This window comes from Verrucomicrobiota bacterium, from assembly GCA_019247695.1.
Lineage (GTDB): Bacteria > Verrucomicrobiota > Verrucomicrobiia > Chthoniobacterales > JAFAMB01 > JAFBAP01.
Window position 1 is genome coordinate 1 of the sequence record JAFBAP010000100.1, and the last position, 52669, is coordinate 52669.

Here is a 52669-nt window from a genome sequence, read left to right on the forward strand (position 1 = left end):
AGGAATGGTACGCAAACCTGCAAGAGGTCACCGCAGAACTCGAAGCCCGGGGTGCCCGTTGCCGGCCGGTCCTGCTGGATATCGAAGAAATCAAGCAGTACTGCCGGGAACAGGGGGTTCCCAACAATGGCGCCGCGCGTGCGTCCCTGGCGGCCCGCAGAGCACAGCAAGATATCTGGTAACGCTCTTACCACCAGAGGGTGGCGCTTATGTCCCGGGCAAAAAATCTCACGGTGAAAGCGTTTGCCGAGGAATTGGAAGCCCGGCTGAGCGCCATGACGGTTGAGGATCTGCGCCAACTGGTGCGCGACATGGCCCAGGAAGTGACGCCGCCCGGCCGGCGTCCATTTCTTCAACGGTTGCACCCGCGGGGATCGACGGCATGCCACAAGCGGAAAATGTCACAAATTCAGGGGGGAGTCGCGGTTTTGAGCCGATTGGAACCGCCGTTTCCGACGTGGTTGTGCCGGGGTTTGCCCCGGAGGGGCACCTGATTTCAGCGCGGCATTTGCCTAAAATCAGCCGTCCCTCCGAACGCCGGGCGCCAAACCGCGAACTTTGAACTCTTCCTCTTCTCGCCGTGGTCGCCGTGTTCCGCCGCGGCGCCGTGTGAACTCTATCGCCGTGCCCGTCGTGTGACCGTGGCCGCTGCGTGACGGGAAAAGCTTGCCATGGAAATGAAAAACAGATTCATATTCTGTTATGAAATTAGTTCGTTTCCATCGATGCGGCGATGCCCGGGGCCGTGACGGCTGGTTGCTCCTGCTGGGTTGGGTGGCCATTTTCCTTTTCCCGCTCGTCCGTGAACTGAAAGCGGAACGGCCGGTGACGTTCGCCCATTATAACCTCGAAAATTACCTGGTGATGGACCGCAAGGAGCACGGCCAGATCGTTCACGAAGCCAAGCCGGACGCGGAGGTCGGCCCGCTGATCCGGATCATTCAGCAGATCCACCCCGACCTGCTTGGTGTGGCGGAGATGGGGCCGCCGGATCAATTCCGGAGTTTCCGGGAACGGCTGGCGGCGGCCGGCGTCAGTTTTGCGGACGAAGAGTACGTGCAGGGCGCCGATCCGGACCGGCACCTGGCGTTTCTCAGCCGGTTTCCGATCGTGGCCCGGCATTCGCAAGGGAACGTGCCGATTGATATGCCGATGCCGGAACGGCCGGAGGCGATGCGGCGCGGTTTGCTTGACGTCACCGTCGAAGTCAACCCATCCACCCGGATCCGCCTGGTCGGCGCCCATCTGAAATCCAAACTGCCGATTCCCGAAGGGGAAGCCCTGGTTCGCCGGGCTGAGGCGCAGAAGTTGCGAGAGCACGTCGAAGCGATCCTGCACGAGGCGCCTGACACGCTGCTGCTCGTTTACGGGGACCTGAACGACACGAAAGATGCGCCGGCGATCGCCGAAGTGGCCGGACCCCGCGATGATCCCGCCGCCCTGTCCGACCTCTGGCTGGCTGATGCCGACGGAGACCGTTGGACTTACTATCGGCGGTACACCGACACTTACGCGCGCATCGACTATATTTTCGTGAACCGGAAGCTTTTCCCCAAGGTGGACCGGACGCGGAGCTACCTTTTCCGGTCCCCGGAGTGGAACCGGGCAAGCGATCACCGGCCGCTGATTGCCTGCCTGCAGCTGGACCAGTGACGGCGCATCTTCCCCTTGCGCCTTGCTCCGGGCAGCCCTAATTTCCGGTTCCGTCCCGGCGCCGTCAGGCTTTGAAATTGCTGCCCGGGACGGTTTCAGTGCCGAGCGATCACTTATGGCCAACACCGTACTTGTGGGTGCCCAATGGGGGGACGAAGGGAAGGGCAAGGTCATTGACTATTTGACGGAGAATGTGGACGTCGTGGTGCGCAGCCAGGGGGGCAACAACGCCGGTCACACCGTCGTGGTCGGCGCTCAGAAATACATCTTACGCCTGATCCCGTCCGGCATTCTGTGGAAGGGAAAGCTCTGCATCATCGGTAACGGGGTGGTGATCGATCCTCTGGCGCTCTGGGAAGAAATTTCGGAACTGACCAATCAGGGGGTGAAGATCAACTCGAAAAACCTCTTGATCAGCGAGTCGGCCCACGTGGTTTTCCCTTATCACAAGATCCTCGATGAGTGCCGCGAGTCCGCCCAGGGCAAGGACAAGATCGGCACCACCAAGCGCGGCATCGGTCCGGCTTACGGCGACAAGGTGGCGCGGGTCGGGATCCGATTTATCGACCTGACCCGGCCGGAGACGTTTGAAGCCAAGGTCAAAAAGCGGATCAAAGACGTGAACCGGCAGCTGCGGGAGTACGGCGCCCGGCCCGTCAGTGCCAAAAAGATCATCGCATCTTACCTGGAAGCCGGGGAACGTTTGCGGCCTTTCATTACCAGCACCGTACTGGCGGTTCACCGGGCGATGGCGGCCGAAAAAGAGATTTTGTTTGAGGGTGCGCAGGGCACATTTCTTGACATCGACCACGGGACGTACCCGTACGTGACGTCATCAAACACGACGGCCGGGGGTGCATGCACCGGGGCCGGCGTGCCGCCCAACCGGATAAACCGCGTTGTCGGGGCGGTAAAAGCTTACACGACGCGGGTGGGGGAGGGCCCTTTTCCGACCGAGCACGACCCGTTGGCGGACCGGCTTCACTCGATGGGCCGCGAATTCGGGTCGGTGACCGGCCGCGAGCGCAGGTGCGGCTGGTTTGACGCGGTGGCGACGCGGTACGCGGTGATGATTAACGGGATCGACGAGTTGGCCGTGACGAATCTGGACGGGTTGGATGGTGTTGATCCCCTGAAAATCTGCACGGGGTACCGTTCCGGCGGCCGCCGGTTGGAGTACCCGCCGTCGTGCGTGCAGGACCTGGCCCGCTGCGAGCCGGTTTACCTCGAGATGCCGGGATGGAAAGCACCGACGAGCGAGGCGCGCAGCTTCAATGACCTCCCGCGCCAGGCACAAGCTTACCTGCACAAAATGGCCGAACTCTCGGGAACCAGACTCCTCCTGGTCGGCGTCGGCCCGAGTCGCGCGCAGACCATCCTGGTCTAGAGCGCCTTCACCAGCGGCCCGGCCAGCCGATCTAAGCTGGGCAAGACAGACATGCTCCTTACTTCCCAAACCAAACTTTCTCCGGCGGAACCATCGGTGCGCAGTATTCCTAAACACGTTGCGGTGATCATGGACGGCAACGGACGGTGGGCCAAAGAACGGGGCTGGCCTCGTAGTCGTGGTCACCTGGAGGGAGCGAAAGCGGTCCGCGAATGTATGCAAGGGTGCCTCGACCTGGGCATCGAATACCTGACCTTGTACGCATTCTCGATGGATAACTGGCAGCGGCCGAAAGAGGAGGTCGACACCTTGATGGGGCTGCTGAAACGGTTCCTGAAAGAGTACACCCGGGAGATGCAACGGCACGGGGTACGCGTTCAGGCGATCGGCCGGCTATGGGAACTGCCTGAGGATTGCCAGGAACAACTCCGGGTAGCGATTCGCACTACTGCGCACAACACGCGCCTGACCACGATCCTGGCGATCAACTACAGCGGCCGCGGCGAGATCATCGACGCCGTCAAGCAGGTGCTGGCGGACGTCGAGGACGGGCGGCTGCAGAAAGAGCAACTCGACCCCGAAATTTTTCAGCGGTACCTGTACACGTCCCGCTGGCCTGACCCTGATCTGCTCATTCGAACCTCCGGCGAGATGCGGGTCTCGGATTTCCTGCTTTGGCAGGTGAGTTACACCGAATTTATCAGCCTGCAAAAATACTGGCCGGACTTTACCCGCGAGGACATGCGGCTGGCGGTGGAGGCGTTCATGAAACGCCAACGGCGGTACGGCGGTATTTAGGCTTGGTGGAGGCACGCGCGTGCCGTTTAGATTTAGCCAGGGAGGCATCGGATCTGGCTGTCGTTTTTTTCCCTTTCTGTTCAGCTTGGGACTTGGCAGCGGCGCCAATCTGCGGCATGCTGTGGGACGATTGTTTTCTTTATTTTCTTTAATGAGGGTAGACAGCCGCGGATCCACCGTTTCACGGACGACCGGCACGGGCCGGCAGCAAAAGGGGCTTAAAGGGGTTTGGCCGGCGCACGTTTCCCAGGCCGATCGGGGCAGGTAGTCACACTCCCGGAGGAGACGTTTCCTACTTGGACCAACTGCGATGCAGACAATTTTAATAGTCGATCCTGAAACCGATTTTCTTGAATGGGCGCAGAACCAGCTTGAGACGCCGAGCACGAAAGTCCTTACCGCGACCACGGCCGACGAGGGTTACAAGATCTACATCAGCGAAAATCCGGACCTGCTGATTTCCGAGACGCACCTGGTGCCGTTCAGCGGCCTGGAACTTTTGGCGCGCGTCCGGCAAAGGGACTCGAATGCGCTGGTGATTTTGATGAGCGCGTTCGGCACGACCCAATCGGTCATTGAGTCGATGAAGCTGGGGGCATTCGATTATCTGCGCAAGGAGTCGCTCCCGTTCAACCTCAAGCCGGTGGTGGATGCCGCGTTGACGGCGCAGGCGGAGATGCGTCTGGCCACGGCGTTCAAGCCTCAGCTGACGGTCGAGCAGTACCAGGACAGCCTGGTCGGCCAGTCGCCGCCGATGCAGCAGGTTTTCAAGATGGTCGGGCGCGTCTCGCACAGCGATGCGCCGGTGATGATTACGGGTGAGAGCGGCTCGGGCAAAGAGCTGGTGGCACGTGCGATCCACCATTACAGCAACCGGAGCAGCCAACCGTTCATCGCGATCAATTGCGCGGCGATTCCGGAGAACCTGCTTGAGAGCGAATTGTTCGGGCATGAAAAAGGGGCGTTTACCGGGGCCTCATCCCAGAGGATCGGGCGCTTTGAACAGAGCGATCGCGGCACGCTTTTTCTGGACGAAATCGGGGATATGCCCCTGACGGTGCAAAGCAAGATCCTGCGGGTGCTGCAGGAGAGTGAATTCTCGCGGGTCGGCGGGAACGCCACGATCAAGACGGATGTGCGGATCATTGCGGCGACCAACAAGACCCTGGAGCAGGAAGTTGCCAAGAAACAGTTCCGTGAGGACCTTTTTTACCGTTTGAATGTGGTGCGCATCCACCTGCCGCCCCTGAGGCAGCGGCGTGAGGACATCCGGCTCCTGGCGGAATATTTTCTGAAGAAGATCGCCACGCATAAACACCTGCCGCAGCTGACGCTTTCGTCTGAGGCGGTCAAGGTGCTTGAGGAGTACCCCTGGCCCGGCAACGTGCGCGAGCTGGAGAATACAATTCAACGCGCCTGCGTGCTGGCGACGGGCGACGTGCTTTTGCCGAAAGACCTTCCCCTCGGGGACGCCAGCACCAAGGTTGACGCGGAACCGCCGGCCGTTGCGCCTCGGGGAACGCACGACGCCAAGCCGACGTTGGAAGCGGCGGTGGAAATCCTGCTCGATGCGGCGTCTTCCGACCACACCCTGCAGTTGCTGCCGTGGTTGGAACGGGAGTTTACCCTTTTTGCGATGAAACGCACGCGGGGCAACCAGGTGAAAGCGGCCAAGCTTTTAGGGGTGACGCGTGCAACGTTACGCAAGCGGATAGAACGCTACGGCATCACCAAAGAGTTGAATTTTCAGTGATCCAGTCTCCGCGGACGACGTTCCGGTGTGACGGCCAGGGTTGAGGTGGGGCCGGGCCGGGCGTCGTATCCGGTCTGAACGAATGGAGAACGTGCTTTTACAGACGGTGCAAAGGATTGCATCCGGGGAGCCGCTGGCTTCGCGCCTTCGGCAGCCCGGCCCGGTGACGCTGGAACACGTGTGCTCCGCCGCCCAGGGGTTTGTGGTTGCGTGCGCAGCCCACGAGCGTCCGTTGCGCGCGGTGTGGGTGGTTTGCCCGGACCCGCGCCGGCAGGAAGAAATCTTCAACGCGCTGTTGAACTGGCAGATCAACCCCCTTTTCCTGCCGGAGTTGGAAATCCCGGCCGTGCCGGACGCTGTCCCGGACCCGGAGATTCTGGCCGAACGGCTGGAGCTGTTGCAAAAAGTGGCGGAAGGCAAGCGCTTCGTGGTGGTTCTGACGCTGCAAACGCTGGGAGACCAGGTGCCCGCGCCGCAAGAGCTGACGAGGCAAACCAGGATTTATCAACGGGGCCAGGTCATCAACCGGGACGCCTTCGTGGCCGAGTTGATTGAAGCCGGGTATGAGCAGGTGCCGCAGGTGAATGGCCGCGGCCAGTTTGCGGTGAGGGGCGGGATCCTGGACGTCTTTTCCGCCCAGCACGCGACGCCGGTCCGGATAGAATTGTTCGGGGACGAGATCGATTCGATCCGCGCCTTCGATCTCGACGAACAGACTTCGATTCAGGTCCTGGAGCGTTGCGAGATTCTCACGGGCAACCCCGATGGTGCGGAGACGGTTTGCGTGCGCGATTACATTCGGTCCGGCGATCTTACCGTCGATGTCGAGGCCGGCTGGGAAGAGGCAGCGGTCCGCGTTGCGGCAGGGACGTTGGCATCCGGGGAAATCGAGGATTACAGCACGGCGTTCTACCCTTCGGGGTTCGAGACGTTTGAGGCGGGCGATTTCCTGGTGGAAGAGCACAAGCGGGAGGCGGCGCTCAACCAACTGCGGCGCTGGCTGGCTGAGCGCTGGGAAGTGCTGGCCATTTGTCACAACGAGGGTGAAACCGAACGGCTGCGCGACGTCCTAAACGACAACGAGGTGGACGTCGAGTCGATCCGGTTCGTCGTGGGCAACCTCGATCACGGATTTACTTTTCCCGGCAGCCGCCTGGCGGTGCTCTCGGACTCCGAGATTTTCGGGCGCTATCAGAGCCCGAGCGCACGCCGTCTGGCGCTGCGCCGGGCCAGACTCCGCGGGGGCCGGGCCCCGATCGACTTCAGCGAACTGGCTCCGGGCGACCTGGTGGTGCACGTCGAGTACGGCATCGGCAAGTACCGGGGTGTACAGGAACTTGACCAGCAGGGCACGCAGCAGGAAGTGGTCGTGCTCGAATTCGCCGATGACGCCCGTTTGTACGTGCCGTTCGAGCAGGCATACCTGATCTCGCGCTACGTCGGGATCGGCAGAAAATACCCGCCGCTCAGTAGCCTGGGCGACCAGCGATGGGCCAAAGCGAAGAAGGCGGCCGAGACGGCGGTGTTCGATTACGCGGCCCGGCTGCTGTCGGTCCAGGCGGAGCGCCATACCCTCAGCGGTTTCGCATTTCCGCCCGATACCAAGTGGCAGGCTGATTTCGAAAGCGCGTTCCTGTACAAAGAGACCGGTGATCAGTTGCGCGCGATCGAGGCAACCAAGCACGACATGGAATCGGAGCAGCCGATGGACCGGCTGATCTGCGGCGACGTCGGTTTCGGCAAGACCGAAGTAGCCATTCGTGCCGCGTTCAAAGCCGTCATGAGCGGCAAACAGGTGGTGATGCTGTGTCCGACCACCGTGCTGGCCCAGCAGCATTTCAACACTTTTCGTGAACGGATGTCCGATTACCCGATCAAGATCGGCATGCTGAGCCGGTTTTTGTCGACGCGGGAGCAACGTGAGACGTTAGCGGGCGTGCGAAACGGCGACATCGACATCGTGATCGGAACCCTTCGGCTCACGTCGGGCGACGTGGGGTTCAAAGACCTGGGCCTGGTCGTGATCGACGAGGAACAGCGGTTTGGCGTCCGGCATAAAGAACGGTTCAAGGAACGGTTCAAGCTGGTCGATGTGCTGACCTTGTCGGCGACGCCGATTCCGCGAACGCTTTACCTGTCCCTGGTGGGGGCGAAGGACATGTCCATCATCGAAACGCCGCCGCCCAACCGGCTCCCGGTTGAAACCATCGTTTGCGGGTACGATGAGCGGGTGATCCGCGATGCCATCCAGCGCGAATTGCATCGCAAAGGGCAGGTGTTTTTCTTGCATAACCGGGTGCAATCGGCGGAGCGGGTGCGTGAGCGCATCCAGCATCTTTGTCCGGGCGCGCGGGTCGACATCGGGCACGGGCAGATGGAGGAGCAGGATCTCGAAGAGGTGATGGAGCGTTTCGTGCGGGGAGAAACGGACGTGCTGGTCTCGACGACGATCATCGAGAGCGGGTTGGACATCCCCAACGCCAACACCATCATCATCGACCGGGCTGACCAGTTCGGCCTGGCGGACCTTTACCAGCTGCGAGGCCGGGTCGGACGCGCCCAGCACAAGGCTTATGCGTTTTTGCTCCTGCCTCGGGAGATCATGACCGTCGGCGCCGCGCGGCGCCGGGTAAATGCGATCAAACAGTATTCGGGACTGGGGGCGGGTTTCAAGATCGCCATGCGCGACCTTGAGATCCGGGGGGCCGGCAACATCCTGGGCACGGCCCAAAGCGGGCACATCGTCAACGTCGGTTTCGACCTCTACTGCCAGCTCCTGCAGCAGGCGGTCGATAAGCTCAAGGGCGGCAAGCGCGGCCGGGCGCAACCGCACGCCGACGCCCTGGTCCGGTGCGACTTCGTGGCCGTGAACGAAGCCGAGTACCTCCGGAACCCGTCGGAGCTCGTGCCTGCGTTTATCCCCGCCGATTACGTCTCGCAGCCGCAAATGCGGATTCAGGCGTACAAGAAACTGGCGCAGGTTACGTCCAGGGAACAGCTGGACCAACTGGGGAAAGAATGGCGCGACCGTTACGGGCCGCACCCGCCGGCCGTGCGTAACCTTCTGCTGCTGAATGAGATCAAGCTGGCGGCTGCGCACCGGAAGATCGTCCGGGTCGAGGTCAAGGAGAACAAAGTCATGATGACGCGGGGCGGCGATTACATTCTGATCGGAAACCGGTTTCCCCGCTTGACTTCAGCGGATCACCAAAATAATCTGCCCGACTTGTTGTCCCTTGTCAGCCGACTGTCCTAAGATGATCAAGATGATCAAGCCCGCCCGGTTGTTATGCGTCGCCGTTGTCGTTGCCTGCCTTGGCAGGCTTCCCGCCCTGGTTGCAGGTGATCCCGAGGTGATCGACGGCATCGCCGCGATCGTTAATAAAGACGTTATCACGTTCTCTCAGGTGCAGGAGGTCTCCGCATCGCAAGAGCAGTCGTTCCGCCAGCAGTACAGCGGTGCGGAGCTCATCACCAGGATCAAAGAAGCCCGGTTAGCGGCGCTGCGAGATTTGATCGACCGGCAATTGATCCTGCAGGAGTTCAAGAAAAAAGAATTTCATCTGCCGGATTATGTGATCGAGGATCACGTCCAAAACATCATCCGGACGGATTTTTCCGGAGACCGGCAAGCCTTTGTCCGGACGCTTAACGCCCAGGGCTATTCGTTGAACAAGTTCCGCGACAATGAGCGCGACAAGATCATCGTGCAGGCGATGCGGCAGAATAATGTGAAGGGCAATTTTCAGGCGTCGGACCAGCAGGTCGAAGAGTATTACAACGCCAACAAACAGGAATTTGTGACGCCGGCACAGGTTAAGCTGCGCATCATCGTTTTGAACGCCGACCCGCTCGACCCGAATTCGCTGACGACGACGCGACAGATGGCTGACGATCTGCGGGAAAAGGCCCGGAACGGTGCGGATTTCGCCACGCTGGCCAAGACTTATTCGATGGACGGCACCGCTGAGAGCGGGGGCGACTGGGGTTGGGTGGATGAAAAGACGCTTAACCAGGACCTGACGAAGGTGGCGTTTGCGCTTTCACCGAAACAGGTAGGGCCGGTCGTTCAGATCGGTGATTCCTATTACCTCCTGTACTGCGACGACAAGAAACCGTCCAGCTTCATTCCTCTGGCTCAGGTGAAGGAAACTATCCAGCGTAAGTTGGAACAGATGCGCCGGCAGCAGGCTACCCAGCGCTGGATCGACGGTTTGCGCGAGAAGGCCTACATCAAGATCTTTTAGGCATTCCCCCGCATGGGGACGCTCTGGCGCAAGTACGGCAAGGTGTTCGAGATCGGGCTGCAGAACACCTTTGTCTATCGTTGGAACTTTTTCTTACGCGCCTGTTTCGGCCTGTTTCCGCTGGTCGGAACGGTATTTGTCTGGGGAGCCATTTTCGAGGCCAAGGGTTCCGGCATCAACAACTTCGACTATGGCTCGGTCGTCTTTTATTTTCTTCTGGTCATCGCCCTGGACAGCCTGATCACGCCGACGGATGACGAATGGCAGGTCGCACGCGACATCCGCGACGGGATGATCAACAACTTCCTGGTCAAACCGGTCAATTACCTCGTTTTCCGGTTCTGCCTGTTCGCCAGTAACCGGATTCTCTACACGATTGTGACCATCCCGGTCCTGTTCGGGATCTTTTTTTTCTTCCGCCGTTATCTGCAGTGGCCAAGCCACCCGGAAGTATGGCTTTGCAGCAGCATCAGCGTGGTGATGGCAGCGCTGCTTCAATTCCTGATATCGTTTTGCGTCGCGATGATAGCATTCTGGATGCTGGAGATCTCGACGCTGGTTCTGATCCTTTACTCGTTTGAGTACTTCCTCAGCGGGCACCTTTTCCCGTTGGGGTTGTTGCCGGTATGGATTCAGCGCTTGCTGGCGTGGTCGCCGTTCCCATACGAGTTGTATTTCCCGATCGCGATTTTCCAGCAGAAGGTAACAGGTCCGGCCATTTACCAGGGACTCGCGTTGCAAGCGGCCTGGACGTCGATCATGGCGGTGGCCGCGAACGCGCTCTGGTACCGGGGTCTGCATAAGTACCAGGCTGTTGGAGGGTAACGCGTAACGGGTAACGGGTAACGGGTAACGGGTAACGGGTAACGGGTAGCGGGTGAGCGGCCACGGCGGCTGGGGCGGGCACAACGACGGAGTTCACACGGCGAACACGGCGGACCACGGCGAACACGGCGGGAAGATCAAATCATCCGCAGAACACGCAGAAAAGAGATAAACCATCCACAGATTACGCAGATTACACAGATTCAAGGCATCTGAATCCCTGCTGCGTGTTTCTGGACGCCCTTCTCTGCGTTCATTTGCGTGTTCTGCGGATGATTTGATCTTCCCGCCGTGTTCGCCGTGTTCGCCGTGGCCCGCCGTGTTCGCCGTGTGAACTCCGTCGTTGTGCCCGCCCCAGCCGCCGTGGCCGCTCAGCTCTGGACGACGACGGGACGGCGGTGGATCCAGATACTCTGCACAATGCCGAGCCCGAAAAAGATCAGGACCAGGAATGAGCCGCCGTAGCTGATCAAAGGCAGCGGAACGCCGGTGATCGGCGTCACGGAAATGTTCATCCCGATGTTCATGAAGACGTGGGTGAACATGAGGGCGACGAGTCCCACACAAACGAGCCGGCCGAGCTCATCAGGGGCACACGCGGCGATCAGAAGGCCGGTCAGGAAAAGCACCGCAAAGGCAATGAGGAGCGTTACGCCGCCCACAAAGCCCAGTTGTTCGGCGATGGCCGAGAAGATAAAGTCGGTGTGGACGATGGTGGACGGCAGAAAGCCCATCTGCACCTGGGTGTTCGGCGCCGTAAACCCTTTACCGTAAAAGCCGCCCGAGCCGATGGCGATGAGGGCCTGGTTGATGGTCCAGGCGGCGCCTTGCTGGTCGTAGTCCGGGTTGATAAACGTCGTCAGACGATCGCGCTGGTACGGTTTCAGACCGAAGTTTGCCACCACCGGGACCAGGGCAACGGCGACGATGATCATGACGATCAAGTACCGCTTTGGAATCCGGCCGATAAAGAGAAGGGCCATGATCATGGGCAATTGAACGAGGCATTCACCCAGGTCGGGCTGGATCAGGATCAAGAGAAACGGGGGCGCAACGATCGCGCCGCAACTCAGGATGCGCCCCACCGTAGGCCAGAACCCGACCCAATCGGAAGTGTTGGCAATGAGCCAGGAGAGCAGCAGCAGCATCGAGACGATGGCGAGCTGGGCGGGTTGAAAGCTGATCGGGCCGAGGTCCAGCCAGCTTTTTGCCCCGTAAGTCGTACGGCCGATGAAGTGGGTCAGGATCAAAAACCCGAGTCCCCCCAGGTACATGATGAGGGGAAAGATAATGTTGTAAAGCCAGCTCCGGTAATCGACCAGCGAGGTGATGAAGTACAGGGCGATGCCGATTGCGAGGAAAACCGCCTGGCGACGCCACATTTCGACGAGGTAGCCTTCCGCGCGCATGTACGTGGCGCTGTAAATGGCCATGATACCAAAGATGCCCAAGGCGATCGCCAGGACCGTGAGCAGCCAGTTCATCCCGATAAGCTTGCGAAGGAAGAGATTCATCGATACGCGATGGGAAACATTAGTGCGGCGTTCACCAGGCCGGTACGCTGTCCAGAAGCTTCCTAGTGTATTCGGTCCGGGGCGAAGAGTAAACCGCCGAAACCGGACCCGCTTCAACCACGCGGCCGCGCTGCATGACCACGACGTGTTCGCTGAGGTGCTCGACGACGGCGAGGTCATGGGCGATGAAAAGGTAAGCGAGTCCGAGTTGTTCCTGCAGGTCCTGCAACAGGTTCACGATTTGCGCCTGCACGCTGACGTCGAGCGCGCTGACCGGTTCATCGCAAACGAGCAGTTCCGGTTCTACCGCGAGGGCTCGGGCGATGCCGATCCGCTGGCGTTGGCCTCCGCTGAATTCATGCGGCAAGCGGCGCCGGTGATCCGCTTCCAGCCCGACCTTTTCCAGGAGCTGGATGACGCGGGCACGCCGCTCGTCCCGGCCCCAGCAGGGGAAATGGATGCGCAGCGGTTCCGCGACGATCGCCTCGACCGTCCATCGCGGGTCCAGGGAACCGTACGGATCTTGAAACACCATTTGTACTCGTTTTCGGTAAGGGCGGAAGGCCGGTTCCGGCATGTTGGTCACGTCCGCCCCGTCGAAATAAATCCGGCCGCTGGTCACTTTTTCCAGGTTCAACACGGCTCGTGCCACGGTGCTTTTGCCGCTGCCGCTTTCGCCGACGAGGCCGACCGTAGAACGGGGCGGAACCGAAAAGGAGACGTCGACGGCCGCCTTGATCCACTCGCCTGCACGCCGGCCAAACGTGGTCCGGACCGGGTACCAGACGTTGAGCCGATCGACCTCGAGCAAATTTACGCTCACGCGGTCTGCCGGAAATACGCGGTCAACGGGCTGGTCGCTTCCGCCTCAAGTTCCTGAGCCGGCAGCCCGCTTTCAAATGCGAGGCGACCCGCCTCCACCCCTTGACGAAAAGCCGTCGCCATCGTCACCGGGTCATTCGCCACGGCAATCGCGGTATTGACGAGGACGGCGTCCGCCCCCATTTCCATGGCCTCCGCGGCGTGGCTGGGCGCTCCGATCCCGGCATCGACGATGACGGGAATCTGGGCCTGCTCGATGATGATGCGGATCTGATCCTTGGTCCGGAGCCCTTGATTGCTGCCGATGGGGGCTCCCAGCGGCATCACCGTGGCCGTTCCCACTTCTTCCAGCCGCTTGGCCAGCACGGGGTCCGCGTTGATGTAAGGCAGGACGGTAAAACCTTCCGCCACAAGAACTTCAGCGGCCCGGAATGTCTCGATCGGATCCGGCAGCAGGTGGTGGGGGTTGGGGTGGATCTCAAGCTTGATCCACTTGGGCAACCCTGCGGAAGCCGCCAGGCGCGCCAGGCGAACGGCTTCTTCGGCGTTCATGGCTCCGCTCGTGTTGGCCAGCAGCAGGTAACGCTTCGGATCGATGAACTCCAGAATATTTGCGTACGGATCTTTCTTACCGGAGAGGTCCGCCCGCCGCAGGGCAACGGTGACGATCTCGGTGCGGCTAGCTTCCAGGGCGGCTGCCATAAGGTGATTACTGGCGAATTTCCCGGTGCCAAGGAGCAGCCGGGAACGAAACACCCGGTCAGCAATCCTTAAATCCTGCGACGGCGAATACATAATCGAAACAAGAACCCACAATAAACGGCGATGTTCTTGCACCGCAAGTAGTCGATTTTAGATTTGAGCAAGTGGACGCGTCCAAAGACGACATTACAAACCTCAGCGGCAACCTGCTGGTGGCGCACCCGGCATTACGTGACCCGAACTTTCGCCGCAGCATTCTTTTCATCTCAGCGCATGGGGCTGAGATCGGCGCCTTGGGAGTAATCATCAACCGCCCGACCAATCTTTGCCTGGCCGACCTGGCGACGTCCGAAATGGCGGACGGGCTTGAACGGGTGGCCGTTTTTCACGGCGGCCCGGTCGGTTCGCAGGACGTCTCGCTCCTCTGTTTCCGCTGGTTGAAAGAAAGCATGGTGGTCCAGGCCAACGTCGGGGTTGAAGAAGCCGCCGCGGTGCTTCGAGCCGGATCGGGTGAGATCCGGGCGTACCGGGGCTATGCCGGCTGGAGCCCGGGCCAGCTTGAATCGGAGCTGCAACAACATGCCTGGATCGTGCTGCCGGCCCAGCAGGAGGTGTTTGCCGAGGTAAACGACGGGCAGCAGCTCTGGTACCGCACCGTCAGCAGGCTCGGGCCCGCATTTCATCTGCTGGCGCAGGCACCCGATGATCCCTCCCTCAACTGAATCGGACCGGAACCCGCGTCCCTTCGGGGCCGAAAACGGCGATTCGGCCAGCCGCGCGGGCAAGGTTAACTCACATCGAACGTTATCGTTGTAATCCGGATGAAGATCGGTCTTCCCAAAGAGATCAAGGAGCAGGAGCATCGGGTCGCGATGCTGCCGTCCGTTGTGTACGGTCTGGTGAAGCTCGGGCACGAAGTTTTTGTCGAACGCAATGCGGGCATCGGTTCAGGCTATCCGGACGAGGAGTATGAACGTGCCGGCGGCACCCTGGTCCCGGACCATGAGGAAGCTTTTCAACGGGCGGACCTGGTGGTCAAGGTCAAGGAGCCGCTGCCGCCGGAGTACCCGTTGCTGCGTCCGGGGCAGATCCTCTTTACCTACCTTCATCTGGCGGCCAATAAACCTTTAACGGAGGCCCTGCTCCGGTCCGGCGTGACGGCGGTGGCCTATGAGACGGTGGAGGTTAATCGCCGTCTGCCTTTGCTGGAGCCGATGAGTGAGATTGCGGGGCGCATGTCGATCATCGTCGGGGGTTACTTCCTGGCCAAACACAACGGAGGTAAAGGCGTGCTGCTGGGAGGGGTTCCGGGCGTGCTGCCCGGCAACGTGGTGGTCATCGGCGGCGGCACCTCCGGCGTGAACGCGGCGAGGATGGCGACGGGGCTGGGCGCAGAGGTGACGATTCTGGAAGTTGACGTGGAACGCATGCGCTTCCTCGACATCACGATGCATACGGCGCACACGTTGTATTCGAACGAGGCGCACTTGCTGGAGATGCTGCCGCGCACGGATCTGCTGATCGGCGCGGTGCTCGTTCCCGGGGCGCGCGCGCCGCAGTTGATCACGCGGAAAATGTTGCGACTGATGAAGCCGGGAAGCGTGCTCGTGGACATTGCGATTGATCAGGGAGGCTGCTGCGAAACGTCCCGGGCTACCACGCACCATGATCCGGTTTACGTCGAGGAAGGTGTGATCCACTATTGTGTCGCCAACATGCCTGGGGCGTACGCACGGACGGCAACCCAGGCCCTGACCAATGTGACCGCGCGTTACCTGGAGTTCATCGCGGAAAGCGGCCTGGAAGGCGCGATCCGCAAACTGCCCGGGCTGCGCCAAGGCATCAATATCATGGATGGCAAGCTCTCCAATCAGGCGGTGGCGACCGCGCATGGGTTACCATTTACGCCCGTACCGATTTGATGCTGCGACCGAACGACGTGCCGCGCAGGCTCGACACCGCGATCCCCGGCCTGCAGCTTGTACCGCTCGCCGACGGCGACGCCGAGGAGTTATTTGCGCTGACCGCAGCGAACCGGGCTCACCTCCAGCGCTGGCTGCCGTGGGTCAACGATGTTCGTTGCGTGGCTGACTCATCGATGCATGTCCGCAACGGGCTTGAACTGCGACGGCTGGGTCTGAGGCTGGATTATACGATCCGGCTGCACGGCCGCGTGATCGGCACCATTGCTTACCACGTTCTGCAGCCCGCCAATCGGCTCGGGATGATCGGCTACTGGCTGGCGCAGGACGCAACCGGCCACGGCTACATGACCACAGCCGTCCGGCATCTGGTTGAATACGGGTTCGTTGATCTGGCCCTGAACCGGATCGAGTTGCGGGTCGCCGTCGGCAATTGCGCCAGCCAGAAAATCTGTACCCGCCTCGGGTTCAAGGAGGAGGGGGTGTTACGGGAAGCGGAATGGCTCCACGATCATTTTGTGGATCTGCGGGTAAATGCGCTGCTGCGGTCGGAATGGGAACGGGGGACCGGTCGAGTGCCGGGGCAAATGCCACAAATGCCACAAGCGGAAAATGCCACAAATGGAAGAGGGGAGAATCACACGGCGCCACGGCGGAACACGGCGAGCCACGGCGGGAAGATTAAATCATCCGCAGAACACGCAGAACAACGCAGAAAAGAGAAAACATCCACAGATTACACAGATTGACACAGATTAACGGCACACGGCGGCCACGGTGGAAGAGAGCGGGCACAACGTAAGAGTTCACACGGTCACACGGCGGCCGCAGCGGGTTTGGCGGGCACAACGTAAGAGTTCACACGGCGAGCCACGGCGACCACGGCGGGAAGAGAAACTTTGGGATTGACATTCGCGAAGCCTCCCCACGCTCGCACCCGACACCCGACACCCGACACCCGACACCCGACACCCGACACTCGTTACCCGTTGCCCGTTACCCGTTACCCGTTACCCGTTACCCGTTACCCGCCACTTCTCCATTCGTGGCATTCTCTGCCGCTCCGAACTCCGAGCTCCGAACCCCGAACTAGAGCCTGACCACCTTGGCGGACTTGATGCTGGGGTTCTTCAAGATGGAACCAAGCACGTCCGCAGAGGGAGAGGAATCAAGGTTCAGGACCGTCAGGGCCTCGCCGCCGACGTGATCGCGGCTCAACGACATGTTGGCGATGTTGATCTGCGAGGAGCCGAGCAACGTCCCGATCTGGCCGACGATTCCCGGCACGTCCTGGTTTTCCAGGATCAGCAGCACCCCGTTGGGCCGGGCTTCCACGTGCCGGTGATTTACCATGACGATGCGCGGTGAGGCGCCGATAAATGTGCCGGCAACGGAGACGCGTTCGGCTCCCGAGCGAGCCTGCGCCTCGACGAGGTCGGTGAATTCGCCGGTGGCAGTCTCGCGAGTTTCGATCACCTTCAACCCAAGCGTTTGGGCCAAGGCGGTCACGTTCACCTCATTGACGTCCTGGCCGCCCGCCTCTTCAAGGAAACCCCGGAGCAGGCTGCGCGAGATCGGTGTGGTCTCGACGTCGTTTACCTTGCCGCTGTAATTGATGGCGAGTTCGTCGCAACGTTTAGGCGCGATCTGGCGCAATAACTTTCCTAACTTGCGACCGAAATCGAGGTACGGCCGGATGAGCGTCAGCGTCTTGGCATCAATATTCGGGACATTGACGGCATTCCGGATCACGCCCTCGAGGAGCACCGATCGGATGGCCTCTGCGATTTCGATGCCGACGCTTTCCTGGGCCTCAACGGTGGACGCCCCGAGATGGGGCGTGAACACGATGTTCGGGAGTTGAAGCAACGGCAAGCCGGGCGGAGGCGGTTCCACTTCAAAGACGTCGAAGGCCGCCGCGGCGACGTGGCCGGACTTCAGGGCATCGTAAAGGGCGGTTTCATCAATCAGGCCGCCGCGCGCGCAGTTGACGACGCGCGCACCCCGTTTCAGGCTGGCGAGGCGGCTGGCGTCAAGCAAATGCCGCGTTTCGGCCGACAACGGCATGTGCAGGGTCACAAAGTCCGCCTGGGCCAGCACGTCCTCCAGCTCGTCGTAGAGCTCGACCTGCAGCGAGCGGGCGCGGCTCGGGGAGAGATACGGATCGTAGGCGACCGGGCGCATCCCGAAGGCGATGGCGCGGCGGGCGATCTCGGTACCGATCCGGCCCATGCCGAGGATTGCGATCGTCTTGCCGTTAAGCTCGACGCCTTCGAAAGATTTACGGTCCCATTTACCGGCCTTAACGCTGGCATCCGCCTGGGGGATGTTCCGCGCAATCGACACAAGCAGCGAAAACGCGTGTTCAGCGGTGGAAATGGTGTTTCCACCGGGTGTATTCATGACGATGATGCCCGCGCGGGTGGCAGCGTCCACGTCGACGTTGTCAACTCCCACGCCGGCGCGCCCGACCACTTTAAGGGCCTTGGCTGCCGCCAGAACGCGCGCCGTCACCTTTGTCTGCGACCGGACAACCAGACCGGCGTAAGATCCGATGATCTCGACCAGGGCGTCTTCTTTGAGGCCGGTCTTGACATCGACCTCCAGTTCACCCCTGCCTTTCAGCGCCTGTATGCCTCGCGGGGAAACAGCGTCGGCCACGAGGACTTTGGGATTAACCATGGTTCAGTTTCGCCAGCAGTTCTTTTAAAGTTTCCATACCGGGCAGGCTACTCAAAAGCGAGGCGAAGGCCGGGACGGCGGCCGAGTCCTCTTCGGGCGCCAGCCGGCGAAGGTCCGACGGCGCCGGTTCCAGTTGCCGGTTGGCGTACATTGCCAGGGCGAGCAGGGGAAAATTGTGCCGGTACATGTCGTACTTGAGGTAAAACACCCGTGGGAACCCGGTTCCGGTGATCAAGTCTTCATCCCAGGAGCCGTCGTCGTTTTGAGTGCGGACCAGGTAACGGATACCACGCCGGATGCTCTCGCGTTCGATATCCGGGAACGAGAGCAGACCCATCAGCGCCCAGGCCGTTTGCGACGGGGTACTGGAGCCGCGCCCTCGTGCGCCGGGGATCTCATATGAAGCGCAGCTTTCGCCCCAACCGCCGTCGGGGTTCTGATGGTGTTCAAACCAGTCGCGGCCCCGCCGCACCCAGGGTTCGCTCATGTCCACGCCGATCGCGCTCAGGCCTCGCAAAACCTGCCAGGTACCGTAGATGTAATTCACTCCCCAGCGGCCATACCAAGCCCCGTCATTTTCCTGGTGCTTGCGCAGGAACCGGATGGCCCGGCGGACCACCGGATGAGTGGCCTTGTAGTTGAATTCCGCCAGCACCTCGAGGGTTCGCGCCGTCAGATCGCAGCAGCTCGGGTCCAGAATGGCGTTATGGTCGGCAAACGGAACATTTTCCAGCAACGGGTTGGTGATGTCCTTGTCGAAGGCCGCCCAACCACCGTCCTTGCATTGGAAACTGAGCAGCCACCGGAGCGCCCGGTCGTAGAGCGCCGGATCCTCTTCAAACCCGGCGGTCTTCAACGCCAGCAGCACCATGGCCGTATCATCCGTGTCCGGGTAGAAGGGGTTGTTGAATTCGAAACACCAGCCGGACGGTTCCGGGCCGGGATTTCGCACCGTCCAATCTCCCGGGATACGTACTTCCTGTGCGACCAGCCAACGGACGGCCCGATCGACCGGTTCTTCGGCAACGCTCAATCCGGACCGGGCAAGGGCCAGGATCGTGATCGCGGTATCCCAAACGGGTGAAAAGCAAGGCTGGATCCGAAAACCGCGTTCGTCCTCGACAAAAAGTTCGCGAAAATCGGTTTCCGCCTTCTGGTAGAGGGGATGGTCGGCCGGGTAGCCGAGCGTTCGCAACGCGATCATCGCGTTGAGCATGGCCGGGAAGATGGCCGCCAAGCCGCTGCAGCCGTCCCCGATGCGTTCGACCATCCATTCCTCCGCTTTACGGAGGGCGGTCTGCCGGAGCGGCAGCCATTGTTTGCGTTCGAGGATCTTGAGGAGTCGATCGATGGCCAGGAACAGTTTGCGCAGTCCTTTGGCTTGAAAGGTAGGTAACGCACCGGGATGGCAGTACAATTCCTGGATGCCGCGTTCGGGTGGAAGCTGCCGGGTGGGCCGGAAGTGGTTGATGATTGCCAGGGGAACGATCATGGCACGCGTCCAGGAGGAAACGGCGTGCATGTGAACCGGCATCCAGCGCGGCAAAAGGAGGAACTCGCAGGGGATGGCCGGTACGGCGTCCCACGGGACCTGGCCCAGCAGGGCAAAGTAAAGGCGCGCGTACGTGTTCGTCTTTTCGACCCCGCCGAGTTCCAGTGCCTTCACGCGGGCACGGCTCAGGGCCGGCTCCTGGGCGGAGAATCCGGCCAGTTTCAGGGCGAAGTACGCCTTGACGGTCGCGTTCAGTTCGGAAGGACCCTCCCGGTAAATGTTCCAGCCGCCGTCCGGCAGTTGCGTGTCCAGGATATGCCGGACGCATTTCAGCTCGAGCTCAGGGTCAACCTCCTGGGCCCAATGCATGAAAGTGATATAATCTGCGCAGAGGGTGGCATCGACCACCAGTTCGCCCACCCAGTAGCCCTCCGGGGTCTGCCGGTTGAGCAAATTTTTCTGCGCTCTGGCAATAGAAGACTGTAGGTCCGCGTGAAACGTGTGCGCGTTAACCATGGGCCTCAATGGGTCGTTCTCTGCTCAGCCGCGAACCACATCCACAGGGACCGGTTGCACCTTCGCCGAGATCCCATTGAAAACCTGGGACGGATCCGGCCGGCCCTTCGGCTTGGGCTTTGTCCCGAAGTTAAAGACAATGTTCTTCAGCGTGTCGCCCGGTTTGCCTTGCAGCCCCAAACTCGCCGTCGGCTCGTAGCCGCAGTGAACCATGCAGTTTTCGCATCGCGGGTCGCGTGCCACCCCAGCCACAACGCCGTACTTGTCCCACTCAACCTTTTCCAGCAGCTCCGCGTACGAGGAGAAATGGCCCTCGGTGCCGACCTCCTTGTCGGTCAGAAAATAGCAGGGCGCTTTCCAGCCTTTGATGTTCCGCGTGGGGATCGCCCAGGCTGAGCAGGTCAGGTCACGCAGGCCGGCGAGAAATTCAAAATAGATCGGCGTGCCAAAAAGCGGGTACCGCCAGCTCCAGCTTTTTGCCTCGTGGAATTTCTCAACGGTGGCGCGACGGGTAAGAAAGAATTTCGACGGGTCAAGGTTTAAACGTTTGGCCATGTCCCGCTTGGCTGCGTCGTAATCGTAGCCCGGGGTAATGGTGTGACCGTCAACCTCGAGGCCAGCCAGAAAATTGAACAGCGTTTCAATTTCCGCCATGTCCGTTTCGCGGTAAACGGTCGTATTCGTGGCCACCTGAAAGCCGAGAATCTTGGCCATCCGGATCGCCGCGATGCACTCACGAAAGACCCCTTCCCGCTCGACGATGATGTCGTGTACCTTTTCCAGGCCGTCGAGGTGAACGTTCCAATACATCCATGTGCTCGGTCTGATGACCGGCTTTTTCGGATCTTTCGGTCCCTGGCGGACCTGCGCGGCCTCCGAAGGGAGGATGAGCTTTTGCTCCTCGAGCGTGGCCAGAAAGCCGTTGACCTCCTCGGGCCGCTCGACGAACTCGCGCGCGAGGTAATCGCGCATTTTACGGCGCATCAGCATGCCGTTGGTGCAGATGTACACGATGCGTCCCTGTTCTCTCAGGCCGGCGACCAGGGCCTCGATCTGCGGATAAATGAGGGGTTCACCTCCGCAGATTGATACCATCGGGGCGCCGCACTCCCGGGCTGCCTGCAGACAGTCCTCGAGCGGCATGACGTCCTTCATCGAAGTGGAATACTCACGAATCCGGCCGCACCCAGTGCAGGTGAGATTGCACGTGTGCAACGGTTCAAGCTGCAAGACCGTCGCAAACTTTTTTGTGCCGCGAACTTTATGCCCGATGATGTGACCGGCGATCTTCAGTGTAGGCTCTAAAGGAAACCGCATAGATTATGTTCTAGGCGCCGCATTGTAACCAGGGTGCGCCTGGGTGCAAGGCTGGCTTTAATGACATTAATGGTTAAGGCTCTTAAGTTTCTCGTCCTCAGCCGAGCCTGGAACGGCAGAGGAGCGGGAGGCGCGAGAAACCGCCCGAACACTGCTGACTAAAATCAGGTTTTCTGTGCACACGGCAAAATTTGCCGCCGGACATAGCATCGACGGTGATAGCCTGAAGTACCGGATTCGTCAATTATTGTTACTGGTGCCGGGTGCCGGGTGTCGGGTGTCGGGTGTTGGGCGAGGGCGATGGGAAATATGGAATTCCAGCTGTATTCCAGGGGGGTGATCCAGGAATTCGGGCGTGAGCGGCCGATTTGCGAGTGGATTCCTCCTTACGCGGATGCGGGGTTTTGCGACGGGACGATGATCGCCAAGCGAGCGTTGCTCAGCCGGCCGGGCATCCGGAAAGACTTGCGCCGCGCATACTCTCGGCCTTAGGAAGAGGCGGCGCGCCATGAAATCTACCGCTCCGCAACTTTCGGCTGAGGTCCGGCGCTCGTTCGGTCCGGCTGACCTGATCATCCTGCTGGGTCTGGTAGGTTTGTTTTGGGCGTTTTTGCAGTTCGGGCGCGGGATGGTCGTGCATTTCGACCAGACGCAAACGCTTGAGGTCTCCACAAGCGTCTGGGCGATCCCCTATTATGCCGGCCGGACGGTGTTGCGGATGTGGATTGCCTTTGTTTTTTCTCTCCTCTTCACTTTCAGCGTCGGCTACGCGGCGGCAAAAAGCCACTGGGCCCGGATGGTCATTCTGCCGTTTCTCGACATAATGCAGTCCGTTCCGGTTCTCGGATTTCTATCCGTGACCGTGACGGGCTTCATGGCGCTGTTTCCGGGCAGCCTGCTGGGGGTCGAGTGCGCGAGCATTTTCGCCATTTTCACCGGCCAGGTCTGGAACATGGCATTCGGCTTTTATCACTCGCTGATTACGATTCCCAAGGACCTGGAAGAGGCGGCCACGAGTTTTCGGCTTTCGGTGTGGCAGCGATTCGGCACGCTCGAAGTGCCCGCTTCGATGCACAGCCTCATCTGGAACTCGATGATGTCGTTCGGCGGCGGCTGGTTTTTCGTGGCCCAGAGCGAGGCAATTTCGGTGCTGAACAAGAACATCAAGTTGCCGGGCCTGGGTTCTTACATGGCCACGGCCGTTGAGCAAGGCGATCGGCAGGCGGCGTTTTGGGCGATCGTGGCGATGCTGGCCGTCATCCTGATCACGGACCAGTTGGTGTGGCGTCCGCTCCTGGCCTGGGCCGATAAATTCAAGATCGAGTTGACCGAATCGGGCCAGGCGCCCACGTCGTGGCTCTACGACCTGCTGCGGCGCTCTTACCTGTTTGTCTGGATTGATGAGAAGGTCGTCGACCCGGTACTCAGCACCGTTTCGAACCTGGTACGACCGTACCGCATCGATGAAGCCGGCTATTACAAGCGCCCGGGGCGTGCCACTCTTTGGCTGTTGCGCCTGGCGGCGATGATGCTGGGGCTCTGGCTTGCCTATTGGCTGATGATTGCGGTCATCACGGGCGTCAGCAACGTCTATGCGCACGTGACCTGGCGGGTGCTGCTGCATATCGCCATGCTCGGGTTTCTGACCCTGGGCCGGGTGCTTTTGATGACCATCGTCGCGACGCTGATCTGGACGCCCATCGGGGTGTGGATCGGCTCCAGACCCCAGGCCGCACGCATTGCGCAGCCGTTAGCCCAGATTTTTGCCTCGTTCCCCACGAACATGACGTTTCCATTAATCGTCGGGCTGTTTGTGAAGTGGCATATCGCGATGAATTGGGGCAGCATCTTCCTGATCGCAATGGGGACCCAATGGTACATTCTGTTCAACGTGATTGCCGGGGCCATGGCAATTCCCAATGATTTAAAGGAGGCGGCGCGCACCTACGGCCTCCATGGGTGGGCGCGCTGGCGGACCCTGATTATCCCGGCCATTTTCCCGTTCTGGATTACGGGCGCCTGTACGGCGGCCGGGGGCGCGTGGAACGCCAGCATCGTGGCGGAGGTAGCGACCTGGGGCAACACCCAGCTCACTGCGGACGGATTGGGCGCCTTTATCACCGAGGTTACGCAGAAGGGTGACACGCCGCTGATCATCTGCAGCATCGTGGTGATGTCACTGTTTGTGGTGGTCTTGAATAAGCTGGTGTGGCGTCGTCTGTACAGCTACGCCGAGAAAAGGTTTCACCTGGATTAAAACATGAAAGCCGACCTGCTCACGCCGAAGCCCGCGTCCACCCCGGACCGGGTCGCTACACCCGTGATTGCGGAACTCAGGGGTGTCTCCAAAACGTATAAGGTTGCCGGCGATCGTGAGTTGAAGGTGCTGGATAACATCGACCTGTCTATCCAGGAAGGGGAATTGTTGGCTTTGCTCGGCCAATCCGGTTCAGGCAAGTCGACCCTGCTGCGTTGCCTTACCGGGCTGACCCCCCCGAGTTCAGGGGAGGTGTTGTGCTATGGAAAGCCGTTGCGGGGCATCAACCCGTACGCATCCATCGTATTTCAAACGTTCGCGCTTTATCCCTGGTTGACCGTGGAGCAGAATGTGGCCGTCGGTTTGATGGCAAAGGCGCTGTCGCGCAAGCAACGCGATGAAGCCGTTGAAAAGGCCATTGACCTGATCGGGCTGAATAATTATCACGCAGCCTACCCGCGCGAGATTTCCGGGGGTATGCGCCAGCGGGTCGGCATCGCCCGTGCTCTTGTTTCTGAACCGAAGATTTTGTGTCTGGATGAGGCGTTCAGTGCACTGGACGTGCTGACGGCGGAGAACCTTCGCAAGGAGGTAATCAATATCTGGCGCAACGAGGGCACTTCCCTGCAGAGCATCTTCATGGTGACGCACAACATTGAGGAGGCCGTGGAGATGGCGACGCGCATCTGCATCCTTTTCCCGCATCCGGGCCGCCTCGGGTTGATCCTCAAGAACGACCTGCCCTACCCGCGCAATTCCAACGCTCCAGAATTCCAACGGCTCGTGACCACCATTCACGAATCCATCACGATGATGGCCCTGCCGGATCATCCGCCCGAGCCGCAGGCGATTCCCGGACGGCCGGTCTCGCGCGCTCGCAGCCGTATAGAATCGATCCCCCTGGTCGGCGTGAACCAGATCCTGGGGCTTTTAAGCATTCTGCATGATTCGTCCGAAATACGGGACGTGTACGATATCTCCAACGAGATCGGAAAAGATTTCGGCGAAACCATCGCTACCGTGAAGGCCGCGGAGATTCTCGGTTTCGTCAATACGCCAAAGGACGAAGTGGAGTTAACCGATCTTGGCCGCAAGTTCTACGAGGCAGACCGGGACGAGCGGACCGCGATTTTCGCCGAGCAGGTTCAGAAACTCCGGCTTTTCCACATTATTCTGAATTACCTGCAGGTGCAGGAGGAAGTGCCGGCCGAGACGTTGATCAAGGATATCGCGGTGGCGTTACCGTATGAGAACACGGAAAAGATTCTGCATACCATGATTGCCTGGGGACGTTATGCCGGGCTCATGGATTATGATGCCAACCGGGAAACGGTGACGCTGCCCGAAAAGGAATCCGAGGAAGAAGAGCAGGAGAAGGAGACCTGAAAAAATGCCGCAAATGTCACGAGCGGGAGAATGCCACAAATCAAGATCGCTCGTTTGCGGCGTTCCGGGCAGTTTCCCGCTCGTTACGTTAAGGCAAATGCCACGAGTGCAATAAACGACAAAGGCCGCCGAAGGCTTTCCGCCGTTTGTGGCATTCTTCCGCTTGCGGCATTCCGCCGCAGGGCTCAACCCGCTTGAGGGTTCGGGTAATTTGAACGGGGCTCAGCCGGCGTAGGCATCTGGGGGCCATCGACTAAAACCGGGTGTGCGGGCCTGCGTGCAGCCGGGGATACCGCGTACTCGCCGACCATCAGGTTGTACGCTGCAGATGCGAGGCAGAACATCGCAATCACTGCGAGCAGGGTCAAACCCCACTCGGTGAGCCGCCGGGAAAAGTGGGCCGGTCCCCGTACCCTCCTCGTCATGAACATTTTACCTTCTACTTGGTCTACGTTCGCGTGGGGTAAGGGGTTTCCCTGAAAAACCGATCCGGCACACAGTTACACCGGTTTTGAATGCAGTTGAGCTGGTCTTCGCCCCTCCAGCGCAACCCGGCCGAGAAGGGTATATTGCCTGATCGAAGTGGCTGGTCATACCATTCAGGCAGGTTTATCTTGGTAGAATACCGGCTCAGGGGGTGTCCGCGCCCGAGGATGCTCCGTACTTGGGTGAATCGATCTTAGGCCCAACGGGCAGGTAGACGGTTTGATGGCCTGAAGGGCCAAAGGACCTTAGCCCAGGGTTTACCCTTGGTAACCGTAAAATCGCGATCGAGCCCTGAAGGGGCGGCAGAACCCGTAAGCAATGCTTTCTGCCGCCACTTCAGGGCTGGGTCGAGGGAAACGCTTTCCCAGGGTGGAACCCTGAGCTAAGGTCTGCCGGCCCGTCGGGCCCAGACCATTTATACGGTTTAATAGGTATAAATCCGGCAGGGCACCCGGGAAGGAAGACAGGATTTTACCTTCATTGCTGTCGAAACGGTATCAGAAGTCAGGCAACCTTAATGCGCGTCGCCGAGCGCTCGCTCGATCAGTTCCTGCTCGGGCCGGGTGAATGGAAGTGCCAGCGCGCGGTCGCGAGCCGCCGGCGACATTTTCTTCCAGGTTTTTTGCAGGATACCAACCATCTTGTCCGCCTCGGTTTTGGCCATCAGATCAGCAAATTGATATTGCAAGGTCACCAGACAAAGCGCGTCTTCGAGCACCTGGCATTCCGGATCCCGGCCCAGGTTGCGTTTCAAATTCAATTCCTGCACGCGTGCGATGACGTCGTCGGGGTACCCGACTTCACGCAGAATTTCAGCGGCCTTACGGGCGTGAAACGTTTTCAGATCGTTACGCCACCGGAGGTAGCCGGCTCGCGTCATTTCATACGAGCTGCGCGGAACCTGCCAGCGACAGATGTGCTGGCAACGAACGGCCAGTTGCAGGGCTTCGGAGGCTTCGGGACAGAGCCTGAGCGCCCATTCGGTCAACCTTTGCGCGTAAAGGAGTTCGTGAGGGTAGGGGATCCCGTCGACGAAGACCAGGTTTGGATCGCGAGCGTTCTCTTCGTCGAATCGCCGGATGGCTTCCGAAAACCGCGGGTTGTGATTCATACAAGCAGTCCAGGTGCCTTCCCTGGTTTGTTGGCCTGGAGCTTTCTGTACTCCCTGCCGGTTCGCTTCGCACGTCGGGCTGAAAACCGGCGGAAAATGTGGCTAACTGATCTTGACGTGTGCTTCCATTTTCGAAGTCACGTCGCTTCCCTGGAACGTGCCCTCGATGGGGGTGGCATCACGTGACTGGCGAGTTGCGGCCACGGCGACATGCTGGTCGGCCACGGCGATGCCGTGGGTGGGATCGTAGCCGCGCCAGCCTCCTCCGGGCAGATAAACTTCGGCCCAGGCGTGCATGTACCGCCGGGCCTGGCGATCCGGATCGCCTTTCTGATAGCCGCTCACGAAACGGGCGGCGAGTCCGACTGCGCGGCAGGCTTCAATGAATAAAACGGCGACGTCCCGGCACGAACCGGTTCGCAACTGCAGAGTGACTTCCGGCGGATGGGGCGAACCCTGTTCCCGGATGATCCTGGGGCAGTGGTCGTGGATGTGGCGGTTAAGGGCCATCAAAAAGTCCAGGGTTCGCGAATCGGCTTCGGCGACGATGTCGCGGGCGAACTCCACGACGGCATTATCTTCGTACTGCCGGGCGAGGTAACCGGCCAGGACGGCTTCGATCCCGTCGCTGTAGCGAACCGGCAGCTCCTGAGCAGCCGGGGTCAGCAGGTAATCGAACGGATTGTTCCGCAGCATCTCAACCTTGAACGCGCTGATCACCGTCAAGCGATCGGTATTTCCCGTGAACCAGGCATGCGCCACCGAGTTCCCTTCAGCATCGAGGTACTGCGAGAGCCGCGTCGGCTCCGGTTCGATCTGGAGTTCCTGGCTGGTCAGGCGCACCGTCCCGTCGAAACGCGGCTGCATCCGGAGGATGTGCGGCTGGAGCCAGACCGGTTTGCTGTAGGTGTAGGTGGTTTCGTGTCTGACGCTGATTTTCATTGAGGGCAAAGAGCGCCCGCCAGCGCACGTTTACACTTTCCCGATGGGAGGATTAGGCGTGCGGATGCTGGGCGGCAGTCGCGTACTGCCCATCAGATAGAGGTCGATGTTTCGAGCCACGTCGCGTCCTTCGCCGATTGCCCAGACGACGATTGATTGGCCCCGGTTGGCGTCGCCTGCGGCGAAAACGCCCGGCAGGCTGGTCATCATGTTGCAGTCGATTTTGATCGTGCCGCGGGTCGTGAGCTCGAGTCCGCTATCCCCGAACGGCTTCATTTCGGGACCGGAAAAACCGATCGCGATCAGCACCAGTTCGGCGGGAATCCGTATATTGGACTCGAGAACCTCACGGTGCATCCGCATCATCCGGCCGTTTCGCCTCTCGTAGGCCCACTCGACGCGATCCGCCAGCAGTAGATCGACGTTGCCGTCGCCGTTCGCATCGATAAACGCCGTCGCGTCCGCACTGAACTCCTCGACGCCGCCTTCCTCGATCGCATAAGTCTCGCGGTAAACCAGGGGCCACTCCGGCCACGGGTTATCCGGGAGGCGTCCCGTCGGACTTTTCACGTTGATGCTGATCTGCACCACCTGCCTGGCCCCTTGCCGGTGGGCGGTCGCGACGCAGTCTGCGCCGGTGTCGCCCCCGCCGAGCACCACGACATTTTTGCCGCGTGCGGTGATCTCGGGTTCGGGGCATTTCCCCGCCTGATGGCGATTTTCGCCCATCAGATACTTCATGGCATAACAAATGCCGCCGAGATCCCGGCCGGGCAGAGGCACTTCGCGGGGTTGCTGGGCGCCGATGGCGAGGCAAACCGCATCGAATTTCTCGCGCACTTCCTGCAAGGAAATGTCTTGGCCGACGTTGACGTTTGTCTTGAACAACACGCCCTCATCCCGCATCTGGTTGACCCGGCGTGCGACCTGCAACTTTGCAAACTTGAAGTCCGGGATGCCGTAAACCATCAGGCCGCCGATCTCGTCATCACGCTCGAAAACCGTGACTTCGTGTCCGGCGCGGTTCAGTTGCTGGGCGGCCGCCATTCCGGCCGGGCCGCTTCCCACGACGGCAACCCGTTTACCGGTGCGGATTTTCGGAGGGTCCGGCACGATCCAGCCTTCATCCCAGCCGCGGTCGGCGATGGCCCGCTCGACGCTCTTGATCGTGACCGGTTCGTCGTTGACCGCCAGGGTGCAGGCGGGTTCGCACGGGGCCGGGCAGGTGTAACCGGTGAATTCAGGGAAGTTGTTCGTGGCGTGCGCGCGATCGAGCGCTTCGCGCCAGTGACCCCGGGAAATAAGGTCGTTCCAGTCGGGGATGATGTTTCCCAAGGGGCAGCCGCCCATGCAGGTCGGGACGCCGCAATCCATGCAGCGCGCACCCTGCTCACGCAGATGACCCTCGTCCCAATGGGGTTTCCAGACCTCATTGTAGTCGCGGATGCGCTCCCGCGGGTTGCGTTTGCCGATCGGCCGGCGCGAAAACTTCAGATAACCGTTTGGATGATCGTCAGCCATATAAAATACCAAATCCCCATTAATCGGCGGTAGGTTGGTTTGCTCAGGCCGCCCTCAAGGCCTGGGCCGGGGCCGGCAGGGTGAGGCGCACATCCTTACCTTCGGCGAGATTGCGTGCGAGCACTTCGGCGTATGCGTCCGGGATCACCTTTACAAACCGCGCCAGGCTTTTCTCCCAATTGGCGAGGATCCGCTTCGCCTTCGAGCTGTTCGTGTAAAAGACGTGGTTTTCCAGCAACCGTTTGACCAGCGCGTGGTCGCGTTCGCCGGCACCCGCCAACGGTTCCATCCGTACCATCGAGGGATTGAGCTTGGTCGCAAAGGCGCCGTTCTCGTCGAAAATGAACGCTTCACCCCCGCTCATACCGGCACCGAAGTTCTTGCCGGTCCGCCCCAGGATCACTACGGCGCCGCCGGTCATGTATTCGCACCCGTGGTCACCCACGCCTTCAACCACGGCCATCGCGCCCGAGTTGCGCACGGCAAAGCGTTCGCCGGCCATGCCGTTGAAGTACGCTTCACCGCTGGTGGCGCCGTAGAGCGCGACGTTGCCGACGAGAATGTTTTCACTCGCGACGTAAGCCGCGCCCTTCGGCGTGTTGACCGTAATCTTACCTCCGGAGAGCCCTTTACCGACGTAATCGTTCGCGTCGCCCTCCAGGTGCAGGCTGATGCCGCGCGCGAGGAAGGCGCCGAAACTTTGCCCGGCTGTCCCGGTGAAACGGATTCGGATCGTATCCGGCGGCAACCCTTTTGGCCCATACCGTTTGGCTACCGCCGAGCTGAGCATCGTGCTGGCCGTACGGTCCGAGTTGTGAATCTTGGATTCAATCAGGACCGGCTTACCGCGTTCAAGGGCAAGCTGCGCCTGCGCAATGAGCTGGTGGTCGAGCTTTTTCTCCAGCTTGTGATTTTGAGCGCGGACCTTGCGCGGTGTGTCTGCCGAAGGCTGCCGGTAAAGGAGCTTCGAAAGGTCGAGCGGTACACCCTTGGGGAACCGGATCGTTCGCGGGCGCAATTTATCCACGCGACCGATCATTTCATCGACGGTATGAAACCCGAGCGTCGCCATCAGTTCGCGAACCTCCTGGGCGACAAAACGCATGTAATTGACCACGTGCTCAGGTTTTCCCGGGAATTTCGCCCGCAGATCCGGGTCCTGGGTGGCAACGCCGACCGAGCAGGTGTTGCAATGGCATTTGCGCAGCATGATGCACCCGACAGCAACCAGGGGCGCCGTCCCGAAGCCGTATTCCTCGGCACCGAGTAATGCGCCGATGACCACGTCGCGGCCCGTTTTCAGCCCGCCATCCACGCGCACGCGGATCCGCGAGCGCAGGTTATTCGCCAGCAGCACCTGATGGGTTTCAGCCAGCCCGAGTTCCCAGGGTGCACCGCAATTCTTGATCGACGTTTTCAGGGCCGCCCCCGTACCGCCGGCATCGCCCGCGATCAGAACCGCGTCCGCACGGGCCTTGGCGACGCCCGCTGCAATGGTGCCGACGTTGGCAACGGACACCAGCTTCACGTGGACTTCCGCCTCGGGGTTGGCGCACTTCAAATCGTGGATCAGCTGCGCGAGGTCTTCGATCGAGTAGATGTCGTGGTGCGGCGGCGGCGAGATCAAGCCGACGCCCGGCGTGGTGAAACGCACCGCGGCAATTTCTTCATTTACCTTGGGGCCCGGCAGTTCGCCGCCTTCACCCGGCTTCGCCCCTTGGGCCATCTTGATTTCAATCTGTTTGGCGCTGGCGAGGTAATTGATCGTCACGCCGAAACGGCCGCTCGCGATCTGTTTCATCGTGCAGGTGCGCTCCGTGCCGAACCGCTCGACTTGTTCGCCGCCTTCTCCGCTGCCGGCTTTTCCGCCGATCCGGTTCATCGCGGTGGCGAGGCACTCGTGGGCTTCGGTGCTGAGGGACCCAAGCGACATGGAGCCGGTCGAGAAACGTTTCCAGATGGATTCGACCGGCTCGACCTCCTCGACCGGCACCGACTCGTTCTCGTCGATGTCGAACTCGAGCAACCCGCGAATCGTTTGCAGCCGTTCCTCCTGGGCATTCAGGAAGCTCGCGAACTCCTGGTACGTCTCGTAACTGTCGGTGCGCACCGCGTATTGCAGTTTGGCCACCGTGATCGGGTTCCACTGGTGCATCTCGCCGTCGCGCCGCCAGTAGAGGTCCCCGCCGACGTCCAGCGGCAGCGTGCCCGGCACCTTTTCGCCGAACGCAATCGCGTGCTGCTCGAGCATCTCGCGTTCGATCTCCTTCAAACCGACGCCGCCCAGGGCGCTCGGTGTGCCGGTGAAATATTCGCGGATAAAGTCATCGCTGAGGCCGACCGCCTGGAACACCTGGGCCGCCTTATAACTTTCAAGGGTCGAAATCCCCATCTTAGACATCACCTTCAGGAGCCCGCCGTCGACGGCTTTCTTGAACCTGGTGATCGCCTCGCGGGCGTCGGCGCCCTGCAGCCAGCCGTCACGCCCGAGTTGCGTGATGCTGGCGTAGGCCAGCCACGGGTAGATCGCGTCCGCACCGTAGCCGATGAGCGTGCAAAAATGATGAACCGTGCAGGGCTGGCCCACTTCCAGCACGAGGGCGGCATTGGTACGCAACCCTTCACGGATCAAGTGATGCTGGAGTGCGCCGATCGCCAGCAGGCTCGGGATGGGAATCCGGCCGGGGCCGACGTTGCGGTCCGAGACGATGATGATCTCGCAGCCGTTCTTGAGTGCCTCGGCCGCGCGTGCCCGCACCTCGCGGATGGCATCCTCCAGCGAGTTGCCGACCGGGTAAGTCGCGTCAATGAAGCCGGAACGGATCCCGTTATGATCGATGTCCCGGAGCGCCGCCATGCCGGCGTGCGTCAGGATCGGAGATTCGAGGAACAGTTGCCGGCAGTGTTCCGGCGTTTCCTCCAGCATGTTGCGCTGGCGGCCGATGTGGCTCTCCAACGAGGTCACCAGCTCCTCGCGGATATAATCCAGCGGCGGATTGGAAACCTGCGCGAACATCTGCAGGAAGTACTGGAACAACGGTTTGTGGCGCGTCGACAATACCGCCAGGGGGGTGTCGTTGCCCATCGAGCCGAGGGGATCTTTTCCTTCCGCCGCCATCGGTTGCACGAGGCAGCGAAGGGACTCGAGCGTGTAGCCGAACGCACGCTGGAACGGCGTTACGTCCGCAATCGCCTCCGGCCCCGGGCTCACCGTGGAAGTGAGGTCGCGCAAACGGATCCGTTTCTCCGCCAGCCACTCCGCGTAGGGCGGTTTGGTCAGCTCCGCAAAAATTTCGTCTTCGGGCACGATCCGCTTCTGGAGGGTGTCCGCCAGAAACAATTCACCCGGTTTAAGGCGGCCCTGAAGCACGATCTCGCTTGCCGGGGTATCGAGTACGCCCGTCTCGCTCGCCATCACCAAAAGATTGCTCTTGGTGACGTAATAGCGGCACGGCCGGAGACCGTTGCGGTCGAGCACGGCCGCGACCCGATAACCGTCGGTCGCCGCGATCAAAGCCGGACCGTCCCACGGCTCCATGATCGTGGAATGGTAATCGTAAAACGCGCGGCGCTTGGGGTCCATTAACTTGTCCTTGTTCCACGCCTCCGGAACCAGCATCCGCAACGCCTGCGGCAAGGTGCGGCCCGACTCGAGCAGGAGCTCCAGGACGTTATCAAATACGGCGGTGTCGCTCAGGCCCTCGCTCGTGACGGGTTTGATTTGCTCGATGTCGCTGCCGAACCGTTCGCAGGCCAAGGCCGCCTCCCGGGTTTTCATCCGGTTAACATTGCCGCGCAGCGTGTTGATCTCGCCGTTATGAACGGTCACCCGGTACGGGTGGGCGAGTTGCCAGGCGCCCAGGGTATTGGTGCCGAAGCGCGAGTGGACCAGGGCCAGGCTCGTCGTTACCCGCTCATCCTTGAGGTCAGGGTAATACTTGCCGATCTGGCTGCAGGTCAGCAGCCCCTTGTAGACGATCCGGCGCCGGTCGAGCGAGCAGATGTAAAACAGGTCGTTCCCTGCGATCCTGCTGGCGGCGGCGGCTTTTTCGATGAGCCGCCGCAGCACGTAAAGCTTCTCGTCCAATCGTTCCGGAGGCAGGGAGGTGAGCGGCTCGACGAAGAGTTGCTTCACGGCCGGTTCGGACTGCAGGGCCGTCCGGCCAAGGTCGGAATTGTCCGTCGGCACATCCCGCCAGGCAATGACTTTAAAGCCGGCCTCGCGGCACACCGTGTTCGCCAGCCTTTTCAGGCCGATCTGTTTCCAGTTATCTTTTGGAAAGAAAATCATCCCGACGCCATACGAGTCGAAGTCGCCGAGCCCCGGGACCACCTCTTGAAAGAACGCGTGCGGTTTTTGCAGCAGCATGCCTGCCCCGTCGCCGGTTTTTTCCTCGGAGCCCCGTGCGCCCCGGTGGTCGATATTGACGAGGATCCGTAACCCGTCTTCAACCAGTTCATGGGTTTTCGCCCCATTCAGATCGACCAGCACGCCAACGCCGCAGGCGCCACGCGTCGCCGCGGGGCTGACCAGCCCCTCATAGTCCCATTGATTGGTGAAATTCATTTTTATTACAGGGGAAGACTGCGGCCACGCCTCATCGTTCTCGGTCCGCCGTCGTCGAAACCTGGCTTTGCAGCGACTGGACTGGTCGAGTGGCAAAAAAGGTGTCGTGGATGGCGCCGCCGATCCCATTGAGCTTGACTTGAAAGCCATCGATGAATTCGTGCACGCCGATGCGCATAATGTCCGAGACGCGCGTGAAATCGAGTTCGGCGCGGAGTTGGCCCAGCCGTTGCTCAGCGATATTGCGGAACGACCCTTGCGGCGTGCCTGAAATGGCGTGCAGCGACTCATCGGCGCGGCGGAGGCAAAAGTGCATCGCCCGCGGAAACTCGGGATCGAGCACCAGGAATTCAACGACGCGCAAGGGTGAAACCCGGCCGTATTGCTGGCGATAAACCTGGAGCGCGCTTGCGGACCGGAGGACCGCCGTCCACTGAATCTCGTCGAGGGGGGTGCCCACGTCGGCGACGGACGGCAGGAGGATAAAATACTTTACGTCAAGGATACGCGACGTTTTGTCGGCGCGCTCAACGCTGCGTCCGAGTTGCGCGAAGTGCCACGGCTCGCTGTGGGACATCGTGGTGTCGGTGAGCCCGATGAACAGATGGCTGGCGAGCCTGATTTCCTCGAAAAATTCTTCCGGCGCCTCCAGGTGCCGGTTGGCGGCGTCATCGACCCGGAAATAGATCCGGTTGAGCTGTTCCCACATTTCCGAAGAAATGCTCTCTCTTATCGAGCGCGCGTTCTCGCGGGCGTAGCGAACGCACGACAGAATCGAGTTGGTGTTTTCGCTGTCGAACGTGAGAAATTGGATGACGGTTTCGCGGGTGGCCCGCTTGTAGCGCTGGATAAACGGTTCGTAGTCGCCCGTGATACGTACAAGCGCTTCCCATTGGACGGCCATTCCGGATGGCAGGTCAAGCATGAGCCGGAAATTCACGTCAAGATAGCGCGCGACATTTTCTGCGCGCTCGAAGTAGCGGCTCATCCAGTAAATCGATTCGGCAACGCGGCTAAGCATGAATAGGGGAGGGATAAAAATTCTTCGGCCGCGCCATCATCTATCGTCGATCACCCAGGTGTCTTTGCTTCCGCCCCCTTGGCTGGAGTTGACGACGAGCGAACCTTTTTTAAGCGCCACCCTCGTCAGGCCGCCGGGCAGCACGAAAATCTCTCTGCCGTAAAGGATGTAAGGGCGCAAGTCCACATGCCGTCCTTCGAAGTGGCGTTCCACCATGATCGGCACGCAGGAGAGCGAAAGGGTCGGCTGGGCGATGTAGTTGCGCGGGTTCGCACGGATGCGTTTGGCAAATTCGATACGTTGCGCTTCGGTGGCGTGCGGCCCGACGAGCATCCCATAACCACCGGATTCATTGGCCGCTTTTACCACAAGCTTGTCGAGGTTCTCCAGGACATACGCGGCATCCGTTTCATCCCAGCAAAGGTAGGTCGGAACGTTGGGAATGATTGCTTCCTCGTCGAGGTAAAATTTGATGATCTTCGGCACGTAGGCATAAACCACCTTGTCATCGGCGACGCCGGTCCCCGGCGCATTGGCCAGCGCAACGCGGCCCGCTTTGTAAACTTCCATGATGCCGGGAATGCCGAGCATGGAGTCGGGCCGGAATACCTCGGGATCGAGGAAGTCGTCGTCGAGCCGCCGGTAAATCACGTCCACCCGTTCGAAGCCGTCCGTAGTGCGCATGAGCACGTGACCATCCGAAACGACCAGGTCGCGGCCCTCGACGAGTTGCACACCCATTTGCTGGGCGAGAAAGGAATGTTCGAAATAAGCCGAATTGTAGCTGCCGGGCGTCAGCACCACCACCCGCGGTGAAGCCACCCCGTCCGGCGCAAGCCACTGGAGCATGTCCAGCAGCCGGGCCGGATAATCGTTGACCGGCCGCACCCGCGAGACTTCAAAAACCTCCGGGAAGGTCTGCTTCATGATCCGGCGATTCTCAAGCACGTATGAAGCGCCGGAAGGGCAGCGCAGGTTGTCTTCGAGCACGTAGATGGTGCCGTCGCCGTCCCGCACGAGGTCCGTGCCGGTGATGTGACACCAGATGCCCCGCGGCGGGTTCAGCCCGACGCACTGTTCGCGGAAAGCCGTGGCCGAACGGATGACGTGCTCAGGCACGACCCCCGCCTTCACGATTTTCTGGTCATGGTAAACGTCATCCAGAAACAGGTTCAGGGCATGGATGCGTTGCCGCAAACCCGTCTCGATTCGTTCCCATTCCGTGCACCGGACGATACGCGGCACGATGTCGAAAGGAAAGATCTTCTCCCGGCCCGCCTTGTCGCCGTAAACATTAAATGTGATCCCGGAATAGAGCAGGGCCCGCTCGGCCGCCTCCTGGCGCCGGCGCAGGTCCCCTTCATCCATCGAATCGATCATTCGCACAAGTGGCTCTGCCTCCGGACGAACCCGGCCGCCGGCTTCAAAGATCTCATCGAAGAAGCAGTTGCACACGTAGCTTTCAAAATTCATACTCTCTCACAACATCAATAGACATCGCGCTGGTAGCGCTTGTCGGCTTTCAGCTTTTTCACGTACTCAGCCGCACCTTCTTTCCCCAGGCCGCCATTCTTTTCAATCACCGTGTGCAGGGCCAGGTCCACGTCTTTCGCCATCCGGCTCGCATCACCGCACACATAGAAGTGAGCGCCATCCTGCAACCAGGCCCACAGTTCGTCTCCAGCCCCGAGCATGCGATGTTGGACGTAAATCTTTTCTTTCTGGTCGCGTGAGAACGCGGTGCTGAGTTTACCCAGGTGCCCGTCGGCCTGCATCGCATCGAGTTCTTCGCGGTAGTAGAAGTCGGTAGCGGCATGCTGCTCTCCGAAAAAGAGCCAGTTGCGCCCCTTTGCTCCCACGGCGCGGCGCTCGTGCAGAAAGGCGCGGAACGGTGCGACCCCGGTGCCGGGCCCGACCATGATGATGGGCGTGTCGCCGTTCTCAGGCAGCCGGAAACTGTGCGACACCTGGACGAAAACCGGCACCGGTCCGTCGACTCGATCGGCCAGGAAGGTTGAACAGACGCCTTTGCGTTTGCGGGCGAACGTCTCGTAGCGAACGGTCGAAACCGTGAGGTGCACCTGGTCGGGAAAGGCCTTCAGGCTGGAAGAGATTGAGTAGAGCCGGGGCTGGAGTTTTTTCAGGTGGCTGACAAACTCAGCCGGCGTGAACGTGACCGACGGAAAGTCGGCGAGCAGATCGAGCACTTCACGGCCCCAGAGAAAATGCCCGAGCGCTTCCTTCTCTTCGGGCCGCATCAGGTCGGCCAGGGTACGGTCGGAGCTGCGCTCGGCGATGGCCTTGAGCAGCGGGGCAGGGATTTTGGTGATTTCGTAATGGCGTTCCAACGCGATGCGGAGCGAGTCCTCCTGGCCGTAAGGGGTGGGAACAGCTTCCTCACCGTCGCAATTAAGGACGTGCAGCAATTCGTCCACCAGCGCCGGGCAATTGGTCGGGATCACCCCAAGCGCATCGCCGGCTTCATAAACGAGGCCGGAGCCGGCCAGCGAAATTTCATAGTGGCGGACTTCTTTTCCGGAGCCTTCAGTGCTCAAGGGCCGGCTGGCCAGCAACGCGGCCGGAAACGGGTTTTTGCGCGAGTATGCCGCCTTCGCGGGGGGTGCGCCCGGCTCGTCGTCCTTGCCCGGTTCGGTCGCCGTGCCCGTTTTGCCCGGCGAAGTGGGGCCGGGCACGTGTCCGGCTTCAACCGGATTGTCCCCGATGATGGCCGGGGCGCCGTGCGTTCCGGGCGGCGCTTCGGAAGCGGCCGGCGCAGGTGCGGCGGGAGCACTCTTGGCGGCGGCTTCCAGCACGCCGAGCACGCCGGTTTGCCAGCGTTCAAAGGGCGCCTCGTAGTCGACGTCGCAATCGACCCGCTCGTACAGGCGGTGGGCGCCCAGTGCTTCGAGCCGATTATCGATGTCGATGCCGCACTTGCAGAATTGCTCGTAATTCTTGTCGCCTAACGCCAGCACGGAGTAGCTCAGGTTCGCAAAGCCGGGGTGATCGGCGCCGTGCAGTTCCGCATGGAAAGCCTTGGCGTTTTCCGGCGGGTCGCCCTCGCCGAAGGTGCTGGTGATGATCAGCGCAAACTTCTCTTTGGCCAGGTCTTTCACGCTGACCTTGTCCAGACCGACGGCCCTGGAGTCAAAACCGCGCTGTTGCACCACTTTGGCCAGCCGTTTGGAGAGCGCTTCGGCATTGCCGCTTTCCGAGCCGAAAAACACCGGCACCTTGACCTTGACCGGTGCGGCCGCGGGCGGCGCCGCCGTCCGGCCAGGTTGCATACCGGAGAACATCCCGGCAAGCAGCCCGTTCAACCAGGCACGTTGCGCCGGGGTAAAGGGGGCATTATCGGGCACGAAGGGGATCCCTACGGACGGGTTAGGGACCGTGGATGTAGTCGTCATTAGATGGAGACTGATAAGGTTCGAGCGGTTTGAAACCGGGCGGCGTCTGCGCGGGCTCCGACCATGGGTGGAACGCCGCGGCTGCATGGCGCCGGAGACGTACCGGCGATGCGTGTCGCCCGTTGGGTTATTTCCATGACTGTCTTAATCCGAAAACATTTCCTGGAGCTCTTTCACGCTGTGACGGGCGGTGAACTGCACGAATGTTTCCTGCCGACCCTTCCGCCGATTCAGGTAGGTCTTCAGCACCCGTTCCAGCAACGCCGGAATCTGGCTGAAAGGAATGCCGTGAAAGACTTCTCGTCCGAGCGCCTGGCCGCCCACGCATTTGCCCCCGAGGAGGATATGGTAGGCTTCCACCTGTTCGCCGCTGAGCGAAACTTTCGCACCCAGCAACCCGATGTCGCCGATGTAGTGCTGCGCGCAGGAGTTCGGGCACCCGGTAAGGTGGATGTTGATCGGCTGATCCAGTTTTACCTTCTTTTCCAGGTAGCGTCCGAGTTCGACCGCCTGGCCTTTGGTGTTGGTCGAAGACCAACGGCAGCCGGTGTTGCCCGTACAGGCCACCAGGCCGCCCATGATCGTGTTGGCCTCGTAATGAAAGCCCATTTTGACCAGGTTGCGCTTGACCGTCTCGACAAAGCCGTCCGGAACATCCGGGATCAGCAGGTTTTGCCAGACGGTGAGCCGCAGGGTGCCTGAACCGTAATTATCCGCGATGTCGGCCAGGCGCCGCATCTGGCGCGTCTTCATCATGCCGACCGTGATCACGGCCCCGATGTAGTTGAGGCCCGGCTGCTTCTGTTTGTACACACCGAGGTGCGCGTGCGGCATCGGCGGCTGGGGCGGCACGCAGTCCTGCAGCGGCAGGCGCACCAGGGGGAAGGCGAGCTTCTTTTCGACTTCCTCCATGAACCTGCCGGTGCCCCACTTATCGATAAGGTATTTAAGCCGCGCCTTTTTTCGATTGGTGCGGTCGCCGTGTTCGTTGAACACCCGGACGATCGCGGCGGCAACCGCCACGCTGTCGTGGGGCCGGATGATATGGCCGGTATCCCTGGCGAACTGTTCGTGGCCGGTGATGCCGGCCAGTTGGACGCGGAAATACACGCCCGGATCGACCCCTTTGCCCTCCGGCACCCGTACGGCAATGAAGCCGATGTCGTTGGTATCGGCCACCGTGCCGATGGCGCCGCCACCCTCAAAGGCGATGTTAAATTTGCGCGGAATTCCGTACAGGTCGCGGTTGTTGAGGATGTAATAGTGCAGGCCTTTGGCGAGTGGCCGCGTGTCGATCAGTTCGGTGGGATCGATCCCGGCCGTGGCCGGCGCGGTAATGTTGCGGATGTTGTCCACGCCCGAACCGCGCGAGGTCAGCCCGATTTCCTGCAGTTTGGTCAGGACTTTGATGAGGTTCTTCGGCGCAATTTCACGGATCTGTAGGTTTGCCCGGGTGGTGACGTGCGCGTAACCGCCGCCCCAGTCATCGGCGACATCCGCCAGGCCGCGCAGCTGGGCCGCCGTGAGTTCGCCGGCCGGAATGCGCAGCCGCAGCATGAATGAGTCCTGCGTGGGCCCGACGTAAAACAGGCCGTGGAACCGGAACCAGAAGGTGTGTTTCTTGTCCGGGAGCTTGTTTTCGGCCGCGTGAGATATGAGCTCATCCCAGACGTCCAGACCGTTGCGTTCGAGCTTCCAAACTTCTTGCTCGCACAGGTCGGACACGGGGGTACCGAAGACCGTTTGCTCCTCCTCGGAGGGCGGCTCGGCCAGGTTCGGCAGACCGGGCGCAGCCTGGCTGGTGATGAGCCCGTTCGGCAGCTGGCCGGCGAAAGGCCGCCGGAACGCCAGGCCGGCAAAGTACCCTTGGAGGTATTCCTTCTGTTCGGGACTGAAAGGTTGGTCCATCAAAAGGGCATCCATACGCAAATTAATTTCACCGTCGGGCGGCTGGCGACGCGGGCCGGAATCAGCAGGTGTGAAATCTCTATGTGATGACTCATAAACTCGTCCCGAGTTGTGTTAGGTCAGGATCCTTTAGCAGCTTCCATTCCGCCTGGCGCCACGCGCGTAATATTTTTTTCCACCCGGGCAGCCATCGGCCCGCCCGCGATCCATGCGCACCGGTGCAGGTAAAAGCGGGGTTGTGTTCGTGGTCCGGTTGGTGCAAACATGGTCGCTTTTTCGCCAGGACTGGTGGACTTTAACCAGCGGGCACAGCGTCACACCACGATCACAGCGGAGCAGAATCACACGGCGCCACGGCGGACCACGGCGACCACGGCGGGAAGAGGGGAAAGCGTTCGGAGTTCGGAGTTCGGGGTTCGGTCACACGGCGGGCACAGCGGGTGTGGCGGGCACGACGTAAGGGTTCACACGGCGAACACGGCGGGAAGAGGGGAAAGCGTTCGGAGTTCGGGGTTCGGAGTTCGGAGCGGCGTTATGGGGGTGGGTGCGAGTGTCAGCCTTGGAGTTGCCGCCGGGTCGTCTTCATCTGTGTCAATCTGTGTGATCTGTGGATGTTTCCTCTTTTCTGCGTGTTCCGCGGAGAATTCGGTCTTCCCACTGTGCTCCGCCGGACGATTGGATGCGGTGACACGACGTCTCTGAACTCCGAACTCCGAACCCCGAGCGCCGAACGCTTTCCTCTTCCGCCGTGCCCGCCGTGCTTCGGCATTGCGCTTGCTGCATGGGCAGGGGCGTACCTTGGATCTATGAGCCAGACCCTGAATCCGCCGGACCAGAAACTCATCCGATACATCAACCTCAAACTGGCGGCCCTTGGGTGCCCAACGGTCGAGACCGGCGACGGCGCCGAGTTCAAAGAAATGGCCGCCCTGCTGGCGCATCAGCGGGAGGTACACCGGCTGCTGGCCAACTATCTCCCGCCGGCAGACAACCGCATCCAGACCTTCTTGTACGATTACCTGCAGGATGCGCCGTTGGCGAAACTGCCGTCGCGCACGTTCGTGCTGGACCGGCCCGGGTTGGCGCGGGCGCTCTCGCTGGCGCCGGGCAACGACGAATTCAAGTCGGACCTGCTGCATTCGTACCGGCTTTCTCAAGGGGTTTTGCACAATCCCAAGAGCGACCGCCGGACGACGCAGGGGACTTTCCACATTGCTGAAGGCGGCCTGCCGGTGCCGGACGACAAAGTCGCGGTGCCGAAACGCGCCTTCGGCCGGTTGCTCCAACTGGCCCTGACGCCCCCGCCGGCGATGCTGCAGCTGCCGTTTACCTCGGCGCAGGCGCAACGGGCGGAATGCTTCGTTTCCCTGCTGTTGCGGCCGGTAGTTTGTCCTGCCGTACCGGGAGTCACCACGGAAAAAACGATGGAGATCCGGTTTTTCGCCCCGGGCGGCCTGGTCAGCAACCTCGATTTTGTCGAGAGCATTTTCGGGAACGGCGGAGATCCGTTTCTGCCGGAGAACGACGCCGGGCTGGACCCTGAGCATTGGACGGGGCACTCCGGGTGCGTGATTCTGGCGCCGCATCTCACCCAGGTGCGCAAGAAAGACCTGGGATTACCCTCCTGGGAGGCTGCGACCGAGCGCCAACGGCGTGACGGCGTGTGCTGGCGGGACGCGGCCGAACTCTACAACAACGGCGTTGCCTTCAAGCTGACCTGCCGCGATGAGAGCGGCGTCATCGTCACGATTATTGCCGACAACTATTTCGGTTATTGCAAAAAGGAGGTCAAAACGCAGCTCAGCTACTCGGCCAATCTGCTCGGGCTTTGCGAGGAGGAGCACGCGGGCGGCGCGCTGGTGTTTCCGAGCTATGACCTCGGCGAGAAATTCAGCGGTGACCTTCACGTGGTCCGTTCCGGGCACACCTACGGTGAGATGGTATCCTTATACAGTGACCTGATGGACGTTCGTCCGGAAGGCTTCGCGGTCGACAAGCGGTTTCCGGACATCATTTACGTGCGTGAAGACGTCTGTTTTGACCTGCACGCGCAGTCGGTGAGCTGGACCCATGAGGGCGCCAGCCACTCGATCAAGTTACTACCGGGTCGCACCTACGTCCGGCCTTCCGGTTACAAGGTGCAAATGGTCAAACCGCCCGGGGGCCGGGCGTGGCGCCTGATCGGGACGGTCGCCGAGGGCACGCTTTGTCATAAACCCTGCACGGTGTCGGGCGGCGGAAAATCGGAAATTTCCAAGCCGATCGGCGACGCGATCCTCCAGGGGCCGGTATTTGTCGCGGATTTTCACAAAGACTTCGACCGGGTCGCAGAGTTGATCAACCGCAACTACGGGGGCCGTTTCCGGGCCGGCCGCAAACGGCCGGCGAGCCGTCCGATCCTAAGCCCTGAGCGATCGCTGGGCTCGGTGATCAAGCTGCTTACGCCTGCGCCGGACGAATATACGGACGAGTACTCGGCCTGGCTCGATTCGATCCCTCAGTACATCAAGGAACTCGTCTTTGTGGTGAAGCGTTTTTATCGTCCTGAATGGGGCGATACCTGGCGCGAGCATTTCAGCGTCGACGTCATCAACGGTGTCCCCGCGCACGAGTTAAAATGCAATGACCGCAAGCTCGTGGCGAACTTTCTGCGGGTAGGTTACAATCCGGACGGTTCATGGCGCACGTTCGGGTTGCGCAAGGATTTCTATCCGGCGGCGAAAGTCCCCCTGGAAGACGATATCACCGCATCGGTTGTCGTGGCTGCCGGCCAGTTGCAGGGGCTGAATCCGGAGTATCGCCAGCCTTCCGTCAAGTTCGTCAAGAACACCGAACAGCGACTCTTTCAGCGTCCGGATGACGCCATCCATCCCGGGTACGATAAACAGACCGAGTGTGATTTTGCGCAGCCTGGAAACTTCTTTTCCAACTACGAACCGCTGGCCCGGGCCGACGCGATCCGTCTGGTTGAAGACGCGATCACCTTTGACCGGTTCACCGGATCGATGCAGGAGTTGATCCGGCGGGCCGCCGACGCGGGTAACGGCGCCTATTTCGTCTCCTCGGCTCACCCGCGCATCGTGGAGGGCAAACCCTCAAAAAACCCGCGTTACCTGCAGTGCCGGCAGGATCTCGCCAATCCGCGGGACGCTTACCTTGCTGAGGCCGGCACGCGTCTGCGCCGGCGCATTCCTCTCCGCAAACCCGTTTATGCGCCGGTCAACGCCGTCCTGCCCGGCCGCCGCAATAACCCGCCGGAAGGTCCCATCCGCCCGCTGGCCGTGTTTAATCCGATCCATTACCTCGAGCTGCCGGAGCTTTTTATGGAGTTCATTTGCAGCATGACCGGCAAATCGCCTTCGACCACGGGCGTCGGCTCCGAGGGCGCCCTGACCAAAGGCCCTTTTAATGCGCTGCCCCCGATCATCGACCTGAACGCTGCGCTGGTTTCTTACCTGCTGACCGGAGACGCCGTCTTCGTGACCGCGGCGGGCTACGCCGGCCCCCATTTCCGCGTTGATCATGACGTCAGCCTCCTCGTGCCGGAAATCTGGTCGCGTATGGCGGTCGCCGAGCGTGACCCGCGGTTTCTGATCGACGGCGGTTACCTTGAAAAGTGCTCCGACTTCGTCTACAGCGGGCGCACGGTCCGCGCCAGCCTGCTCGGGTACCGGATCACGAAACGTTTTGTCGCGGCATTCTTCGGCCGCGTTTTCAACCACCCCGACGCCGTCCTGACGGAAACGATGCTGCGGCCGGAGCTTCAGGACCTCGCTGTTTTCGCCGACGGAATGGAAAACATTATTGCCACGCAAAGACGCGTCGCGCAAAGTTACTTTGATGATGGCAGTATCGCGTCGGCCTGCCCGCCATTGCGAGCGCTTTTGCACCTCATGGTGCACGAGCAGTTCGAAGGCAAGGATCTCGCTCACCCCGAGATTCGCGCGCTTTTCACCCGTGACGGCATGCTCGCGAGCGGTTGGTACGCCGAGCGGCTTTCCGCCAAACAGAAGGTCAATGCCCGTCTGTGGGCTCGCCACGTGCACACGTTGGAAACGTTCATGGCTAAATCGAACTACAGCGATGAAGCGGCCCGGCTTCGGATCGATGACCGCCTGGAACGGGCACGCAAAACCCTGGACGCGATTCGTGCGCCGGAATACGAAAAGTCGTTGCGCGGAACCATCGGTGTGCAACCGCTAAACCCTGCATGAAGCGCATCGCGATTCTTACCGCCGGTGGTGACACGCCCGCCTTAAACCCGACCATCCACGGCGCGGTGGTGCGGGCAAACCAGTTAAAAGTCGAAATCTTCGGACTGATCAAAGGGTTTAACAGCCTGTTCAATCCGCGCCTGCCGCACGTGCATCTTAACCCGCTATTTCACGAAATCCCGGAGCTGGACCCAACCAAAGGGGGGACGCTCGTCGGTTCGTCACGGGATTTCGTGGATCCGGACAAGAAGGACGACCTCGACTGCGCCGTGGCGCGGCTCGGGAAGCTTGGCATCGAAGGCCTGATCTGCGTCGGCGGGGACGGCACGCTCAACGGCCTGCAGCCGATCGCCGATCGGCTGCCTACCGTGCTCGCGCCGAAGACGATCGACAATGACCTTGGCCTGAATTACCCGAGCGAACCCGATGAGATGATTCGCGTGAACGATCCGAGCGGCAAAGGGTTCCAGTACAAACGCAGCGGTTCAGAGGCGGTGTTCGCGCTCGACCAGCTCGTTAATTACTGCACCCCGGGGTACGCCACCGCCGTTTATGTTTCCGCCAACGGCGTCGAGCGCGTCCGTACGACCGCCGAGAGCCACCGGCGCATCGCGATCATCGAAGTCATGGGCCGCCACTCCGGCTATATCGCCCTCGGCACGGCGTACGGGCGGCCGGACCTCATCCTGGTGCCCGAACACCCGCTCGAACTTGAACGCCTGGTTGAACGGGTAAAACAGCTCTACGATCTTCAGAAAAACGTCGTGATCGTCTGCGGCGAAGGCATCGTGGACGAGCAGGGGCGTGAACTCGGGGCCGAAACCAAGACCACCGATCCGGCCGGCAATATCCAGCTCAGCGGCGCTGCGGAAGCGCTGCGGGCAAAACTGATCCAGTTGATCGGCGATAAGTATTTCCAGCTTTACCGTCGCGCGCAGTCGGCGCGGGAGGCGATCTTTACCCGGAAAGTGGGGCACAGCCAGCGCGGCGGAAGACCGATCCTGTTTGACCGCTTCTACGCCGCACAACTCGGCGCAAAAGCCGTTGAACTGCTGCTCGAAGGGCGCAACAACGCCGTTTCGATTCTCCAGTACAGCCCGAGCCAGGGTTTCCAGGTGGACGGGTTCGACGCCAATCGTTTCCGCGACCGCTGGGGCCATACCCACGCCCGGCGCATGCACCCGGACCTGTACGATCCGCTGCGGATGAAACCATCACGCCTCGGCATCGATTATCTGACGCCCATCTTCACCGATGCCATCGGCTACGACGATATGGAGTACCAGCGCACCACGCTTTTCGCACAGGCAAATCTTACCCAGCCTTATCACTCGGTTAATACCGACGTTAACAAGCGGATTCGTTACCTCGCGCCGGACATCGGGTAACGGGTAACGGGGGCGATGGTGGAGGGAGGGGCCACCCATGAGAAGGCTATGATTTCTCGTCCCGTCGTGGCCGCGTCTCGCGCGGGGCCTGACGCCAGTAACCCGTTACCCGTTACCCGACACGGAGTCACGCCTGGCCGTAGTAGGCGGCGGCGCCATGCTTGCGCAGGAAATGCTTGTCGAGCAATGCCTGGGGAATGGGCGGGGCATTCGGATTAAGTTGGAGCGCCTTCATCGCCATCTCGGCGATGACCTCCAGCGCCAAAGCGTTTTCAACGGCTTTTTTACCGCTTGGGCCCCAGGCGAACGGCCCGTGGCTTTGGACGAGCACCGCGCAGATCTGCGTCGGGTCCAGATCCTTGAAACGCTCGACGATGACGTTGCCGGTCTCCCATTCGTAGGCGGACTCAATTTCCTGCGGGGTCATCATGCGCGTCACCGGCACGCTGCCGTAGAAATAATCGGCATGCGTCGTCCCGAAACAGGGGATTTCCCGACCGGCTTGCGCGAAGGCGACGGCATTGCGCGAATGGGTATGCACCACTGCGCGAATGCCTTGAAACGCCTGGAATAAACGGCGATGGGTCGGGGTATCGGAGGAGGGACGCAACGACCCCTCCACGATCCGGCCGCCATAGTCCACGATCACCATGTCGTTTGATTGCAGGACGCTATAGTCAACGCCGCTGGGTTTAATCGCGAAAACCCCGCGCGCGGGATCGGCCACGCTGACGTTGCCGAACGTCAGGTCGATCAACCTGTGTTCCGGCAGCAGCAGGTTGGCCTCGTAACACTCTTCCTTGATCTCACGATAGCTGCTCATGATAGCCGTACGACTCCTCTGATTTGATTCTTGTCATTTATAGGTATCCTGGCCGAGCCACGGGCCGGGCGTCACAATTTGCCCAAGCCGGGCGCGAGATGATAATAGACCTCGTTATTGCGAAGCTGCTGCTTGAAGTCGCCCAGGCTCGTGTCATGACCGATGACGGCCAGTTCCACGCCCGCAATCTCCGCAAAATCCTCCAGGTACTCGGTGGTGGCTGTATAGCTGTAAACGGTGTGATGCGCCCCGCCGGCATAAATCCAGGCCGCCACGGCGGTCTTGAAATCCGGGAGACACTGCCAGACCGCCCGCGCCACGGGCAGTTTCGGCAGCGGTTCGAGCGGCCGGACGGCATTGACTTCGTTGACGATGAACCGGAAGCGGTTGCCCAGGTCAATGATCGAGGCGTTGATGGCCGGCCCGGGCGGCGCGTTGAACACCAGGCGTACCGGATCCTCTTTGCCGCCGATGCCCAGGGGGTGGATTTCCAGCGAGGGCTTGTCCTCGGCGATCGACGGGTCGACTTCAAGCATGTGCGAGCCGAGTACCAGGTGATTGTCAGGGGCCAGATGGTAAGTGTAATCCTCCATGAAGGCGGTGCGGCCCCCATTCAGGTCAACGACCATGGCTTTGACTGCCCGCAGCAATGCCGCCGTCTTCCAATCGCCTTCTCCGGCAAAACCGTAGCCGTCGGCCATCAACCGCTGCACCGCCAGCCCGGGCAGCTGCTTCATGCCGTGAAGGACTTGGAAATTGGTGGTGAAACCTTTGAAATTGCCATCCTCGAGAAACCCGCGCAGGCCAAGTTCGATCCGCGCCCCATCACGGAGGGCCTCGTGACGCGTGCTGCCCGAACGCAGTTCTTCGGCGACGTTGTACTGCTCTTCATAGGCCGCACAAAGCTGGCTGACTTCCTTGTCACTGACCTTGTTGATGTACTCCACCAGGTCGCCGATGCCATAGCCGTTGACTGAGAACCCGAATTTAATTTCGGCGGAAACTTTGTCGCCTTCGGTGACGGCCACTTCGCGCATGTTGTCGTCAAAGCGGGCAAACCTGGCCCCCTGCCAGTCATGCCAGCCGCGCGTCACCCGCATCCAGGTCGCCACCCGTTCCTGCACCTGGGGGTCCGACCAGTGGCCGGCCACGACTTTGCGCCCCAGCCGCAGCCGGGTGTGAATGTACCCGGCCTCCCGATCCCCGTGCGCCGCCTGGTTCAGGTTCATGAAGTCCATATCAATCGAGCTCCAGGGCAGGTCGCGATTGAACTGGGTGTGAAGGTGCAGGAACGGTTTGTGCAGCAGGGTCAGCCCGCCGATCCACATTTTGGAGGGCGAAAAGGTGTGCATCCAGAGCACCAGGCCGGCGCAGTTCGGGGCGCTGTTGGCCCGAATACAGAGCGCGCGGATTTCCTCGGACCGGGTCAGCACGGGCTGAAACACCAGTTTCAGCGGGAGCCGTTGATCGGCATTCAGTTCCTCGACGATTTTTTGCGAGTGTTCGGCCACTTGACGGAGGGTATCCTGACCGTAGAGGTGCTGGCTGCCGGTAATGAACCAGATTTCGGGTGACTCAAGATTTTTCATGGGGTGTTTTGGGGCGGGAAGACGATGAACTTAGGATGCTGCCTGGGTTTCTTTGGGATGGATCAGGTTTTCACGGTTCTGGAGAGACCGGCACTCTGCTTCAGACCATCGAACGCATGGCGCCCAGCCGATGCCGATCACTTGGCCGGTGGAAAAGGCCGGCTCCTTGGATGCGGAGTTTGTGCCGTAATCAAATCCGAGGGCAACCGACATAATGTCTCTTCGGGATTACACACAGATCGATACTTCGCGGCACCTTGGCTGTAACGTACCGCTGGCCAAGAATACCTTTGGGAACGTACGGGCCCCGTCCGGGGGAAAGATGCGCTTCGATTTGTGGCGCCTTTTCGGCAAGGGCGGAAAAGGCGAAACCGGGTCCCTGCCTTTTCGGTCCGGCGAGCCGGGCCGGAAAAAGCCGGGGCTTCAAGTTTTAGCCCGAAAAAGCTGGACATAGGTTGCCCATTCCTTGCAGGTTAGGTGAGAGTTGTTCCATTTTGGCCTCCCCCCTCGCAAAGCAAACGGCAGGCCCGGCTCAGAAAGCATTGATCTAATTGATTGAACCTTATCTTGAAGTTTATTTAGAAGACAGCTATGAAGCGTCCCCTTACACACTGGTTTCTTATCGCACTCTGCGCCCTGGCGGTGAGCGGCCCAAGTCACAGCGCCCAGGCGGCTGGTAAAAAGGTTAAACTGGCGTTCGTGACCAACAACGCCTCCGATTTCTGGACCATTGCGCGCGCCGGCACCACCAAAGCCTCACAGGACTTGGGCAACGTCAACGTGCAGTTCCGGATCCCGGAGGACGGCACGGCGGCCACCCAGACGCGCATCCTTGATGACCTGCTGTCAGCTGGAGTCGACGGCATTGCCATCAGCCCGGTTGATCCGAAGAATGAGACCATCAAACTCGATGAAGTCGGCAAGCAAGCGCTGCTTTTCACCCACGACAGCGACGCGCCGGACAGCAACCGGGTCTGCTACGTGGGCACCGATAACGTCGCGGCGGGCCGCCAAGCGGCCGACCTGATCAAGCAGGCGCTGCCCGAAGGCGGAAAGATCATGGTGTTTGTGGGCACGCTCGATGCCCAGAACGCCCGGGAGCGCTTCAGCGGCATCAAGGAGGTGTTGCAAGGTTCCAACGTCCAGATCATTGACGCCCGCACCGATGACACCGACCGGGTGCGCGCCAAGGCTAACGTGCTCGACACGCTGGTCAAGTACCCGGATGTGGCCTGCCTGGTGGGTTTGTGGAGCTATAACGGCCCGGCGATCCTGAACGCGGTGAAGGACTCCAACAAGGTGGGCAAGGTTAAGATCGTCTGCTTCGACGAGGAAGAGGAGACGTTGCAGGGCGTCCGGGACGGCGCGATTTTTGCTACCGTGGTCCAGCAGCCTTACCAGTTCGGCTACCAGGCAATCACGCTGATGGACAAGTACCTCAACGGCGATAAGTCAGCGGTGCCGGCCGACAAGAAGGTCATCGTGCCGACGCTGGCCATTACGAAAGACAAGGTGGATGAGTTTGCCGCGAACCTGAAGAAGCTGCGCGGCAAATAATGGTGATCGGTTAATCAACTGCCTTTTGCCTCTCCCCGCGGTGCCGGTGGCGTTCGCCGTGGGGAGAATATTCAGGCAAACCACCTGCCGTGTAGCTCGCGACTATCAGAATGTAACCCCCCGTTATGGCGACCCCTGTTGTCGATACGACACCCCTGCTGGAACTTAAAGGCATCACCAAACGTTTCCCCGGCGTCCTGGCGTTAAGCAACGTGAGTTTCTCCGTCGGTCGCGCCGAAGTGGTGGCCCTGATCGGCGAGAACGGCGCGGGTAAATCGACGTTAATGAAAACCCTCGGGGGCGTGCACCAGCCGGATGAGGGCGAGATCTTCTTCGACGGAAAAAAGGTCACGATTTCCAAGGTGGCCGACGCGATCGGGCTGGGCATCGGGTTCGTCCACCAGGAGCTGAATGTCCTGGATAACCTTGACGTCGCCGCCAACGTCTTCATGGGCCGCGAGCCGCTGCTCGGCGGGCCGCTGCGCCTGGTAAACCAGCGCCGGATGTGGACCGAAAGTGAAGCGTACCTCAAGCGCCTGGGGCTGAGTATCTCGCCCAAAACGCCCTTGAACCAGTTGTCGATTGCCCAGCAGCAGATGGTCGAGATCGCCAAGGCGCTCTCGCAAAACGCGCGGGTCATCATCATGGACGAGCCGACCAGTTCGCTTACCCTGTCGGAGACCGACCGGCTGCTGGCGACCATCAAGGACCTCCGTGCCTCGGGCGTGAGCGTGATCTACATCTCGCACCGGCTCGGCGAGATCGAGCAGATTGCCGACCGGGCCGTGGCGCTGCGCGACGGGCGCAACGCCGGGGAACTGGAGCGCGGCCGGATCAAGCACGAGAACATGGTCGCGTTGATGGTCGGCAGGAAACTTGAGGACCTCTTTGTCAAGGGAAAGGGGCCTCAGGAGCGGGGGTATTTACGGGTCGAAGGCCTGCGCACGGCCTACCGGCCGCATCACCGGATCAGCTTCGAGGTAGCCAAGGGCGAGATCCTGGGTTTTGCAGGGTTGGTCGGTGCGGGCCGATCCGAGATGGCACAAGCCATTTTCGGGGTTGAACCCCCCCTGGAAGGCACGGTGCGGCTGGGCGGCCAGGAGCTCAAAATTCGTAATGCGCGTGAGGCGATCAATGCCGGCATCTACCTCGTCCCCGAGGACCGGCGGCATACGGGACTGATCACCAGCATGACCATCCGCGAAAACATCACCCTGCCGGGGCTCAAGCGTTATTCGCCCGGGATGCTCATCAGCCGCGCGCGCGAGGAAGAGGTCTCGAAGCGGCAGGTAGCCGCGTTACGCGTTAAAACGCCTTCCATCGAGACCCGGGCCATGAATTTAAGCGGCGGCAACCAGCAAAAGGTGGTCCTGGGGAGGTGGCTTTCCCTGGAGCCGAAGCTGATCATCTTCGACGAACCGACGCGCGGCATCGACGTGGGGGCCAAGGCTGAGATTTACCGGCTGATGCGCGAACTGGCCGACCGTGGAGTGGCCATCATCATGATCTCGAGCGACATGGAGGAAGTTCTGGGCGTCAGCGACCGGATCGCGGTCATGCACGAAGGCGACATCACCGGGATCCTATCGCGCGACAAGTATTCGGAAAAAGCCATCATGAGCCTGGCCACGGGCCGCAGAGAGCCTTAAGAGCCTTAACGCCAGGGTCTTTTCACAAATCGACTTTTCTTAATCCCCTCCCATATGAAGAAGGAACTCGGCATTACCATCCTGTTGGTTGTCCTTTGTGTAGTGGTGGCGGTATTGAACCCGCGATTTCTGGGTGCTTCCAACCTCACCAACATGGCCCGGCTGATCGGGATATACGGCATTTTCAGCATCGGCATGGGCTTGGTGATCATCACCAGCGGCATTGACCTGTCGGTGGGATCAGTCTTCGCGATCCAGGGCGTGATTTTAGCCATCATGCTGCGCGAGTGGAACCTGCCGTGGCCCGTGGCGGTTTTGTTGGTCATCGCCGGCGTCGTTCTCCTGGGAATCCTGCATGGCTGGTTCATCGCCTACATCCGCATGCAGCCCTTCATCGTCACCCTGTGCGGTCTGCTCTTTTACCGCGGCCTGGCCCGCTTCATCGCCAATGACGAAACCAAGGGTTTCGGCAGCACGGGCTTTGAGTTGCTGCGTCACCTGGCGACGGGCAGCGTCGGGCCCGTGCCGATGCCGTTCGTACTGCTGATCATTATCGGCATCATCAGTTATGTCGTTCTTCACCGGTCAGTGTTCGGGCGTTACCTCTATGCCGTCGGGCGAAACGAGGACGCCGCCCGGTATTCCGGCATTAATAGCCGGATGATCATTTTGAGCACCTACGCAGTCGAAATGCTGCTGGTCGCGATCGCGGGTATTCTCATCGCTTTCTACACCAATTCGATCTCGCCCGCCAACCATGGCCAATCGTATGAGCTTTATGCCATCGCGGCGGCCGTGCTCGGAGGCTGCAGCCTGCGCGGCGGTGAAGGGTCCATCATCGGAATCATCATCGGCACGGCGCTCCTGCAGGTGCTGCAAAACCTGGTCAACCTGCTGGGTATACCGAGTTCCCTGAATTTCGCAGTGATGGGGGCGGTTATCTTCCTGGGCGTGCTGGTGGATCAGATCTCGGGCCAGCGTAAGAAGAAGCAACAGGTTCTCGCCCGGGCGCCTGCAGCCACGACGCCTGCCGCTCCGACCACGCCAACCCAGGCCGCACGGTAGCGGGATTCGGAGTTCGGAGTTCGGAGTTCGGAGTTCGGAGTGCGGAGTTCGGAGTGCGGAATTCGGAGTTCGGAGTTCGGAGTTCGGAGTTCGGAGTTCGGAGTTCGGAGTTCGGAGTGGCATCATGGGTACCGCCTGTCGGTGT

General features: G+C 60.7%; 37 protein-coding genes. 20 read left to right on the forward strand and 17 right to left on the reverse strand.

The features are described from left to right. The 9 genes from JO015_10950 to JO015_10990 all read left to right on the forward strand — a co-directional run. Positions 1-182, forward strand: a 182-nt coding sequence (locus tag JO015_10950) for a hypothetical protein (GenBank protein ID MBV9999615.1), incomplete at its 5' end; no start/stop codon positions are given. Between the two features lie 51 nt (positions 183-233). Continuing rightward, entirely contained in the window at positions 234-494 is a 261-nt protein-coding gene (locus JO015_10955) for a hypothetical protein (protein MBV9999616.1), read from the forward strand. Positions 495-702: 208 nt separating this feature from the next. Further along, entirely contained in the window at positions 703-1653 is a 951-nt protein-coding gene (locus JO015_10960) for an endonuclease/exonuclease/phosphatase family protein (protein MBV9999617.1), read from the forward strand. 115 nt (positions 1654-1768) lie between these two features. Next, complete coding sequence (locus tag JO015_10965; protein MBV9999618.1) at positions 1769-3040, forward strand: adenylosuccinate synthase; 1272 nt, start codon at positions 1769-1771, stop codon at positions 3038-3040. A 51-nt stretch (positions 3041-3091) separates the two neighbouring features. Continuing rightward, positions 3092-3838, forward strand: a complete 747-nt coding sequence (locus JO015_10970) for an isoprenyl transferase (protein ID MBV9999619.1) — start codon at positions 3092-3094, stop codon at positions 3836-3838. A 310-nt stretch (positions 3839-4148) separates the two neighbouring features. Then, positions 4149-5591 carry a sigma-54-dependent Fis family transcriptional regulator gene (locus tag JO015_10975; GenBank protein MBV9999620.1) on the forward strand — a complete coding sequence of 481 codons (1443 nt, stop codon included), beginning with the start codon at positions 4149-4151 and terminating at the stop codon, positions 5589-5591. A gap of 82 nt (positions 5592-5673) precedes the next feature. After that, the gene (gene mfd, locus JO015_10980; GenBank protein MBV9999621.1) at positions 5674-8847 is read left to right on the forward strand and encodes a transcription-repair coupling factor; all 3174 of its coding nucleotides are present in this window, start codon (positions 5674-5676) and stop codon (positions 8845-8847) included. Position 8848: 1 nt separating this feature from the next. After that, complete coding sequence (locus tag JO015_10985; protein MBV9999622.1) at positions 8849-9838, forward strand: peptidyl-prolyl cis-trans isomerase; 990 nt, start codon at positions 8849-8851, stop codon at positions 9836-9838. 12 nt (positions 9839-9850) lie between these two features. Beyond that, complete coding sequence (locus JO015_10990; GenBank protein MBV9999623.1) at positions 9851-10663, forward strand: ABC-2 family transporter protein; 813 nt, start codon at positions 9851-9853, stop codon at positions 10661-10663. 371 nt (positions 10664-11034) lie between these two features. Here the strand turns inward: JO015_10990 and JO015_10995 are convergent, their stop codons facing one another. The 3 genes from JO015_10995 to JO015_11005 are packed head-to-tail and all read right to left on the reverse strand — an operon-like array spanning position 11035 to position 13794. Continuing rightward, a complete protein-coding gene (locus JO015_10995; protein ID MBV9999624.1) occupies positions 11035-12177 on the reverse strand; it encodes a rod shape-determining protein RodA in 1143 nt (380 codons plus the stop codon). Between the two features lie 31 nt (positions 12178-12208). Further along, on the reverse strand, positions 12209-13000 hold the full coding sequence (locus JO015_11000) for an ABC transporter ATP-binding protein (protein ID MBV9999625.1): 792 nt from the start codon (positions 12998-13000) through the stop codon (positions 12209-12211). Beyond that, the gene (locus JO015_11005; protein ID MBV9999626.1) at positions 12997-13794 is read right to left on the reverse strand and encodes a thiazole synthase; all 798 of its coding nucleotides are present in this window, start codon (positions 13792-13794) and stop codon (positions 12997-12999) included. The genes JO015_11000 and JO015_11005 overlap by 4 nt, the downstream gene beginning before the upstream one ends. 71 nt (positions 13795-13865) lie before the next feature. Between JO015_11005 and JO015_11010 the strand changes: the two genes are divergently transcribed. The 3 genes from JO015_11010 (at position 13866) to JO015_11020 (ending at position 16372) form a co-directional block, all read left to right on the forward strand. Then, complete coding sequence (locus JO015_11010) at positions 13866-14423, forward strand: YqgE/AlgH family protein (protein ID MBV9999627.1); 558 nt, start codon at positions 13866-13868, stop codon at positions 14421-14423. A 99-nt stretch (positions 14424-14522) separates the two neighbouring features. After that, positions 14523-15623, forward strand: coding sequence for an alanine dehydrogenase (gene ald / locus JO015_11015; GenBank protein MBV9999628.1), 1101 nt, complete (start codon positions 14523-14525; stop codon positions 15621-15623). Then, complete coding sequence (locus JO015_11020) at positions 15620-16372, forward strand: GNAT family N-acetyltransferase (protein ID MBV9999629.1); 753 nt, start codon at positions 15620-15622, stop codon at positions 16370-16372. Before ald ends, JO015_11020 begins: the two co-directional genes overlap by 4 nt. Before the next feature lie 340 nt (positions 16373-16712). On the opposite strand, the gene JO015_11025 is transcribed toward JO015_11020, so the two are convergent. From JO015_11025 to JO015_11035, 3 genes are read right to left on the reverse strand one after another with little or no spacing between them, the layout of a single operon-like run. Then, positions 16713-18305: a phosphoglycerate dehydrogenase gene (locus JO015_11025; GenBank protein ID MBV9999630.1), complete on the reverse strand. Its 1593-nt coding sequence runs from the start codon at positions 18303-18305 to the stop codon at positions 16713-16715. Continuing rightward, positions 18298-20313 (reverse strand): squalene--hopene cyclase, encoded by a 2016-nt coding sequence (shc, locus tag JO015_11030; protein ID MBV9999631.1) that lies wholly within the window; start codon positions 20311-20313, stop codon positions 18298-18300. Before shc ends, JO015_11025 begins: the two co-directional genes overlap by 8 nt. A gap of 24 nt (positions 20314-20337) precedes the next feature. Beyond that, positions 20338-21630 (reverse strand): DUF3463 domain-containing protein, encoded by a 1293-nt coding sequence (locus JO015_11035; protein MBV9999632.1) that lies wholly within the window; start codon positions 21628-21630, stop codon positions 20338-20340. A gap of 309 nt (positions 21631-21939) precedes the next feature. Between JO015_11035 and JO015_11040 the strand changes: the two genes are divergently transcribed. Genes JO015_11040 through JO015_11050 form a run of 3 tightly spaced genes read left to right on the forward strand, consistent with a single transcriptional unit; the run spans position 21940 to position 25273 of the window. Further along, positions 21940-22122, forward strand: coding sequence for a hypothetical protein (locus JO015_11040; protein MBV9999633.1), 183 nt, complete (start codon positions 21940-21942; stop codon positions 22120-22122). 16 nt (positions 22123-22138) lie between these two features. Continuing rightward, positions 22139-23887, forward strand: a complete 1749-nt coding sequence (locus JO015_11045) for an ABC transporter permease subunit (GenBank protein ID MBV9999634.1) — start codon at positions 22139-22141, stop codon at positions 23885-23887. A gap of 3 nt (positions 23888-23890) precedes the next feature. After that, the gene (locus tag JO015_11050) at positions 23891-25273 is read left to right on the forward strand and encodes a nitrate/sulfonate/bicarbonate ABC transporter ATP-binding protein (protein ID MBV9999635.1); all 1383 of its coding nucleotides are present in this window, start codon (positions 23891-23893) and stop codon (positions 25271-25273) included. Positions 25274-26273: 1000 nt separating this feature from the next. On the opposite strand, the gene JO015_11055 is transcribed toward JO015_11050, so the two are convergent. The 8 genes from JO015_11055 to JO015_11090 form a co-directional block, all read right to left on the reverse strand. Continuing rightward, a complete protein-coding gene (locus JO015_11055) occupies positions 26274-26870 on the reverse strand; it encodes a DUF4202 domain-containing protein (GenBank protein MBV9999636.1) in 597 nt (198 codons plus the stop codon). Positions 26871-26972: 102 nt separating this feature from the next. Further along, on the reverse strand, positions 26973-27812 hold the full coding sequence (locus JO015_11060) for a transglutaminase family protein (protein MBV9999637.1): 840 nt from the start codon (positions 27810-27812) through the stop codon (positions 26973-26975). Positions 27813-27842: 30 nt separating this feature from the next. Next, positions 27843-29333, reverse strand: a complete 1491-nt coding sequence (locus tag JO015_11065) for a glutamate synthase subunit beta (protein MBV9999638.1) — start codon at positions 29331-29333, stop codon at positions 27843-27845. Between the two features lie 43 nt (positions 29334-29376). Next, a complete protein-coding gene (gene gltB / locus JO015_11070; GenBank protein ID MBV9999639.1) occupies positions 29377-33900 on the reverse strand; it encodes a glutamate synthase large subunit in 4524 nt (1507 codons plus the stop codon). A gap of 31 nt (positions 33901-33931) precedes the next feature. Next, positions 33932-34921 (reverse strand): alpha-E domain-containing protein, encoded by a 990-nt coding sequence (locus JO015_11075; protein MBV9999640.1) that lies wholly within the window; start codon positions 34919-34921, stop codon positions 33932-33934. Between the two features lie 36 nt (positions 34922-34957). Continuing rightward, entirely contained in the window at positions 34958-36394 is a 1437-nt protein-coding gene (locus JO015_11080; protein ID MBV9999641.1) for a circularly permuted type 2 ATP-grasp protein, read from the reverse strand. A gap of 14 nt (positions 36395-36408) precedes the next feature. After that, on the reverse strand, positions 36409-38208 hold the full coding sequence (locus JO015_11085) for a sulfite reductase subunit alpha (protein ID MBV9999642.1): 1800 nt from the start codon (positions 38206-38208) through the stop codon (positions 36409-36411). Positions 38209-38475: 267 nt separating this feature from the next. After that, positions 38476-40239 carry a NirA family protein gene (locus JO015_11090; GenBank protein ID MBV9999643.1) on the reverse strand — a complete coding sequence of 588 codons (1764 nt, stop codon included), beginning with the start codon at positions 40237-40239 and terminating at the stop codon, positions 38476-38478. A gap of 818 nt (positions 40240-41057) precedes the next feature. Here JO015_11090 and JO015_11095 point away from each other — a divergent pair. Then, on the forward strand, positions 41058-44453 hold the full coding sequence (locus JO015_11095; GenBank protein ID MBV9999644.1) for a hypothetical protein: 3396 nt from the start codon (positions 41058-41060) through the stop codon (positions 44451-44453). Further along, positions 44450-45841: a 6-phosphofructokinase gene (locus JO015_11100; protein MBV9999645.1), complete on the forward strand. Its 1392-nt coding sequence runs from the start codon at positions 44450-44452 to the stop codon at positions 45839-45841. The genes JO015_11095 and JO015_11100 overlap by 4 nt, the downstream gene beginning before the upstream one ends. A gap of 127 nt (positions 45842-45968) precedes the next feature. On the opposite strand, the gene JO015_11105 is transcribed toward JO015_11100, so the two are convergent. The 3 genes from JO015_11105 to JO015_11115 all read right to left on the reverse strand — a co-directional run bounded on the left by JO015_11105 (position 45969) and on the right by JO015_11115 (position 48466). Then, positions 45969-46664, reverse strand: coding sequence for an L-ribulose-5-phosphate 4-epimerase (locus tag JO015_11105; protein MBV9999646.1), 696 nt, complete (start codon positions 46662-46664; stop codon positions 45969-45971). Between the two features lie 71 nt (positions 46665-46735). Continuing rightward, on the reverse strand, positions 46736-48253 hold the full coding sequence (gene araA / locus JO015_11110; protein ID MBV9999647.1) for an L-arabinose isomerase: 1518 nt from the start codon (positions 48251-48253) through the stop codon (positions 46736-46738). A 30-nt stretch (positions 48254-48283) separates the two neighbouring features. Then, entirely contained in the window at positions 48284-48466 is a 183-nt protein-coding gene (locus JO015_11115; GenBank protein MBV9999648.1) for a hypothetical protein, read from the reverse strand. 378 nt (positions 48467-48844) lie between these two features. Here JO015_11115 and JO015_11120 point away from each other — a divergent pair, with 378 nt between their 5' ends. The 3 genes from JO015_11120 to JO015_11130 all read left to right on the forward strand — a co-directional run bounded on the left by JO015_11120 (position 48845) and on the right by JO015_11130 (position 52524). Further along, complete coding sequence (locus JO015_11120; protein ID MBV9999649.1) at positions 48845-49810, forward strand: sugar-binding protein; 966 nt, start codon at positions 48845-48847, stop codon at positions 49808-49810. 125 nt (positions 49811-49935) lie between these two features. Next, entirely contained in the window at positions 49936-51459 is a 1524-nt protein-coding gene (locus JO015_11125) for a sugar ABC transporter ATP-binding protein (GenBank protein MBV9999650.1), read from the forward strand. 54 nt (positions 51460-51513) lie between these two features. Continuing rightward, positions 51514-52524: an ABC transporter permease gene (locus JO015_11130; GenBank protein MBV9999651.1), complete on the forward strand. Its 1011-nt coding sequence runs from the start codon at positions 51514-51516 to the stop codon at positions 52522-52524. Positions 52525-52669: the final 145 nt, after the last annotated feature.

Excerpts from the sequence above, each read along its gene's own strand:
- JO015_10960 (MBV9999617.1), top strand. The coding sequence starts at position 703 with ATGAAATTAGTTCGTTTCCATCGATGCGGCGATGCCCGGGGCCGTGAC.
- JO015_10965 (MBV9999618.1), top strand. The coding sequence starts at position 1,769 with ATGGCCAACACCGTACTTGTGGGTGCCCAATGGGGGGACGAAGGGAAG.
- JO015_10970 (MBV9999619.1), top strand. The coding sequence starts at position 3,092 with ATGCTCCTTACTTCCCAAACCAAACTTTCTCCGGCGGAACCATCGGTG.
- JO015_10975 (MBV9999620.1), top strand. The coding sequence starts at position 4,149 with ATGCAGACAATTTTAATAGTCGATCCTGAAACCGATTTTCTTGAATGG.
- mfd (MBV9999621.1), top strand. The coding sequence starts at position 5,674 with ATGGAGAACGTGCTTTTACAGACGGTGCAAAGGATTGCATCCGGGGAG.
- JO015_10985 (MBV9999622.1), top strand. The coding sequence starts at position 8,849 with ATGATCAAGATGATCAAGCCCGCCCGGTTGTTATGCGTCGCCGTTGTC.
- JO015_10990 (MBV9999623.1), top strand. The coding sequence starts at position 9,851 with ATGGGGACGCTCTGGCGCAAGTACGGCAAGGTGTTCGAGATCGGGCTG.
- JO015_10995 (MBV9999624.1), bottom strand. The coding sequence starts at position 12,177 with ATGAATCTCTTCCTTCGCAAGCTTATCGGGATGAACTGGCTGCTCACG.
- JO015_11005 (MBV9999626.1), bottom strand. The coding sequence starts at position 13,794 with ATGTATTCGCCGTCGCAGGATTTAAGGATTGCTGACCGGGTGTTTCGT.
- ald (MBV9999628.1), top strand. The coding sequence starts at position 14,523 with ATGAAGATCGGTCTTCCCAAAGAGATCAAGGAGCAGGAGCATCGGGTC.
- JO015_11025 (MBV9999630.1), bottom strand. The coding sequence starts at position 18,305 with ATGGTTAATCCCAAAGTCCTCGTGGCCGACGCTGTTTCCCCGCGAGGC.
- shc (MBV9999631.1), bottom strand. The coding sequence starts at position 20,313 with ATGGTTAACGCGCACACGTTTCACGCGGACCTACAGTCTTCTATTGCC.
- JO015_11035 (MBV9999632.1), bottom strand. The coding sequence starts at position 21,630 with ATGCGGTTTCCTTTAGAGCCTACACTGAAGATCGCCGGTCACATCATC.
- JO015_11040 (MBV9999633.1), top strand. The coding sequence starts at position 21,940 with ATGGAATTCCAGCTGTATTCCAGGGGGGTGATCCAGGAATTCGGGCGT.
- JO015_11045 (MBV9999634.1), top strand. The coding sequence starts at position 22,139 with ATGAAATCTACCGCTCCGCAACTTTCGGCTGAGGTCCGGCGCTCGTTC.
- JO015_11050 (MBV9999635.1), top strand. The coding sequence starts at position 23,891 with ATGAAAGCCGACCTGCTCACGCCGAAGCCCGCGTCCACCCCGGACCGG.
- JO015_11055 (MBV9999636.1), bottom strand. The coding sequence starts at position 26,870 with ATGAATCACAACCCGCGGTTTTCGGAAGCCATCCGGCGATTCGACGAA.
- JO015_11060 (MBV9999637.1), bottom strand. The coding sequence starts at position 27,812 with ATGAAAATCAGCGTCAGACACGAAACCACCTACACCTACAGCAAACCG.
- JO015_11065 (MBV9999638.1), bottom strand. The coding sequence starts at position 29,333 with ATGGCTGACGATCATCCAAACGGTTATCTGAAGTTTTCGCGCCGGCCG.
- gltB (MBV9999639.1), bottom strand. The coding sequence starts at position 33,900 with ATGAATTTCACCAATCAATGGGACTATGAGGGGCTGGTCAGCCCCGCG.
- JO015_11075 (MBV9999640.1), bottom strand. The coding sequence starts at position 34,921 with ATGCTTAGCCGCGTTGCCGAATCGATTTACTGGATGAGCCGCTACTTC.
- JO015_11080 (MBV9999641.1), bottom strand. The coding sequence starts at position 36,394 with ATGAATTTTGAAAGCTACGTGTGCAACTGCTTCTTCGATGAGATCTTT.
- JO015_11085 (MBV9999642.1), bottom strand. The coding sequence starts at position 38,208 with ATGCAACCTGGCCGGACGGCGGCGCCGCCCGCGGCCGCACCGGTCAAG.
- JO015_11090 (MBV9999643.1), bottom strand. The coding sequence starts at position 40,239 with ATGGACCAACCTTTCAGTCCCGAACAGAAGGAATACCTCCAAGGGTAC.
- JO015_11100 (MBV9999645.1), top strand. The coding sequence starts at position 44,450 with ATGAAGCGCATCGCGATTCTTACCGCCGGTGGTGACACGCCCGCCTTA.
- JO015_11105 (MBV9999646.1), bottom strand. The coding sequence starts at position 46,664 with ATGAGCAGCTATCGTGAGATCAAGGAAGAGTGTTACGAGGCCAACCTG.
- araA (MBV9999647.1), bottom strand. The coding sequence starts at position 48,253 with ATGAAAAATCTTGAGTCACCCGAAATCTGGTTCATTACCGGCAGCCAG.
- JO015_11115 (MBV9999648.1), bottom strand. The coding sequence starts at position 48,466 with ATGTCGGTTGCCCTCGGATTTGATTACGGCACAAACTCCGCATCCAAG.
- JO015_11120 (MBV9999649.1), top strand. The coding sequence starts at position 48,845 with ATGAAGCGTCCCCTTACACACTGGTTTCTTATCGCACTCTGCGCCCTG.
- JO015_11125 (MBV9999650.1), top strand. The coding sequence starts at position 49,936 with ATGGCGACCCCTGTTGTCGATACGACACCCCTGCTGGAACTTAAAGGC.
- JO015_11130 (MBV9999651.1), top strand. The coding sequence starts at position 51,514 with ATGAAGAAGGAACTCGGCATTACCATCCTGTTGGTTGTCCTTTGTGTA.